This window comes from Paenibacillus sp. LjRoot153 (assembly GCF_964253085.1).
Lineage (GTDB): Bacteria > Bacillota > Bacilli > Paenibacillales > NBRC-103111 > Paenibacillus_E.
This window is the reverse complement of record NZ_CAXUQH020000001.1, coordinates 277501-335171: the sequence shown is the minus strand read 5'-3', so window position 1 is coordinate 335171 and position 57671 is coordinate 277501. Positions and strand designations below refer to the sequence as shown.

Annotated in this window: 52 protein-coding genes, 11 tRNA genes, 2 rRNA genes and 1 other RNA gene (2 of these 66 only partly in view); 10 read left to right on the top strand and 56 right to left on the bottom strand. The window is 46.6% G+C overall.

What is annotated here, in order from left to right:
* The 4 genes from ACSQ8P_RS01535 to ACSQ8P_RS01520 form a co-directional block, all read right to left on the bottom strand.
* On the bottom strand, window positions 1-1215 hold the 5' portion of the coding sequence (locus ACSQ8P_RS01535) for a rhamnogalacturonan lyase (protein ID WP_436233584.1). 1749 nt of this gene lie to the left of the window's left edge; 1215 of the gene's 2964 nt are visible here — the first part of the coding sequence; it begins with the start codon at window positions 1213-1215; its stop codon lies beyond the left edge, outside the window.
* Between the two features lie 415 nt (window positions 1216-1630).
* Window positions 1631-2176 carry a hypothetical protein gene (locus tag ACSQ8P_RS01530; protein ID WP_436233583.1) on the bottom strand — a complete coding sequence of 182 codons (546 nt, stop codon included), beginning with the start codon at window positions 2174-2176 and terminating at the stop codon, window positions 1631-1633.
* A gap of 48 nt (window positions 2177-2224) precedes the next feature.
* Window positions 2225-3451 carry a TerD family protein gene (locus ACSQ8P_RS01525; protein WP_436233582.1) on the bottom strand — a complete coding sequence of 409 codons (1227 nt, stop codon included), beginning with the start codon at window positions 3449-3451 and terminating at the stop codon, window positions 2225-2227.
* 79 nt (window positions 3452-3530) lie between these two features.
* Window positions 3531-4106, bottom strand: a complete 576-nt coding sequence (locus tag ACSQ8P_RS01520; RefSeq protein ID WP_436233581.1) for a TerD family protein — start codon at window positions 4104-4106, stop codon at window positions 3531-3533.
* Between the two features lie 262 nt (window positions 4107-4368).
* Here ACSQ8P_RS01520 and ACSQ8P_RS01515 point away from each other — a divergent pair, with 262 nt between their 5' ends.
* Window positions 4369-4929: a general stress protein gene (locus ACSQ8P_RS01515; protein WP_436233580.1), complete on the top strand. Its 561-nt coding sequence runs from the start codon at window positions 4369-4371 to the stop codon at window positions 4927-4929.
* A 592-nt stretch (window positions 4930-5521) separates the two neighbouring features.
* Here ACSQ8P_RS01515 and ACSQ8P_RS01510 read toward each other — a convergent pair.
* The 3 genes from ACSQ8P_RS01510 to sigJ form a co-directional block, all read right to left on the bottom strand.
* Window positions 5522-5893 (bottom strand): GNAT family N-acetyltransferase, encoded by a 372-nt coding sequence (locus ACSQ8P_RS01510; RefSeq protein WP_436233579.1) that lies wholly within the window; start codon window positions 5891-5893, stop codon window positions 5522-5524.
* A 202-nt stretch (window positions 5894-6095) separates the two neighbouring features.
* Complete coding sequence (locus ACSQ8P_RS01505) at window positions 6096-6758, bottom strand: hypothetical protein (RefSeq protein WP_436233578.1); 663 nt, start codon at window positions 6756-6758, stop codon at window positions 6096-6098.
* A gap of 176 nt (window positions 6759-6934) precedes the next feature.
* Window positions 6935-7804, bottom strand: coding sequence for an RNA polymerase sigma factor SigJ (gene sigJ, locus ACSQ8P_RS01500; RefSeq protein WP_436233577.1), 870 nt, complete (start codon window positions 7802-7804; stop codon window positions 6935-6937).
* Window positions 7805-8062: 258 nt separating this feature from the next.
* Here sigJ and ACSQ8P_RS01495 point away from each other — a divergent pair, with 258 nt between their 5' ends.
* The 3 genes from ACSQ8P_RS01495 to ACSQ8P_RS01485 are packed head-to-tail and all read left to right on the top strand — an operon-like array spanning window position 8063 to window position 9964.
* Window positions 8063-8506: a carboxymuconolactone decarboxylase family protein gene (locus ACSQ8P_RS01495; RefSeq protein WP_436233576.1), complete on the top strand. Its 444-nt coding sequence runs from the start codon at window positions 8063-8065 to the stop codon at window positions 8504-8506.
* 28 nt (window positions 8507-8534) lie between these two features.
* Entirely contained in the window at window positions 8535-9362 is an 828-nt protein-coding gene (locus ACSQ8P_RS01490; RefSeq protein WP_436233575.1) for an MFS transporter, read from the top strand.
* 20 nt (window positions 9363-9382) lie between these two features.
* Window positions 9383-9964, top strand: a complete 582-nt coding sequence (locus tag ACSQ8P_RS01485) for an MFS transporter (RefSeq protein ID WP_436233574.1) — start codon at window positions 9383-9385, stop codon at window positions 9962-9964.
* Between the two features lie 283 nt (window positions 9965-10247).
* On the opposite strand, the gene ssrA is transcribed toward ACSQ8P_RS01485, so the two are convergent.
* From ssrA to secG, 5 genes are all read right to left on the bottom strand, one after another.
* Window positions 10248-10612, bottom strand: a transfer-messenger RNA (tmRNA) gene (gene ssrA / locus ACSQ8P_RS01480).
* Between the two features lie 165 nt (window positions 10613-10777).
* Entirely contained in the window at window positions 10778-11260 is a 483-nt protein-coding gene (smpB, locus tag ACSQ8P_RS01475; protein ID WP_028555549.1) for an SsrA-binding protein SmpB, read from the bottom strand.
* Window positions 11261-11357: 97 nt separating this feature from the next.
* A complete protein-coding gene (gene rnr, locus ACSQ8P_RS01470) occupies window positions 11358-14420 on the bottom strand; it encodes a ribonuclease R (RefSeq protein WP_436233573.1) in 3063 nt (1020 codons plus the stop codon).
* A 9-nt stretch (window positions 14421-14429) separates the two neighbouring features.
* Window positions 14430-14585, bottom strand: coding sequence for a hypothetical protein (locus ACSQ8P_RS01465; RefSeq protein WP_436233572.1), 156 nt, complete (start codon window positions 14583-14585; stop codon window positions 14430-14432).
* 129 nt (window positions 14586-14714) lie between these two features.
* Window positions 14715-14951, bottom strand: a complete 237-nt coding sequence (gene secG, locus ACSQ8P_RS01460; protein ID WP_056611230.1) for a preprotein translocase subunit SecG — start codon at window positions 14949-14951, stop codon at window positions 14715-14717.
* A gap of 200 nt (window positions 14952-15151) precedes the next feature.
* On the opposite strand from secG, the gene ACSQ8P_RS01455 reads away from it, so the two are divergent.
* The gene (locus tag ACSQ8P_RS01455) at window positions 15152-16015 is read left to right on the top strand and encodes a hypothetical protein (RefSeq protein ID WP_436233571.1); all 864 of its coding nucleotides are present in this window, start codon (window positions 15152-15154) and stop codon (window positions 16013-16015) included.
* Between the two features lie 66 nt (window positions 16016-16081).
* On the opposite strand, the gene ACSQ8P_RS01450 is transcribed toward ACSQ8P_RS01455, so the two are convergent.
* From ACSQ8P_RS01450 to ACSQ8P_RS01420, 7 genes are all read right to left on the bottom strand, one after another.
* Entirely contained in the window at window positions 16082-16789 is a 708-nt protein-coding gene (locus ACSQ8P_RS01450; RefSeq protein ID WP_436233570.1) for a M50 family metallopeptidase, read from the bottom strand.
* A 99-nt stretch (window positions 16790-16888) separates the two neighbouring features.
* Entirely contained in the window at window positions 16889-18181 is a 1293-nt protein-coding gene (eno, locus tag ACSQ8P_RS01445; protein ID WP_056611239.1) for a phosphopyruvate hydratase, read from the bottom strand.
* Between the two features lie 30 nt (window positions 18182-18211).
* Window positions 18212-19750 carry a 2,3-bisphosphoglycerate-independent phosphoglycerate mutase gene (gene gpmI, locus ACSQ8P_RS01440; protein WP_436233569.1) on the bottom strand — a complete coding sequence of 513 codons (1539 nt, stop codon included), beginning with the start codon at window positions 19748-19750 and terminating at the stop codon, window positions 18212-18214.
* 1 nt (window position 19751) lies between these two features.
* A complete protein-coding gene (gene tpiA, locus ACSQ8P_RS01435; RefSeq protein ID WP_436233568.1) occupies window positions 19752-20504 on the bottom strand; it encodes a triose-phosphate isomerase in 753 nt (250 codons plus the stop codon).
* 32 nt (window positions 20505-20536) lie between these two features.
* Window positions 20537-21718, bottom strand: a complete 1182-nt coding sequence (locus ACSQ8P_RS01430; protein WP_028555556.1) for a phosphoglycerate kinase — start codon at window positions 21716-21718, stop codon at window positions 20537-20539.
* Window positions 21719-21883: 165 nt separating this feature from the next.
* Window positions 21884-22891, bottom strand: a complete 1008-nt coding sequence (gene gap / locus ACSQ8P_RS01425) for a type I glyceraldehyde-3-phosphate dehydrogenase (RefSeq protein ID WP_436233567.1) — start codon at window positions 22889-22891, stop codon at window positions 21884-21886.
* Window positions 22892-22973: 82 nt separating this feature from the next.
* Entirely contained in the window at window positions 22974-23996 is a 1023-nt protein-coding gene (locus ACSQ8P_RS01420; protein ID WP_436233566.1) for a sugar-binding transcriptional regulator, read from the bottom strand.
* 264 nt (window positions 23997-24260) lie between these two features.
* Here ACSQ8P_RS01420 and ACSQ8P_RS01415 point away from each other — a divergent pair.
* Both ACSQ8P_RS01415 and clpP read left to right on the top strand, forming a co-directional pair.
* Window positions 24261-24332: transfer RNA gene (locus ACSQ8P_RS01415), tRNA-Arg, on the top strand.
* A gap of 179 nt (window positions 24333-24511) precedes the next feature.
* Window positions 24512-25093 (top strand): ATP-dependent Clp endopeptidase proteolytic subunit ClpP, encoded by a 582-nt coding sequence (gene clpP / locus ACSQ8P_RS01410; protein ID WP_236292869.1) that lies wholly within the window; start codon window positions 24512-24514, stop codon window positions 25091-25093.
* Between the two features lie 191 nt (window positions 25094-25284).
* On the opposite strand, the gene ACSQ8P_RS01405 is transcribed toward clpP, so the two are convergent.
* The 25 genes from ACSQ8P_RS01405 to ACSQ8P_RS01285 form a co-directional block, all read right to left on the bottom strand.
* Window positions 25285-27048: a stalk domain-containing protein gene (locus ACSQ8P_RS01405; protein WP_436233565.1), complete on the bottom strand. Its 1764-nt coding sequence runs from the start codon at window positions 27046-27048 to the stop codon at window positions 25285-25287.
* A 212-nt stretch (window positions 27049-27260) separates the two neighbouring features.
* Entirely contained in the window at window positions 27261-27530 is a 270-nt protein-coding gene (locus ACSQ8P_RS01400) for an HPr family phosphocarrier protein (RefSeq protein ID WP_028555561.1), read from the bottom strand.
* 147 nt (window positions 27531-27677) lie between these two features.
* Window positions 27678-28610, bottom strand: coding sequence for a DNA-binding protein WhiA (gene whiA, locus ACSQ8P_RS01395; RefSeq protein WP_436239428.1), 933 nt, complete (start codon window positions 28608-28610; stop codon window positions 27678-27680).
* A 5-nt stretch (window positions 28611-28615) separates the two neighbouring features.
* Window positions 28616-29599: a gluconeogenesis factor YvcK family protein gene (locus tag ACSQ8P_RS01390; protein WP_436233564.1), complete on the bottom strand. Its 984-nt coding sequence runs from the start codon at window positions 29597-29599 to the stop codon at window positions 28616-28618.
* A gap of 31 nt (window positions 29600-29630) precedes the next feature.
* Window positions 29631-30518 carry an RNase adapter RapZ gene (gene rapZ / locus ACSQ8P_RS01385; protein ID WP_057310218.1) on the bottom strand — a complete coding sequence of 296 codons (888 nt, stop codon included), beginning with the start codon at window positions 30516-30518 and terminating at the stop codon, window positions 29631-29633.
* Window positions 30519-30592: 74 nt separating this feature from the next.
* Complete coding sequence (locus ACSQ8P_RS01380) at window positions 30593-31540, bottom strand: ROK family glucokinase (RefSeq protein WP_436233563.1); 948 nt, start codon at window positions 31538-31540, stop codon at window positions 30593-30595.
* A 312-nt stretch (window positions 31541-31852) separates the two neighbouring features.
* A complete protein-coding gene (trxB, locus tag ACSQ8P_RS01375; RefSeq protein ID WP_436233562.1) occupies window positions 31853-32800 on the bottom strand; it encodes a thioredoxin-disulfide reductase in 948 nt (315 codons plus the stop codon).
* A 149-nt stretch (window positions 32801-32949) separates the two neighbouring features.
* Complete coding sequence (locus tag ACSQ8P_RS01370; protein ID WP_436233561.1) at window positions 32950-34686, bottom strand: tetratricopeptide repeat protein; 1737 nt, start codon at window positions 34684-34686, stop codon at window positions 32950-32952.
* Between the two features lie 90 nt (window positions 34687-34776).
* A complete protein-coding gene (locus ACSQ8P_RS01365; RefSeq protein WP_436233560.1) occupies window positions 34777-35727 on the bottom strand; it encodes a ribose-phosphate diphosphokinase in 951 nt (316 codons plus the stop codon).
* 74 nt (window positions 35728-35801) lie between these two features.
* Window positions 35802-36608 carry a histidinol-phosphatase HisJ gene (gene hisJ / locus ACSQ8P_RS01360; RefSeq protein WP_436233559.1) on the bottom strand — a complete coding sequence of 269 codons (807 nt, stop codon included), beginning with the start codon at window positions 36606-36608 and terminating at the stop codon, window positions 35802-35804.
* Window positions 36609-36634: 26 nt separating this feature from the next.
* On the bottom strand, window positions 36635-37291 hold the full coding sequence (gene hisIE, locus ACSQ8P_RS01355) for a bifunctional phosphoribosyl-AMP cyclohydrolase/phosphoribosyl-ATP diphosphatase HisIE (protein WP_436233558.1): 657 nt from the start codon (window positions 37289-37291) through the stop codon (window positions 36635-36637).
* Window positions 37288-38046, bottom strand: a complete 759-nt coding sequence (hisF, locus tag ACSQ8P_RS01350) for an imidazole glycerol phosphate synthase subunit HisF (RefSeq protein WP_056611288.1) — start codon at window positions 38044-38046, stop codon at window positions 37288-37290. The genes hisIE and hisF overlap by 4 nt, the downstream gene beginning before the upstream one ends.
* A 30-nt stretch (window positions 38047-38076) precedes the next feature.
* A complete protein-coding gene (gene hisH / locus ACSQ8P_RS01345) occupies window positions 38077-38682 on the bottom strand; it encodes an imidazole glycerol phosphate synthase subunit HisH (protein WP_436233557.1) in 606 nt (201 codons plus the stop codon).
* 2 nt (window positions 38683-38684) lie between these two features.
* Complete coding sequence (gene hisB / locus ACSQ8P_RS01340; RefSeq protein ID WP_436233556.1) at window positions 38685-39293, bottom strand: imidazoleglycerol-phosphate dehydratase HisB; 609 nt, start codon at window positions 39291-39293, stop codon at window positions 38685-38687.
* The gene (gene hisD, locus ACSQ8P_RS01335) at window positions 39294-40580 is read right to left on the bottom strand and encodes a histidinol dehydrogenase (RefSeq protein WP_436239427.1); all 1287 of its coding nucleotides are present in this window, start codon (window positions 40578-40580) and stop codon (window positions 39294-39296) included.
* 38 nt (window positions 40581-40618) lie between these two features.
* Window positions 40619-41254 carry an ATP phosphoribosyltransferase gene (hisG, locus tag ACSQ8P_RS01330; protein ID WP_056611299.1) on the bottom strand — a complete coding sequence of 212 codons (636 nt, stop codon included), beginning with the start codon at window positions 41252-41254 and terminating at the stop codon, window positions 40619-40621.
* A gap of 44 nt (window positions 41255-41298) precedes the next feature.
* The gene (locus ACSQ8P_RS01325; protein WP_436233555.1) at window positions 41299-42483 is read right to left on the bottom strand and encodes an ATP phosphoribosyltransferase regulatory subunit; all 1185 of its coding nucleotides are present in this window, start codon (window positions 42481-42483) and stop codon (window positions 41299-41301) included.
* A gap of 283 nt (window positions 42484-42766) precedes the next feature.
* Window positions 42767-43690, bottom strand: a complete 924-nt coding sequence (locus ACSQ8P_RS01320) for a peptidoglycan-binding domain-containing protein (protein WP_436233554.1) — start codon at window positions 43688-43690, stop codon at window positions 42767-42769.
* Between the two features lie 219 nt (window positions 43691-43909).
* Window positions 43910-44398, bottom strand: coding sequence for an acyltransferase (locus ACSQ8P_RS01315; RefSeq protein ID WP_436233553.1), 489 nt, complete (start codon window positions 44396-44398; stop codon window positions 43910-43912).
* A complete protein-coding gene (gene ppaX, locus ACSQ8P_RS01310) occupies window positions 44395-45054 on the bottom strand; it encodes a pyrophosphatase PpaX (protein WP_436233552.1) in 660 nt (219 codons plus the stop codon). The genes ACSQ8P_RS01315 and ppaX overlap by 4 nt, the downstream gene beginning before the upstream one ends.
* Complete coding sequence (gene lgt / locus ACSQ8P_RS01305) at window positions 45032-46006, bottom strand: prolipoprotein diacylglyceryl transferase (RefSeq protein ID WP_436233551.1); 975 nt, start codon at window positions 46004-46006, stop codon at window positions 45032-45034. The genes ppaX and lgt overlap by 23 nt, the downstream gene beginning before the upstream one ends.
* Window positions 46007-46044: 38 nt before the next feature.
* The gene (hprK, locus tag ACSQ8P_RS01300; RefSeq protein WP_436233550.1) at window positions 46045-46986 is read right to left on the bottom strand and encodes an HPr(Ser) kinase/phosphatase; all 942 of its coding nucleotides are present in this window, start codon (window positions 46984-46986) and stop codon (window positions 46045-46047) included.
* Window positions 46987-47155: 169 nt separating this feature from the next.
* Window positions 47156-48286, bottom strand: a complete 1131-nt coding sequence (locus ACSQ8P_RS01295; RefSeq protein WP_436233549.1) for an ABC transporter ATP-binding protein — start codon at window positions 48284-48286, stop codon at window positions 47156-47158.
* Between the two features lie 112 nt (window positions 48287-48398).
* On the bottom strand, window positions 48399-49514 hold the full coding sequence (locus ACSQ8P_RS01290; RefSeq protein ID WP_436233548.1) for a PucR family transcriptional regulator: 1116 nt from the start codon (window positions 49512-49514) through the stop codon (window positions 48399-48401).
* 132 nt (window positions 49515-49646) lie between these two features.
* Window positions 49647-50498, bottom strand: coding sequence for an NlpC/P60 family protein (locus tag ACSQ8P_RS01285; RefSeq protein ID WP_436233547.1), 852 nt, complete (start codon window positions 50496-50498; stop codon window positions 49647-49649).
* Between the two features lie 265 nt (window positions 50499-50763).
* Between ACSQ8P_RS01285 and ACSQ8P_RS01280 the strand changes: the two genes are divergently transcribed.
* Genes ACSQ8P_RS01280 through ACSQ8P_RS01270 form a run of 3 tightly spaced genes read left to right on the top strand, consistent with a single transcriptional unit; the run spans window position 50764 to window position 53267 of the window.
* Window positions 50764-51360: a gluconate 2-dehydrogenase subunit 3 family protein gene (locus ACSQ8P_RS01280; RefSeq protein ID WP_436233546.1), complete on the top strand. Its 597-nt coding sequence runs from the start codon at window positions 50764-50766 to the stop codon at window positions 51358-51360.
* Entirely contained in the window at window positions 51357-52919 is a 1563-nt protein-coding gene (locus ACSQ8P_RS01275) for a GMC family oxidoreductase (protein WP_436233545.1), read from the top strand. Before ACSQ8P_RS01280 ends, ACSQ8P_RS01275 begins: the two co-directional genes overlap by 4 nt.
* A 48-nt stretch (window positions 52920-52967) precedes the next feature.
* Window positions 52968-53267 (top strand): MTH1187 family thiamine-binding protein, encoded by a 300-nt coding sequence (locus ACSQ8P_RS01270; RefSeq protein ID WP_310502443.1) that lies wholly within the window; start codon window positions 52968-52970, stop codon window positions 53265-53267.
* Between the two features lie 94 nt (window positions 53268-53361).
* Here the strand turns inward: ACSQ8P_RS01270 and ACSQ8P_RS01265 are convergent.
* From ACSQ8P_RS01265 to rrf, 12 genes are all read right to left on the bottom strand, one after another.
* Window positions 53362-53434, bottom strand: a tRNA-Lys gene (locus tag ACSQ8P_RS01265).
* A gap of 10 nt (window positions 53435-53444) precedes the next feature.
* Window positions 53445-53526: transfer RNA gene (locus ACSQ8P_RS01260), tRNA-Tyr, on the bottom strand.
* Between the two features lie 44 nt (window positions 53527-53570).
* A tRNA-Phe gene (locus tag ACSQ8P_RS01255) sits at window positions 53571-53643 on the bottom strand.
* Window positions 53644-53686: 43 nt separating this feature from the next.
* Window positions 53687-53763, bottom strand: a tRNA-Asp gene (locus tag ACSQ8P_RS01250).
* 26 nt (window positions 53764-53789) lie between these two features.
* Window positions 53790-53865 (bottom strand) — tRNA-Thr (locus ACSQ8P_RS01245).
* 8 nt (window positions 53866-53873) lie between these two features.
* A tRNA-Val gene (locus tag ACSQ8P_RS01240) sits at window positions 53874-53949 on the bottom strand.
* A 19-nt stretch (window positions 53950-53968) separates the two neighbouring features.
* A tRNA-Met gene (locus ACSQ8P_RS01235) sits at window positions 53969-54045 on the bottom strand.
* Window positions 54046-54072: 27 nt separating this feature from the next.
* Window positions 54073-54164, bottom strand: a tRNA-Ser gene (locus ACSQ8P_RS01230).
* 78 nt (window positions 54165-54242) lie between these two features.
* Window positions 54243-57159: ribosomal RNA gene (locus tag ACSQ8P_RS01225) — 23S ribosomal RNA — on the bottom strand.
* Between the two features lie 215 nt (window positions 57160-57374).
* Window positions 57375-57450 (bottom strand) — tRNA-Ala (locus tag ACSQ8P_RS01220).
* Window positions 57451-57480: 30 nt separating this feature from the next.
* Window positions 57481-57557, bottom strand: a tRNA-Ile gene (locus ACSQ8P_RS01215).
* 76 nt (window positions 57558-57633) lie between these two features.
* Window positions 57634-57671 (bottom strand): 5S ribosomal RNA (gene rrf / locus ACSQ8P_RS01210); it runs 79 nt beyond the window's last position.

The window sequence follows — 57671 nt, the reverse complement described above, 5'->3', positions numbered from 1 at the left end:
TGTATCCACATAATTGGTAACAGACAATGGTGACGTATTCAGCTTTTGCCCATTACGGTAAATATTGAATGTCACATCGCGCTCATACTCATCTGCAAGCAGACGCCAGCTCACGAATATGCCCTCATTTGATTTTAAAGCGATAACACCTCTGTCCAGCCACTCTGTCTGTCTTGCCGTATCTGGCGGTGTAAGACGGTTGTATACATATTGGGTTGCATATCTGCCAAAACCGTTCTCCAAACTCGCAGGAACTGCAAGTTCACCCTTAAACGTGTAAACGCCAGCTTCTTGAGGATTCCATGGCTTGCCAACGCTAACCCATGAACTTACAGGCACGGTTACCTTACTATTATTTGCAATAGTAACGCTAACCGATTGTGGTAACCCAATGGAATGGATATCCGACGTAGTTTGATCTACATACACAGTGTGATAGGATAATTTATCTACTTTCGTAATTCGATTATCCGGAATAGGCTTATGATAAACACCAAAGTTATCAAGGTATGTCGTCCAAGCAATATTATTGCCAGAGGTCCGCATGCCCACCAATTTAACCGAAGCGACTGAACCGTCAAAAGCTACACCATTCAACGATGACGTGAATTCTTGACTTGTACCCGCAGCTTTGTCGGTTAGCTTAAATTTGACGACCTCATTTTCCACATCAAGATTAATCCCTACCTTATACCACGCTTGAGGATTCGTAATACCCGTACTAGCGGCAGGCTGCTTACCTGCAAAATATTGCAAAGGTGCATGATTGGTATTGTTTAATGTAAATACCGTATTGCCAGTGCTATCGAGGATTCTAAACTCCCCGCCGTTTTCACTAGGGTTGCTCGCAGCTTTATCATTAACTTTGCCAGGATACCAATCAAATTCAACGAGAATTTGGCTGCCTTTAACCGAAGTACCGAAGTTCTTGGTCGCTACGCGCCCCCCGCTTTGGTTCGTCTGGGTGAACTGCAGCATCGGGGTGTTATTCCCCATCACTTCATATGTATTAATCGATACCGTAGCATTCGCTGTTACAAATCCCCAATTGACGGGATCAGGTGCGACTGAATCGCCGAAATCACTATAATAAACACTATCCAGTTCGTCCCCATTGTTACCCACAGCGGCAGACGCCACCAACCAGTTCGGTATTAAGAGAGCGCTTGCAAGAAGTATCGAAACGACTTTTTTCCATTGCCTGCTATTTCGCATTTTTTTAATTTCACTCCTTCTGTTTGAGCTGCGAGCGGATCTTGATAACTCTCGGAAATTCCTCATCGTGCAAGGTTTTGCATATGCTGAGAATCACTTTCTGCCATTGTTCAGAACTGCTCTTTCTTCCCCTCCCCGCCAAACAGAATCCATAACGATGACCCATACAGCTCATACCTGTTGGTACGATTGGCCCGTGTACTAAGTGTAGGACTTGGCTGGTTACGCCGTCTATTAGACATTTTTTCAAAAAGGGAATTCTCTTGTAAGATACCATTTGGCAGATATATGACATTTTTGACTAAACTTCTCTTTTCTTGCTCCCGTATGTAAAGAGGTGATAAAAACACGAAAAAATAGACCTCCTTGACCACTTTGTGGCAGGTGAGGTCTATTTCCTAATAACTCATCTCGACTACTTGGTCTTCGTAAGCTCGATCATCTTACCTTGTGACTCCTTGAATATACGTAGCAGGGATTGCACCTTATCAAACTCATAATCTCCAGGACCATAGTTGTCCATAAACATTTTCTTCAACAAATCTGCGTAAAAGGTAACTCTTTGCTCAAGCAAATCATGCTCGATCTGGATAATTTCCTCAATGGAATGATTGCCAATAAATTCTTCTGTTTCATCAATAGGATCTTCCCGTCTGCCCCCTCTACGCTCGGCAGGATTTAATCCTTCAGGCTCTCTCGATGGATCCAATTCAATCGATGTTCTTAAACTCGACAAAGCAATGTTTTCTTTGGCAAGCATGATTTGAAAATATTTATTTTTGAATAAATCAATGATGACGAGTTTGCATAACTCGCGATTTTGAAGGAGCATTCCGTCAAAGGGGTGGATTGTCCAATAACCATTTTTCAGAAAAAGATTTAACTTGAACAGTTCGCTGCCATAGATATATTCGATGTTAATATTAGAATCTGACATGATTTCAAAAGAGAATTCTAACATGGACGGAACCTCCCAGAACGATACCCTTTTCGTAGGTCATGACTTGACTTATTTGCTTCCTACAACCCATCTTAACCCCCAGTTATAGGCTTGATCCATTTCGGGATGTCCCTTAAAATGCCGTACGATTCGTTCAATACTCAACGTTTCATCTTTCACATTTTGAATCAAAGCGATGGCACACATCGGGAGATCGTTGTCGTGCTCATCGAGTTTAACAATGACGTCAGGTCCGCCATTTTGTTTAATCGTGACAAGGCCATCCGCCTCTGACCATCTCGACACACCCTCATAAATGAAGGTGAAAATGAGTATCCGTTTGAAATTTGCAAGCTTGGTTCCATTAATGCGAATGTTCTCTCCGGTTTTAACCGAACCTGTTCGATCATCACCATCAAGAGCTATATAAGGTTCACGCGTAAGGGATCCAAATGTATTTCCTAGCGCCTGAATTAACCCTTTTCTGCCATCCTTAAGTTCATAGAGACAGGCTAAATCAAGATCGATCCCGCTAGATGATTCCCCCCAGAAGCCACGGTTGCTTGCTGGTTGTTGATTCCAATTCAGGTTGATTAAGATTTCCCCTAGACCGCCCGATTTCTTCTCGAGGTTAATCTTATCCCCCTTTTTCGTTAATTCAATTTTGGAAAGATTAATCTGTAGCCCCTTTTCCGGTTTCGGTTCAGGCGGTGCAACTAGAAATTCTTGAGCTTTTACCGTTGGCTGATCATTTTTTACAACAACACCATAGCTCTCACAAAGTGCTTTAAGGCCACCCGCGTATCCAGCACCGATTGCATGGAACTTCCACTCACCGTTGTATCTATATAATTCTCCTATAACAATCGACGATTCTATGGAGAAATGATTTCCCAAGTCATATCGAAGTATTTCTTGCCCTGATGCTTGATTTATGAAACGGATATAGACGTTATTGACCGTACTAAAATTTTGTCGTTTGGCTTCGCTTTCATAGATAGTCAGCGTAAACGCCATCTTGTCTACTGCGGGTAGAACCGTATTCAACTCGATCTGAAGTTCTCTTTCATTCGCTGATTTCTCTTTGTATGTAATAAATCTATTGCTCGAGTTTCCGTAAAATATGAGATCTTCATCACCCTGAACCTTACCGTTCTGCGCAAGTAAAAAGGCCGAAGCATCAAGCTCCATGTGATCGGGCGCATGCCAGCCAATACATACAGTCAACTTGGAAAGGTTGGGATGCACTTTCGTTAAATCTGCCTTCTGCCCTTTGACAACTGCTACGACGGCCATGTTGACTTCACCCTTCTTTGTAAGAGATGTAAACCTAAGGGTGGCAACCAGAAGGCAACCACCCTATACAAGCCAATCTCTAGCTCAATCCATAGTTCGTAACTAGCGCAGCCAAACCACCTGCGAAACCACTACCTACTGCCTGGAATTTCCAGTCACTTCCATATCGATAAAACTCACAGAAGACCACTGCTGTTTCAATGGAAAACTCTTCACCCAAATCATAACGAAGAATCTCATTCTTATTCGCTTCATTTACTACCCTTACGAATGCGTGACTAACTTGTCCGAAATTTTGACCGCGTTGTTGTGCATCATGTATCGTGACCGTAATCCCTATCCGACTGATGGCTGCTGGTACTTTAGTGAAATCGATCAAGATTTTTTCATCATCACCATCACCTTCACCCGTACGATTGTCTCCTGTGTGAACAACAGCGCCGTCATAGGCTTTGAGGTTATTATAAAAAACGAAATCTGCAGCTGATTTGGCTTTACCGTCTTCTTGAAGAAGAAACGCAGAGGCATCAAGATCGAAATCTCCACCGCCATTATATTTATTGGTATCCCAGCCAAGTCCTACAATGATTTTGGTTAGACCTGGGTTCGTTTTGGTTAGGTCAATGCGTTGACCTTTGGATAAATCAATCGACATGGTTATCTCACCTTTCAGATAAAATAATGGACATTCCTCATCGCTTCCTAAAGCTAGTATATAGGTTTGTGTGTAGAGATCGCAATGATTGCACTTTTAAAAATCACCTATAGAGATAGAAAGAAACACCCACGGTCGAAAATTAAGTTTTTCACTTCGATCCAATAAAAGTTGTTTAATAATAGGGTATTTGGGGTAAGTAACCATATGCCACAGTCGCCTGAGCGGCTTGCTAACACTCAACTTTCCAGGAGGGATTACCATGAGCAAACATATTATCGGCGTATTCAACACGGAAGAGGAAGCGATTCGCGTTATCAACCAATTGAAGGCAGAGGGATATCACTCGGAGGAACTCTCAGTAGTGGGCCGCAACCGCGGTGATCTGGACCACATCGAAGAAGCGACCGCGACCAAAGCGGAAGAAGGCCTTGCAACAGGCGCTGCGACAGGAGGCGTACTGGGCGGGGTGACGGGGCTGCTCGTGAGCATCGGCGCTTTGGCGATTCCCGGGCTGGGTCCCATCCTTGTAGCAGGTCCAATCGTTGCGACCCTAACAGGTGCAGCTGTCGGGGCAAGTGCAGGTGGACTGGTCGGCGGCTTGATCGGACTCGGTATCCCCGAGAAAGACGCGATGCTTTATGACGAATATGTTCAAAATGGCAAAGTGCTCGTGCTCGTAGACGGCGACACCGAACGCGCCAATATGGCGTATCGGATTTTTCGCGACCACAAGTCGCTCAATGCGGATACATATAGCCCAGACTACGGGTACGTAAGCAGCACAGACAGCGCCAACAACCGCTATCGCAATAACTTTTAAAGCCGGCGCTGTGCCTGACATATCATCAGGATGGAATGCCGATAGCATAACATGTACACAGCTAAGACCTGCAAGAGGCTGTCTCAAAAGTCAATTTAGACTTTTGGAAACAGCCTCTTTTTTCGTTAATGACCGATGAGTAATAAACCTGCTTCCCACAATCTAACTGGATTTTCTCCATCTATTTGAAGCGGATTTCTCGAATTCGAAAGATTAACTGTATTTCCTGTAGTTAAATTCCTTCGATTTGCTCGATTCTTTAAATTTCATACAAATTAAATGTATTTTTTCCATTTAATTACGAAAGTAAGTCTAATTCGAGCAAATTAGCTGTAGTTTATACATCTAAACATGAATCGGCAGCCACCTTGCGTTCGCAAGCCACAATCCAACCTCAAACCAGCCATACCCTATATAGGGATCTTTGGTCGGAGACCAAAGATTCGATGATAAATCAGCAATAATGACCTAATCATCTGCGTGTGACTGCAGAGTTCAGCAACTATGAAGATTTACCCCAAGTCATCCTGAATCCATAAAAAATACAAGCAGGCCTGCATCCTGTCGGACGCTAGCCTGCTTGTGTCGATCCCTATGGATTCATTATGGCGCTGCCTGAGCTATACGTGTCGGAGAACTCGCTCGCCGATTTATCATTATCCCAAACATCGGCATACGTGGCGTTTTTCTTGAATTCCTCCAACGCGAAGGAGCAGGAAGGGATAATCTTGCGTCCTCTATCGCGGGCTTCGTGGACGACCATGTCCAGGAGTTGTTTACCCAGTTGACGACCACGGTAGCGCGGGTCCACGTAGGTATGATCAATTACCCAGGTATCGGTATCGACCAGCCTGTAAGTAATCTCGCCGATCGTACCTGACAGCGTGCTGAGGATGAAGGCGTTGCCTTGCTTTTGTAGGACAACTTCCTCCTCAGCTTCGTGAAACGTGTTGTTTGCTTCCATAGTGGAACACCTCCTGAAGGATATGATGCTTTTTCTACTTATTACCCTTTAGGAGAGGCGGTGAAACAAAGATCATCGGAATGAAAACCAACTGCGCTACGCGGGTGTACTCCATCCACTCGTTGGCGATGTCGACGGCCCACGCTTGTATTTCATGTCTCTTATAATAGATTCATAGGTAGGAAAGAATAGAAAAGTGTACCTAGTATTTATATGGAATAGTATCTCCAACTGAACCAGCAGCATTGGACGAAGTACCTCCTTCCTTTCTCTGAACATGATAAAGAGTGATTCTTTCACCACTTGCACCTGTCTTATGCCATTTTTCAATAAGCTTAACCTTATAATTTCCGTTGCCTATCTTCTCAACATCAGTGGATCGAGTCACCACATAACCTTCATGTAGTGTTTGGATGACTTTGTTTAACTCATCTGGAAAAAGAGAGTTATACGTTCCTTGGGATGACACTGCAAACTGGGCTGCTTGACTCGCAGAGAACTTAGCATCTTCCTGCTTCCAATATGGGTGATACAGAAGAATGCTAAATAACACAAAGCATAATGGAAAAAGTGAAATGATAGCTAGTGTCTTTCTTGCTCGAAGGTGTTTTTTTAATACTTCATCAACTATGAAAAAAAGTAAAGAAACAACCCCTCCAAATACTAATGTCCTTACATTCATAAACGCTAAACCACCTATTGCACCTAAAAGTATATGTAAGACTCCTGAAAACAACCTCATTATCTTCATATTAGCTTTATTGAGTAAGTTTTCTATTAACACCGACACAGCAATACCATATACAAATACAATTGCGAAGGTATAAAGTGAGTAGATTAACATTCCCAACCAAATATTTGGCAAGGTACCCAAATGTATCATTTTGCAATTCATTATAACCATCTAGAAATGAGAGAAACAAAACGAAATAACTTGAAGAAAAAAAAGCGGAAAGTATTTTTCTTTTTAACAAGATAACTCCCCCTTAATTTTATTCTAGAAGTTCTCCCCCTCCTATTTTCAACTAACACAAATGAAAATTAGTAATGCCCTAGCCGAATTTTATCTGGGTTAATAACGAAATATACATTTTGAAAATGCGAACCCCGCGATTCCATTTCCAGCATAAGCAAAGAAACTGGCGTCTCTTTCTCATAAAACACCACAGCTGGATGCCCGTTCAAGATAGTCATTTTATACGCCAAGTGCGTATACCGCTTGGCGGAAACCCCAACTAAAAAGGACACCACTCTCTCCCTGCCATAGATCGGGTTGATAGCCGTGCTAACTTTCCCGCCGCCATCAGATACCAGTATCGAAGTGTCCCTCAATAATCGAACTAATGTGTGCGAGTCTCCTTTTTGAAACGCAGTCACAAACTGTTCAACGAGCAACGCCTGCTGCCCTTGGCTGACTGGTGTTTTTAAGCGTTCCGGGTCCAGTTTCTTTTTAGCACGACTATAGATTTTACGACAGTTTACCTCTGATTTGTCCAACACTTGGGCAATCTCGGCATACGGATAATCATAAGCCTCCCGCATTACGATAATAGCTCTTTCCAGCGGCTCCAACTGCTCAAGCATAATCATAAAGGCGTACGATAGCGATTCACGCTGCTCCGCCAATTGATTCGGTTGCTGCCAAACTTCGGAGGTTGGTTCCGGTAGCCATGTTCCTGGGTATACCTCCCTCTTCTTCCTAGCTGATTGCAATATATTTAGGCACCTATTCGTCGTAGCACGCGTCAGATACGTCTTCAGATGTTCAATCCGATCCAGCTTGTCGTGAACGTCCAAAAATAGTTCCTGAACAACATCTTCCGCATCCGAAACTGACCCCAGCATATGGTACGCCACGGAATTCAGATATGAATAATAGGTGGCATAGAGCGTTTGGAAATGTATTGTCACAATATTCCCCTTTCTGATCTATCCCCTCCAACATTAAATGAGTGGCGATAGTTTATTTTTATACATGGAAAATAGCTATAGGGATAGACAGATGCAGACCTAGTATATCAGCGGAAAGAAAAATTTTCCATATGTGCAGGTTCGTCAGAAATAGGCTGTTGTGGATTTTTTTTATGCAACAATTTTTTTGTCACGAAAAGTTATCGTCACTTGTCTAGAACACGATAAACCAAAATGATAAGAAACGAGGAGATTATGATGAATACCCGATTTGATTATTACAAAGCCTGTCCTGAAGCAACAGAAACGATGTTAAAGCTAGAAGAGTTTGTTAAAAGCAACGGATTAGATGCAAAGTTATACGAGTTAATCAAGCTGCGGTCGTCTCAGATAAACGGCTGTTCTTACTGCATTGACTCTCATACGAAAAACTTACTGAAGCTAGGCGAGACGGATCAGCGTCTCTATTTGCTTCCAGTATGGAGAGAGGTCGCTTTTTATACTGAGAGGGAGTGTGCCGTATTGGCATTAACCGAAGCAGTGACTCTAATCGCAGATGCAGGTGTACCGGATGAAGTGTATGAACAGGTGATAAAAGAATTTGATGAGCGACAATTCATGGTGCTGCTTATGGCCATAAACACCATTAATAGTTGGAATCGAATTGGCATAGCGACACGATTGCTGCCAAATCGGAAATAGAGGCTATGTGAAGGAAAGGATGATCCGAATGGATGCGGTACAGACGACCACTCCGGTTCACAACCGCAGCATTGTTTTGCTTTTTATTTGCTTTGGTATCTTTATGGTTTACTTGGATTCGATGATTGTTAATGTCGCTCTTCCCTCGATCCGCAGTGATCTGCAGGTCGGCATCTCCAGTTTACAGTGGGTCATTGACGCTTATACGATTACCTTCGCCTGCCTTCTACTGACTGCTGGGAACCTGGGGGATATTTATGGTCATAAGAGAATTTTTATTACTGGACTGGTGGGGTTTACCTTAGCTTCACTGGTCTGCGTACTTGCCCCTTCGATTAGTATTCTCTTGTTGGGAAGAGCTCTGCAAGGAATTATGGGGTCCATGATGATTCTCGTCTCATTGGCGATCATTCGAGGGATCTATCACGATTCTACTGCAAGAGCGAGGGCGATTGGCATTTGGGCAGGTGTAGGAGGATTGGCTTTAGCGGTTGAACCTGTTGTGGGAGGCCTGCTGGTCGAGCATTTCGGCTGGCAGAGTATCTTTTGGATCAACATACCATTAGGATTCATTGCAGCAATCGTTCTAGTCTTAGTTTTAAAAGAAACAGGGACGATACGAAAGCAGAAACATGATCTGCCTGGACAAATCTTATTTATTGTTGGAATTGCTGCTCTCACCTTTGCCTGCATTGAGGGTAATTCCCTAGGCTGGATTTCTATACCTATCCTGCTTTCTATTGGGGCGTTTATTATTTGTTTCATTCTTTTTGTATGGTGGGAGTTACGATGTGAGGTGCCGCTTATCCCACCTGTTTTTTTCAAAATCGTATTTTCAATGTCGCCTGCTCCGTAAATTACTTTGGATTTTTTGGCATGTATACCGTCATTTTTCTATTAACGTTATACCTTCAAAACATTAATCATTATTCTGCACTTGGGACCGGTATCCGATTTCTACCTCTAACAATCAGTATTATGGTGGCCTCCTTCGTAGGTAGTACAGTCGCTTCCCGCTTCGGATACCTGAAGCTAATTATTTGGGGAACCTTCCTAGTAGGCGTCGGTGTCCTCTCCCTTACTGCACTCATGGAGGGGAGCGGTTATCTTACGTATTGCTGGGCCCTTGCACTCGTCGGTATCGGTGTATCATTCATAGGAGCCGCTTCAACTATAGCTCTGATCGAAGCGGTTCCTCCTGAACCTGTTGGCGCTGCATATGGTGTCACGAACACGTTTCGCCAATTAAGCGCGGTTTTTAGTGTCGCCTTATCCGGCACATTGATATCACAACGCACTGACTCATCTAGTCTTGAACTTATGCCAGAGATGTTCCTCCAAGGGTTTAAGTATTCACTATATTTGGCAGGTTTTGCGAGTATAATTGCGGGAACTTGTGCCTTGGTCTTTTTGGGACATCGCGCACGTGCAGCGTTGAAGAGGGAAGTGCCTCAATAAATGGGTATATAGGGGGCAACACCTAATCTCGCCCATACAAGCACAAGAAAAAAGCACCCTCAAAGGGTGCTTTTTCTGTACTAGTATGGAGGTGAGGGGAGTATTGAAATGTCCATCTAACCTACTATCGAAGCCTACTCACCGATGACTACCCTAGCGGTACATTTCAATGCCGTGCTCCCTCCGCTTACGCTACGGTCTGCGCGGGCGAACCCTCGAGGGGTTCAACTCCCGTTCCATACATACAAAAGAAAAAGCACCCTCAACGGGTGCTTTCTTCTTTGTATGGAGGTGAGGGGAGTCGAACCCCTGTCCGAAAATATTGCCACACAGGCATCTACGGGTGTAGTCACAGTTTTGATGTCACCCGAGCAGCGCCCCGTAACCGGCTATGCGTTGGGTCAGCCTGATTGTCTTCCTACGTCCGACCCCAGGCGGAGACCAAACGTCGTATCCCACTATAGTTGAGCCCCTATCCCAGTCACATGGGCGATGCTGAGTAGAAGCACGCTAACAGGTTATTAAGCTGCTAAAGCGTAAGGTTGTTGTTGTTTGCCATTTAATAGGCTTTAGCGTTTTATAGTGGACGCGGCCCCACTACCCGCAACCCGCGCTCAAACTATCCCCGTCGAATCCAAGAACACCCCCGGATTGCCTTCGTAACCGTCAGAGACGGTGAAGGTTAAAAGGACAAGCTGTAGAGCCAAGTTACACTTGAAATCTCTTCGTTACAGTTATTAGTATACCATAAGTAGATGAAATATGAACACTAGGTTCATGGAAGATAAGGTGTTACCTTCCAATACATCCAAGCTATCTAGCAATCTTTTGCTTCTCACGCAATGCGCGTTGAATATCGCGTTGTGCATCTTTCTTGGCAGCAGACTCACGCTTGTCGTATTGTTTCTTCCCTTTACCAATGCCAATAAGAAGCTTCGCGTAGCCATTTCGGATGTACACCTTCAGTGGAACGACGGTATACCCTTCTTGCTTAGCCTGGCCTAATATTTTGGCGATTTGCACTTTCTTCAGAAGCAATTTCCGCGTCCGTGTAGGATCTTCCGGATTGCTGCGATTACCTTGTTCGAAAGGGCTAATATGCATATTGTGTACAAAAGCCTCGCCATTCCGAATCGTCGAAAAGCTGTCGCCAATGTTGGCTTTACCTGCCCGTAAGGACTTGATCTCCGTGCCGGTCAGGACAAGACCGCATTCATACGTATCTTCAATGAAATAATCGTGTGAAGCCTTTTTATTCTGGGCGAGTAATTTGCCATCAGCCTTTTTAGTTGCCACGTGAGATCCTCCTCCCGCACGCTAAAATGCAGGTAAATCTTGCTACAATGTGCAACCTATTGTAGCAAGATCAAGCCCGAAAAGCAAGAAGCGGCGACTATCTCCGCCGCTTCTTGCTACCATCGCCGTCGTCGCTCCGGCGACGACTACCCTTGGCGAGCGCGTTCACGCCGCTCGCCCAATCCATGCCGCTGCGCTCCGCAGCAGCGCCACCGCCACCGCCCGCTTGGGCTTCGCCCCCAAGCGAAACCCCACGGCCACGCTCGCCGCCGCGGCCAACACCACTGTCAGTCCGCCCTGCGCCGACTGACTGCAACCGCTGGCGCAAGCTGCCGCCTTCGCCAATCTTTCCGCCTTTTTCGCGCTTATCGCTCCAAGGCTTAGTACCACCCTTGCCACGACGCGATTTCCCTTGGCCTGCTGCATTGCCTTGGAAAGCTCCACCTTGGCCTTCTCCCACGCCAATACCAGCAATGTGCTCTGCTTTGCCATCTCCACTTCCAGCAAAGCCCTCAGCTCTTCCTTGACCTTGACCCTGACCTCTTCTTCCTTGGCCTTGACCTTGACCTTGAGCTTCACCTTGACCTTGGCCATTTCCTTGCCATTGTCCTTGACCTTGGCCTCGACCTTTGCCCCTAGATCTTCTACGCCCTTGCTCTGTTCCTGCCGCGCCTTCTGTACCACCAGCGCCTTCAGCAGCTCCGCGAGCGGCCATTTCAATCCGCCGCGCCGCACCATTATCGGCACGCCCACGCTTCTTCCCTTGACCTGTCCCAGCGTCTCCACGGTTTACCTGATTCCCAGAAGCATCGCTCTTATTGGTGCTCTCGCCTTGCCCAACCACAGGTTGCGACTTCGCGAAGCCACCCTTCCCTTTGTATCCACCCTTGCCCTTTTCTGACCGGCCTTTACCTTTATCGGCTCTGCTATTTTCCGTCTTACCGCGGAAGCCTTTAAACCCGCCTGCACCTTTGAACTGGCCGCCGCCACCGCGGTTAAAGCCACCCTCTTTGCGAGGTTTCATATCCAGCAATTCAAAATCAATCGTATGATCTTCCATACTCACGCGTGCAACTCGCACCTTAATACTGTCACCAAGCCGATAAATTTTGGAAGTCCGCTCGCCAATTAACGCATGCTGCTTCTCATGATGGTTGTAGTAATCATCCGTCAAATCACTCAAGCGAATTAACCCTTCAACCGTGTTATCCAACTCAATGAACATACCGAAGCCCGTTACGCTCGAGATAATACCCTCGAATTCTTCCCCGACTTTATCCAGCATGTACTGTGCTTTCTTCAGGGCCTCTGTATCACGTTCTGCATCAACAGCAACACGCTCACGCTCGGAGGACTGCTGGGCAATATCGTTCATACGCGAAGCTAAATAATCATGACGTTTATCTGAAAGAGTTCCACCGTTCTCCAACACCTCACGAATAACTCGATGGATAACCAAATCCGGATAACGACGAATCGGTGATGTGAAATGGGAATAAAACTCAGCCGCTAAGCCAAAATGTCCCAAACTCTGTGCATCATACTTAGCCTGCTTCATCGAGCGCAGCATCACTTTGCTAATCACAGTCTCTTCCGGCGATCCCTTGATATCCTCAAGAAGAGCCTGCAAGGAACGCGCATGAATAGCCCCACCTTTACCGCCACGCATCGCATAACCAAAGGTCGTCACGAACTCCATGAAGTTCATCAACTTCTCGGCATCCGGATCTTCATGCACCCGATACAGGAATGGCACTTTCAGCCAAGTGAAATGCTCCGCTACCGTCTCATTCGCGGCTAGCATGAACTCTTCAATCATCATTTCAGCGACAGAGCGCTCTCTTTTGACAATATCGGTTGGCTTACCCTCAGCATCTACAAGGATCTTGGACTCTTCAAAGTCGAAATCAATCGCGCCGCGCTTCATCCGTCTAGAACGAAGCCTAGCTGCTAGTTCTTCCATACGTTTGAAGTCTTCCATTAAATACGCATATTTCTCCACGATTTCTGGCTCTGCCTCGCCTGTCAGCAGCTTGCGTACATTCGTATACGTCATTCGTTCTTTTGTTTTGATTACACTGGTGAAAATCTCATGATTAACAACCTTTAAATCTTGGTCAAATTCCATCTCACAAGACATCGTCAGCCGGTCTACTTGCGGGTTCAACGAACAAATCCCGTTAGATAAACGGTGCGGCAGCATCGGAATCACACGATCGGTCAAATACACGGAGCATCCGCGGTTGTAAGCCTCAATATCAAGTGCCGTACCTTCCCGCACATAGTAGCTTACATCGGCAATATGCACGCCAAGTCGAACGTTACCATTTTCCAACAACTCCACATTTACCGCATCATCCAAATCCTTCGCATCTTCACCATCGATGGTTACAATGGTTTTCGCACGAAGATCACGACGACCTTGCCCGATGATTTCTTCTTCTGTAATCGAATCTGGTGCTGCATCAGCTTCCGCCAGAACTTCTGGCTGGAACGCTTCTGGTAATTGATGTTTGCGTATGATAGCCAAAATATCGACACCTGGATCATCTTTATGACCCAGAATCTCTATCACTTCACCTTCCGCCGCTGATCGTCCCTCTGGGTAGTTCACGATTTTGACAACGACCTTTTGTCCAGAAACTGCTCCCATAAAAGCATGCTGCGGGATAAAAATATCTCTTGTCACCCGTTTATCATCTGCAATGACGAAGGCATACGTATCTTGGCTTTGGAAAACACCAACGATCTGCGAGTTCGCCCGCGTAATCACACGTACAACTTCGCCTTCTAGACGGCCGCCGCCTTGGCTGCGCGATGTGACTTTCACAAATACGATATCACCGTTCATCGCGGTATTCAGGTCGTGCGCATTAATGTATACGTCTGGGTGCTCACGATCCTCAGGAATTAAGAATGCAAAACCCTTCGCATGGGCTTGCAGCTTGCCTCGCACCAAATTCATCCGTTCAGGAACGCCATAACGATCATTTGGGCTTCGTACAATATGACCGCTTTCTTCTAATTGATTGAGCATTTTTATAAAATCTTTAAACTCATTTGCGCTGCCAATCCCGAAATGCTTCTCAAGCTCTTTATAGGACATAGGCTTATACGCCTCTTCTTGCATCAAACTTACGATTTCATTCTCTTTTATCATGTACTCTCTTCACCTTCTTGTTGTTGTTGAGCCAAGCTCTTCGATCGCCGTACCCGATTCCCTCACTCCATAGTATGCCACTTCTAAGGAAAGGATAAACTCAGAGCACATCAGCCTCCCTTGGCTTTCTCGCGCATCCGAATCGGCGTTTTGGTATACGCACATGACTCCTCTTCCTAGATGGAGATTAGTTTCTCCAGCACATGCCCATACCAATCCGTCTATCCTATATACGCGTTTAAAATGAAAAAACAGCAGGAGTATAGTTCTCCTGCTGTTATCGTTTTATGTGTGTTAGCTTTTCACTACGTATGCTACGACAATAGAAAGAATAAAGAATGCAGCAGCAAGACCCATTGTTGCACGGGACAAAAATAGTTCCAAACCACGAGCTTTTTGTTTACCAAATAAGTGCTCTGCGCCACCGGAAATGGCACCGGACAAGCCTGCGCTTTTCCCTTTTTGTAAAAGGACAATCGCGATTAATCCAACCGAAGCTATGATTAACAAAATTTTCATAAAGATTAACATATTAGCACCCCAATTGCCGATTCTTTGCCTTATACAACTAGCATAAGTATTTTAACATAGTTCGTCCAGGAACACAACAAATGCCCGATGTGATGCGACGAACCATTTGTGATTTACTTAGCCCCTCATATCTTTCATCATAGGTAGGCATAATACCCTTAAAATAACAAATCTCTTTTGTCGAAAAGGAGAATATTCTATTGAGTCACAACTCCTATTGGTATATAGGGTTGAGCCTGATCAGTTTATCCCTGCTAGCTTACATATGCTTCAGAAAAAATACGATCCGAAGCTTTTTGCATTTTCTGATCATGGTGCAAATCGCTTACATCATTGAAACTGTCATTTATATTTATTTAGGTAGTTATCAGTATCACCCTAAAATAATCAAAAGCTTCGCTTACTATGATAGCAATATTGGAGCGTTGACCTCCAATATGTTTGCTGTCCCCGCCGCAGCAACCTTCTTAACGACGTTTCAACTGGGCTGGTTTTGGAAAATCGTCTTTATCGGGCTCTTTGCGGGTGTGGAATGGCTGTTCGTCAAGCTGCATATCTATACGCTATACTGGTGGCGAATTGAGTATACCTCCCTTGGGCTTCCTATTTACTTTATGGTAGCCAAACGGATCTATTCTGACCTATTACAACCCCTCAAAGGATGGCTTCACTCGCTATTACTTTTTATGTGTACCGCTCCATTCCTCGGAACCTTCCATATCATCCCGATCATGGTGTTCCAAAACCGATTCTATCATCCTGGCTGGTTTACCGACCCTGCTCACGATACAACCGCCTTTGCAGCCATTTATTATGTATTCGCAACCCTCATCGTCATCACATTGGTGAAGCTCCGATGGAAGCAAGGATGGATCAATCTTTGTATGCTGACAGCATCTTTTTATATCCTAACGCTTGTCCTAAAAAATAGTGAAATACTCGATATTCGCGCGTGGTGGGATCCCTATTATTATGTCTTGTTCCCTCTACTGATTTACGTCATCTCTAAGGCTATCAGTAAGCGTTTATCATTCGGTCCGTCGCAGGCAAGCAATAATACCTGATTAAACAAAACAGCGGCAGCCTAGGACTATGTTCTCAGTCCAGGCTGCCGCTTATTGTGTGCCGACCTAGTCGCGATATGACATTGCGGTAGATCTAGTAGAGCGCTGCGCTCCTTTTTTGCGCCCGAGGAAGGCCTGCACCGCTTGCTTCGCACACCATAGTGCGAACAACGTAAACCCGATCGCCCACACAATGGCGGGTATCCCTGTGTGGTTGGCCAAATTACTCGCATCACCAGCACCCCGGCTGTTTTGCAAAGCATATACGATTAAGGACCCTGGGCCGAATACCGACTCCTCCAGGCATAAGAACGCCAGCAGCAGGTAATAGAAATCGCGCAGCCACTTCGGCGCAAGCGCCAAAGCCAGCACGGTCAAGAGAATAAAACCGAGCAGGAACGTAACGCCAAAGCTGTTCCGTACGAATAGTACGAGTGACAGCGCAGACAGCGCCGTCATCACCTGCAGCCCCAGCCGCTGCTTACCTCTGGCGTAAGCCGAGAACAAAAACCAAGCAAACAGCGAGGCGGTCATATAACCCGCCAGCGAGACTGGGATAATGGCCCATGACTTAGTCATGGACGAGTAAGTGACGCCGCTGTGGTCCCTGTACAGCTCGATGTACATGACTTTGCCGGACAGCGCAAGTGTCGCAACTGCATGCCCGAACTCATGTACCATCGTGTCCAGGTTCCGAAAAAATGAAGAAGGAATCCAGTGCGTGAGCACTGCGGAGCCTATTAGGAACAGGATCGTTTTTACCCAGTTGCTCAAAAGCATAACCTCCATTGCATCAGACGACTTTACCCCATTATACGCCAAAACGGGCAGGTGTAAGCCACCTGCCCGCCATATAGTTACATACGGATCTTATTACTTGAAGTTTCTCAAGTTGTAGAATGCTTTTTTACCAGCGTATTGAGCTACAGTGAACAACTCGTCTTCGATACGAAGAAGTTGGTTGTATTTCGCTACACGGTCCGTACGGGACGGAGCACCTGTTTTGATTTGACCAGCGTTAGTAGCAACAGCGATATCAGCGATTGTGCTGTCTTCGCTCTCACCGGAACGGTGGGAGATAACTGCTGTGTAACCAGCGCGTTTTGCCATTTCGATCGCATCAAAAGTCTCAGTAAGCGTACCGATTTGGTTAACTTTAACCAAGATGGAGTTACCGATGTTTTCTTCGATTCCGCGGGATAGACGCTCCGTGTTCGTAACGAACAAGTCATCACCAACGAGTTGAATTTTGTTACCCAATTTCTCAGTAAGCAATTTCCAACCTTCCCAATCGTCTTCGGAGCAACCATCTTCAACAGTGATGATTGGGTATTTATCAACCCATGCAGCCAAGAAGTCAACCCACTCAGCGGATGTGAAGGATTTGCCTTCGCCTTCAAGGTGATATTTACCATCTTTGAAGAACTCAGTGGAAGCAACGTCCATACCCAAGAATACGTCAACACCTGGTTTGTAACCAGCGTTTTCGATAGCTGTAAGGATTGTAGTGATTGCTTCTTCATTTGATTTGAAGTTAGGAGCGAATCCGCCTTCGTCGCCAACTGCTGTGTTAAGGCCTTTTTCTTTCAATACGGATTTCAAGCTATGGAAAATCTCAGCGCCGATGCGAAGAGCTTCTTTGAATGTTGGAGCGCCAACTGGCAGAACCATGAACTCTTGAACGTCAACGTTGTTGTCGGCATGTGCCCCACCGTTGATGATGTTCATCATTGGAACTGGAAGAGTTTTGGCGTTGAATCCACCAAGGTAAACGTACAATGGCACGTCCAAAGCGTCAGCAGCTGCGCGAGCAACAGCCATGGAAACAGCTAGAATTGCGTTAGCACCCAGTTTAGCTTTGTTAGGAGTACCGTCAAGCTCGATCATTTTGTTGTCGATGCCAACTTGATCAAGTGCGTCTAGACCGATGATTTCAGGAGCGATGATTTCATTTACGTTCTCAACAGCTTTCAGAACGCCTTTACCAAGGTAACGACCTTTGTCACCATCACGAAGCTCAACAGCCTCGTATGCGCCTGTAGAAGCGCCTGAAGGGACGATAGCACGGCCGAATGCGCCGGACTCTAGGTATACTTCTACTTCAACCGTTGGGTTACCGCGGGAATCCAATACTTCGCGTGCGTAAACATCAGAAATAATTGTCATTGTGATAAAACACTCCTTCAATAATATAAGTTATTTTTTTAGAATTGTTGCACCCGTCATTTGCTCTGGTTGCTTCACTTCTAAGAAGTCTAGCATTGTTGGTGCAATATCTGCCAGAATACCGCCGTCTCTTAGTGTAACAGATTTGTCCGTCACAATAAAAGGCACAGGATTCGTTGTATGCGCTGTGTTGCGTGAACCGTCTGCATTCGTAACCACATCCGCGTTGCCGTGATCCGCTGTGATGCAGACTACGCCACCTTTGGCTAGAATCGCTTCGACAACTTTACCAAGACACTCGTCTGTCGCTTCGATCGCTTTTACCGTTGGCTCAAGCAATCCAGAATGACCTACCATGTCAGGGTTCGCGAAGTTCAAAATGATCACGTCATGACGCTCAGCTTCTACTTCTTTCACGACTGCTTCCGCTAATTCGTATGCGCTCATCTCCGGTTGCAAATCGTACGTCGCAACTTTCGGGGAAGGAATCAGAAGGCGAGTTTCACCTGGCAATTCGGCATCCCGACCACCGCTGAAGAAGAAAGTTACATGCGGATACTTCTCAGTCTCAGCAGCGCGAAGCTGCGTTAGACCATTCTGAGCCAACACCTCGCCCAGCGTGTTGTCGAGATCCTTCGGTTTGTAGGCTACGAAACCGTCTACGGACTCGCTAAACAGCGTCAGACACACGTAGTAGAGGTTCTTAGCTACTTTAGGACCACGATCAAAGCCGCGGAAGTCTTCATTCGTGAAGACTTGGGACAGCTGAATCGCACGGTCAGGACGGAAGTTAAAGAAGATTACCGCATCGCCTGATTCTACAAGTCCTACCGGTTTGCCGTCATCACCAACGATAACCGTTGGCATAACGAACTCATCGTAAACGGATTTCTCGTAAGATTCAACGATCGCTTTCATTGGATCCGTGTAGGTTGGTCCATCGCCATACACCATGGCGCGGTAGGATTTCTCCGTACGCTCCCAGCGTTTGTCGCGGTCCATCGCATAATAGCGGCCTTGTACAGTCGCAATTTTGCCTACGCCGACTTCTTTGATTTTATTCAACAGCTGTTCCATGTACCCCTTCGCAGAATCCGGAGCCACGTCGCGGCCATCCAGGAATGCGTGGATGTAGACTTCATTGAACTCTTCTTTCTTCGCTAATTCCAATAGAGCAAACAAATGCTGAATGTGACTGTGCACGCCGCCGTCAGAAAGCAAACCGTACAGGTGAAGCTTCTTGCCGTTTTCTTTGGCATGACGCACAGCGCCTAGAATCGTTTCATTGTCGTAAAATTCACCATCACGAATCGATTTCGAAATCCGTGTCAGATCCTGATACACAGTACGGCCCGCGCCGATGTTCAAGTGTCCTACTTCAGAATTCCCCATCTGCCCTTCTGGCAAACCTACAGCCTCACCGCAAGCAGTGAGGGTTGTATGAGGAAATGTAGACCAGTAACGGTCATAGTTAGGCTTTTTGGCATGAGCAACCGCATTCCCCTGCTCTTCCGAGCGGAGTCCGAAGCCATCGAGAATGATGAGTGCTACCGGTTTCGGTCTGGACATGTTACTTCGCCCCCTGGACGAGTTGAATGTAGGAAGCGGACTCTAAGCTCGCTCCACCTACAAGTGCGCCGTCGATGTCAGGCTGTGCCATGTACTCAGCAATGTTGTTAGGCTTCACGCTGCCGCCGTATTGGATACGAACGCTATCCGCCACTGCTGCGCCATAAAGACCACTTACCAATGTACGGATGTAACCGATCACGTCTTGTGCATCTTCAGCTGTTGAAGATTTGCCCGTTCCGATTGCCCAGATTGGCTCGTAAGCGATAACGACTTGCGCCGCTTGCTCTGCACTCAAACCAGCGAAAGCTGCTTCTGTTTGTACTTTGCAAACTTCTTTCGTTTGACCCGCTTCACGCTCTTCCAATTTCTCGCCTACGCAAAGAATTGGTTTCAAGCCATGTTTGAAAGCCGCAACGACTTTCTTGTTCACGATCTCGTCGGACTCAGCGAAGTAAGCTCTACGCTCTGAGTGACCAATGATGACATACTCAACGCCAAGGTCTTTCAGCATCACACCGCTGATTTCGCCTGTGAACGCGCCATTATCTTCAAAGTGAAGGTTTTGTGCGCCAACGTGAACGTCCGTACCTTTTGTAGCTTCAACAAGAGCAGGAAGGTTTGTGAAAGGGGAGCAAATAACGCTCTCCACGCCTTCTACTGTGCTGCCTTTTACTTCGTTCACGAAGCTGATTGCTTCAGAAACGGTTTTGAACATTTTCCAGTTACCCGCAATAATCGGTGTTCTACTCATGAATTAGGGCTCCTTTTATGAAAAATAATTTCTTATTTGTCGTTAAGCGCTACTACGCCTGGCAATGCTTTACCTTCCATGAACTCCAAGGAAGCGCCGCCGCCTGTGGACATGTGGTTCATTTGCTCAGCCAAATGGAATTTCTCAGTTGCTGCAGCGGAATCACCGCCACCGATAACTGTGTAACCTTCAGTTGTCGCACAAGCTTGTGCTACTGCACGTGTACCGTGGGAGAAGGGCTCGATTTCGAATACGCCCATCGGTCCGTTCCAAACAACTAGTTTGGACTTCGCTATAACGTCTGCATAAAGCTCACGCGTTTTCGGTCCAATGTCAATGCCTTCCCAATCCGCAGGAATGCTATCAATGTCAACGATTTGCACGTTTGCATCTGCACCGAATTTGTCAGCAACAACGATATCCACCGGAAGCAGGAAGTTTACACCTTTTTCTTTTGCTTTCGCAATAAAGCTAAGCGCTAGATCAAGCTTCGAATTGTCCAGAAGTGATTTACCGACTTCATAGCCTTGTGCTTTCAAGAATGTATAGGACAGACCGCCACCAATCAAGACGTTGTCTGCAATGTTCAGGAGGTTTTCAATGACAGCGATTTTGTCTTTTACTTTGGATCCACCAACGATAGCTGTGAAAGGACGCTCTGGGTTGTTCAGTGCTTTACCAAGAACATCAAGCTCTTTCTCCATCAAAAGACCGGAAACAGCTGGAATGTATGCCGCGATCCCTGAAGTCGAAGCGTGTGCACGGTGAGCAGCACCGAATGCATCATTTACGAACAGATCCGCGAGGTCAGCGAATGCTTTTGCCAACTCTGGATCATTCTTCTCTTCACCTTCATTGAAACGAACGTTTTCAAGCAATAGAACATCGCCATTTTCAAGCGCATCGACTTGTGCTTTCACGATTTCACCAACGGATTGATCCGCTTTGATCACGTTTTGACCAAGAAGTTCAGCCAATTTTGCAGCAACTGGTGTTAAACGAAGCTCTTCCACCACTTGACCGTTTGGACGACCAAAATGAGCAGCAAGAATAACTTTAGCGCCTTTTTCTACTAAGAATTTAATCGTAGGAAGCGTTTCTCTGATACGTGTATCGTCCGTAATTTGTCCGTTTTCTACAGGCACGTTGAAATCAACGCGAACAAATACTCTCTTACCAGCTACTTCAACATCGCGAACACTTTTCTTATTCATCGTAAAAGCCTCCTAAAAGTTTTGCTTTAGTAAAACTATCTTCGTAAGCATAAGCTCTGGCGTGTATGGTTTCTTCCGGTTCTATCCTTTTACAGGGTAAATCGCACATAAAGAGGAGAATCGCTTCTCCCCTTCATGTGGTTTTCCAATTGATGAATTATGAAATTACAGACCTTTTTTCGCGATGAAAGCTACCAAGTCAACAACGCGGTTGGAGTAACCCCACTCGTTATCGTACCAGGAAACAACTTTCAACATGTTGTCGCCAACTACCATTGTGGACAATGCGTCGATTGTGGAAGAAGCTGGGTCACCATTGAAGTCGCTGGATACAAGTGCATCTTCTGTGTAGTTCAGAATGCCTTTAAGAGGGCCTTCGGAAGCTGCTTTCAAAGCTGCGTTTACTTCGTCAACAGTTACGTTAACTTTAAGCTCAACAACCAAATCAGTTACGGAAACGTTAGGTGTAGGAACACGCATAGCCATACCGTTCAATTTGCCTTTAAGCTCAGGAAGAACTAGACCGATTGCTTTTGCTGCGCCAGTGCTGGAAGGAATGATGTTCTCAGCTGCTGCACGCGCGCGACGAAGGTCTTTATGTGGAACGTCAAGAACGGATTGGTCATTTGTGTACGAGTGAACTGTTGTCATCATACCTTTTACGATTCCGAAGCTATCGTTGATAACTTTCGCGAAAGGAGCTAGACAGTTCGTAGTACATGAAGCATTGGAGATGATTGTGTGTGCAGCTGGATCGTATTTGTCTTCGTTAACACCAAGTACGATTGTGATATCTTCGTCGGAAGCAGGAGCGGAAATGATAACTTTCTTAGCTCCACCTTTCAAGTGAAGAGCTGCTTTTTCTTTCGCTGTGAAAATACCAGTGGACTCGATTACGATTTCAGCGCCTACAGATGCCCAAGGCAGGTTCCCAGGGTCACGCTCAGCAAAAACCTTGATGGAACGACCGTTAACGATCAATTCACCTTCACCAGCTTCAACTGTAGCGTCTAGTTTACCGTGAGTAGTGTCATATTTGAGCAAGTGCGCCAAAGTTTTAACGTCTGTCAAATCGTTAACTGCTACGATTTGTACATCTTCGTTGTTCAATGCTGCGCGGAATACGTTACGACCAATACGTCCGAAACCGTTAATACCTACTTTTGTTGTCATAGTCATTTCCTCCTAAGATTACATAAATATTATATTTCAAAACGCAGCCATGAATGGCATACGTTATGATGGCAACTTCATGCTATACATGTTTCATAATTTCTAAGGCAGCTGCTTCATCTGTAACAAGTACATCTTCTTGCCCATGTCGCAGTACAGAAGCGATCGCTTCCCCCTTGCTCTTCCCGCCAGCAACACCAATCACAACCTCAACACGCTGCAGATCTTCCAGTCTAAGTCCGACTGTCGGCATCTTATGAACCACATTTCCTTGGCGGTCAAAATAATATCCAAGCGCCTCAGCAAGTGCACCATCAGCTCTCAGACTGCCTGTAGTATCACTATCTACCTTACGTCTGCGTGCCATGACCATAGCATCTCCGATACCATGTACAACAATGCGACAACTGCGCACCGCGTTCACAACTTCCTGAATCTGTGGATCTTGAATCAGCGATTGATACGCCTCTTCCCCAAGATGATCTGGCACATGCAGCAGCCTGTATTTCCCACCAGTTTTCTTGGCCATAATGGAAGCAATCGTATTCGCTTGCATATCCACACTTTCACCAAGTCCTCCACGTGCAGGAACGAACCAACTACCTTTCATCGAAGACGAGATGGCTAGGTTATTAGCGATCTGAGCCATGGTTGATCCACCTGTTACCGCGATGATATCATCTTTGGCAACATATTTACGTAAGGCGGCCGCACCAGCGCGCCCAAGCTCCTTCTTCGTAAATACCGAAGTATCTGAATCCCCAGGGACGATAATCACATGGGAGATGTGAAAAGCTTTGGCAATGCTGTCTTCCAAATCTGTCAAGCCAAACGCCATCTTAATGATCGGCTGCATATCTTCCAGCAGCTGACGACCAGACTCGCTGATCTTCATACCGCTTGCGTCCGATTCCAGAAGCCCTAGCTCCTTCAGGAAATCGACTTCACCGCGGAGTACGCGCTCCGTCATGTCGAGTGAGGACGCTAACGTCCTTCGTCCGACAACACCGGAAACCAAGATGTGTTGCAGAATCGAGTAGCGTTTCTTCATGATGTCCATAAGATCAGGCATGAGCTGTTTCTGAATGTCTAGAATCTCTCTCATAGGACGACTTCCAACGCTCCCGATCCAAAGTAGGACGTTTTTTGTCCCAGGTATACATTTTGTGTCCCACCTGGGTGAAAAAAAAGTTCCTTGCGCAATTCCATATTTCATTTCTCATTTACAGTTCTTATTATAACCATTTCCAACTCAACATTCAACATTTGTTCAAACATTTTTCTCCAAATAGCCCTGTAAGGGCTTACCTCCTTGCTTTTTATGGAAAGCTGACTTATAATAACCCTTGCTTCACTTTTTCTAAACTATGCGCCCGTGGTCCAATGGATATGACGTAGGCCTCCGAAGCCTGAGATAAAGGTTCGATTCCTTTCGGGCGCGTCCAACAAATCAGCTACATGAGTTAAGGTTTAATCGCCAAATCAGCTCTGAAGCTGCTTTTTTTTGTGTTTAGTTTGACCTTTCTTGACCTTCAGACGTTTTTTCGTTATCATACTTGTAGATACTGTAAATAGTATGTACCCAATAGTAGGTAACCCAACCCCAAGGAGGTCATTCTCATGAGTTTTATTCCTATGGTCGTCGAACAAGACGCGCGCGGTGAAAGAGGATATGACATCTACTCTCGCTTGCTAAAGGACCGCATTATATTCTTAGGCACGGGTGTCAACGATGTTGTGGCGAATTCCATCATTGCTCAGTTGCTCTTCTTGGCCGCACAAGATCCTGATAAAGATATCTCGCTTTACATTAACAGCCCAGGGGGCTCCATCACAGCCGGCATGGCGATCTTCGACACGATGCAGTTCATCAAACCAGACGTATCCACGATCTGTGTAGGTATGGCCGCTTCGATGGGTGCCTTCTTGCTCACAGCTGGTGCCAAAGGCAAGCGTTACGCGCTTCCAAACAGCGAAGTCATGATTCACCAACCGCTTGGCGGCGCAGAAGGTCAAGCCTCCGACATCGAGATTCGCGCGAAGCGTATTTTGAAAATGAGAGATAACCTGAACAAGATCCTAGCTGAGCGCACTGGACAAACGTTCGAGCGTATCGAGAAGGATACAGACCGTGATAACTTCATGAGTGCTAAAGAAGCAGCCGAATACGGACTCATCGATAAAGTCATCGAGCGCGTCTAATCATTTCATACATGAAAAAACCAGCCTGAACAACATTGCTCGCATGAGCGTTGATGTTCGGCTGGTTTTTTTAATCTCCACATAAGAATTTCTAAGTTTCCGATACACGCAAAATCAAATTCTTATTGGCGATAAAAACTACATTTAAAACGCGGTCGCTCTTCCTCGAAGTACTTCGATAGAAGTTTTTCTCATTTCTTATCTTCCAATGGGTAGAAGATCAAATCAATCGGAAACGCTGAGCCCGCTGGAGGCGTGAACTCGATATCTAAGGCATCTTCGGTACCAGTTGTACGTGCTAATACTTCCAAGCCATCGAAGGCCGTAATGACACCAGAATACGGTACAGGAATGATTTCACCATTGATTTTAAACGGTCCCTTGAACACGCCGCCTCTAGCCATGATCATGACAGCCATTTTGCGCGGCTTATCTGCATGGATTTTATAGACTACGCCATAATTCCCACCATTCTCCACGACTTGCTTACGCATCACGTCGTAGCCTTTGACGAATGGATCTGTCTTATTATCTCCGATCGTTAACACGGAGGCTTTGGTGAAGCTTGTGGCATCAATTTTCCATTCAATCTCCGAAACGGGGAAAGTACCGCGTACATGACCGTTAAAGGAGAGTAGAGGCAACTCCTTCACCGTCGTTGGCGTCAGCATTTTCTCCGTTGCGATAAAGGACATTTGCAGCTCGCCGTTTGTTTCGACATCATAGAACAAATTCACACCTTGACCTGGATAGAATTCAGGTAGTTTCGCATACACATAGCTTGCATGAGGCAGAACCGTCATCTCTTCCGTGTACACGTTGTTTAGAAGGAAATCAACCGACGCTTCGCTGCCAATCAAGTTCGCATAAACAGAAGGATATACTTCACCTTTATTCGTCGTTTTGATTGTAATCGGTTTGTCTGTGTTATTAGTTGCAAAGATGGCAAACGTCATCTTCTTTTGCGTGCCATTGATATGATCCGCGTACAAACGCGCTTTACCATTAATATTGTCTTGGTACAGAATACCGCTCGATGTGAACTCTTCCGGGCTATCACTCACAAGCAGCGTGCGCCCTTGTACTTCTTTCACGTCTTTCGGAAGCATTGGCAACTCATTAAAATGTGACCAGATGGTCGTCCAGTTCGTTTTGATGAATCCGCCAACCGGTTTCATATAAATCGGATACTCGACTTCCGACAAATACGGTTCATTAACAACGTTCACAAAGCTTTTGAACAATTTACTCACATGCCCATGACCATCCTTAACCGTTAAGGTTACTGGATATTGGCCAGCTTTGAAGTATGCCTCTTGTTTACCTGTCCAATCGAAGGATACGATACCTTCTGCATCTGGATCATAACTCAAATCCAAATACTTAACAGGCTCGCCAAGCCTGTAGGTAGGCTTCGCAGTAGCAAACTTGGCCACTGGACGAGAATTGCTGTCTTGATCGATGTAGATGCCCTCAGGCGCCTTAAAATGCACGATCTCTACACGTCTTAGTTCGCTGTTATAAGTGTACTTTGCACCCATATAATCTGCTAACCATGTCAGCTTCACAAGCAATTTGCCATTAACGATAGCGGCTACGGAATTAAAGGGTACATCCACCCCATTTGTTGTCACCGTCTTATGATCGGAATCAAGAACAATGTTATAACCTGGAGGCGCCATTTGAATCGTACGGGATAAATCGTTCCACTCTACTTGAAATCCTAATGTATCACCCAAGAATTTGGCTGGGACGAAGGTGCTTCCATCAATAATGGTAGATGGAGATTCAAGATGGATCTGCTCCTGATTTACGAATGCTTCTGACTTATCAATATAAAGTAAAATAAAGGACGAGCTCGTTGATACCGCATGTGCGGCTGGTGCTGTTATCGTACTGACTAGAAATACGAGTAACGCCAGTAGGGCAATCATTTCTTTCTTTACTACGTTCATTTCACTTCGGCTCCTTCTTCAATCTTGGGATAGGGGCGCTATTTGGAAATACAAATAGCCTTATCCATCACGACCACGTCTATTAGACGTAATCAATTGGAAAAGGTTGCTCCATGCCACTAATTGTTAACAATTTTGACACTTTTAGCACGATTGTGATTCAGCCATACACAATGCAAAAAAGCCCCCTCGAAAGGTAGGCTTTTAAAGGATTATTGGTTTTCCAACTCTTCCTTACTGACTAATGTGACTAAAGCGTTTACAGCCTGCTCTGCATCCGAACCTTCTGCACTTATGAAGACTTCGGTCCCTGTGCTGATCGCAAGACTCATAATTCCCATGATGCTCTTTGCATTCACTTTCTTCTCATCTTTCTCAACAAAGATCTCCGATGAAAACTTATTCGCCTCTTGAACAAACAATGCCGCAGGTCTGGCATGAAGTCCTGTTCTCAACTTCACAACGACTGGACGTCTGGACATGGAACTAATTCCCCCTAGTGTGGAGCTTATATGGATTACTATTAATAACAGCGTTTACCTTATGTTTTAACATTATAGCATTTTTCCTTCAAGTACACTAGAAAAAATGCGAAAAACTTATACAAGCGTTGTACAGCCCGGACTTATCTACGAATTTCGGTGTTTTTCGGCTAATTCGTCTATTTTCCGCAGGCGATGATTCACACCTGACTTGCTGACACTGCCCGAAAGCATGTCTCCAACTTCCTTCAAATTCAAGTCAGGATGCGCAAGTCTAATCTCCGCAACCTCTCTTAACTTCTCAGGCAAGCTATCTAGACCGATCTCCCGCTGCAACAATCGAATATTTTCGATTTGTCTGACGGCTGCCCCGATCGTTTTATTCAAGTTCGCCGTTTCACAGTTCACGATGCGATTAACGGAATTCCTCATATCCTTCATAATCCGGACATCCTCGAAACGCAACAGCGCCTGATGAGCCCCAATGATATTGAGAAACTCGATAATTTTCTCGCCTTCCTTGATATACAGCACGAACCCTTTCTTACGTTCAATGAATCGGGCGTTCAAGTCAAACTTATTCGCAAGCTGTGTTAAAGCTTTACAGTGTTCTTCATAAATCGAAGCAATTTCCAAATGGTAGGAAGATCCCTCCGGATTATTGACAGAACCGCCAGCCATGAAGGCTCCTCGAAGATAAGCACGCTTGCAGCAATTGCCGCGAATAATGTCCTTGTTAATCCCCGTCGTAAAAATAAAACCCTCCGAGACGATCTTCAAATCACTGAGCAGCTCCTGTACTTGACCAGGTACCCTTACAATGTACACATTATTCTTCTTTAGACGCATTTTCTTACGCACGAGCAGCTCCGTGTGTGTATTATACGTCTTCTTGATCAGCGAGTAAATTCGCCGAGCAATCGCTGCGTTCTCCGTGGATACATCCAACACGACACGTTGGCTCGTTAACTGAACAGCGCCATTCATTCGAATGAGCGCAGACAGCTCCGCTTTTTCACAGCATGCCTCCGAATCATTAATTAACGTTAATTCTTTTTTGGTTGTTGCCGCAAAGGACAAGGGACTCACTTCTTCCTTAACAGCCAGCTTTCGACGAGCTGATAGATATGGTCACTCAATTTCTCTGCATCATGACGAAGATAGGTACGGAATAAAACAAGTCGATCTGCAATAACCCGATATCCTCTTTTCATCACTTCATCCAAATCTAAATGAACCGCTTTTGAACCTTTTTCCGCATACTTGGCTTGCACCTGAGGTGGAATTTCACCATTATTCACGATCACATAATCAAACAAATGCTGACCTAAATGATCATAAATCGCATCCAAATGATCGCTCACAGAATAATCATCGGTTTCGCCTGGTTGTGTCATGACATTACATATGAACAATTTTACAGCATTCGACGCCACGATCTCCTTAGCAATCCCTGGAACAAGCAAATTCGGCAGCAAACTTGTATATAAACTGCCAGGACCGCACAAGATAGCATCTGCTTCGCGTATCGCTTGAACGGCTTCTGTGAGTGGTGTTACCCCCGCCGGTTCAATGAATACTTTCTTGATCCGTCCATCGGCCTTCGGAATTTTGGACTCCCCGACAACTAAAGTCCCGTCCTCCATAATGGCTTTCAACACGATGGCTTGATTCGAAGCCGGGAGCACTCTCCCGCGAACAGCAAACACGCGATTCATTTCTTGCACGGCAGTAACAAAATCACCTGTAATATCTGTCAATGCCGCTAGTATTAGATTTCCCAGACTATGTCCGGCTAAACCTGTACCGTTCTGAAATCGATACTGAAGCATCAAAGACAACAAAGGCTCTACGTCAGCTAACGAAGTTAACACATTTCGAATATCCCCCGGAGGCGGCATTTGCAATTCACTTCGCAAGATACCGGAACTTCCTCCATCGTCTGCAACGGTCACGATAGCTGTGATATCAACCGGCTTTTCTTTCAGTCCTCTCAGCATAACTGAGAGCCCTGTTCCACCGCCAATAACGACTATTCTGGGCTTACGTTGTAATTGACCAAGCTCCATACTTCTTTCACCCTCTTACTCACATAGCCGTCTATAAACGGTCCCGCTCGGAATCTCGATGACTTAGACGCACGGTCTCAGTCTCACTGTTCCCCATGACTTTACCTAGATATTCCGTAATTGCAACCGATCTATGTTTGCCTCCTGTGCAGCCTATACCAACAACAACCTGGCTCTTGCCTTCCTTCTTATACTGAGGCATTAAGAAATTCAGCATATCGAGCAGCTTCGTCAGGAATTCTTGCGTCTCTGACCACTTCATCACATAGTCATAAACATCTGGATCCTGACCCGTCTGCGGACGCAGTTGCTCCACATAGTGAGGATTAGGCAAGAAGCGCACATCAAAGATTAGATCAGCGTCAATAGGGACACCATACTTGAACCCGAAAGAGATTACATTTATAGATATGCGATTAGCTTCTAGATTGGTGAACCGGGAAATGATTCTTTCCTTCAACTGCACCGGTTTCAGGCTACTAGTGTCAATTACCTGCGTCGCAAGACCTTTGAGTTCTTCCAGCAACTTACGTTCAAGACCTATTCCCTCAAGCGGCGCCCCGTCTGGTGCCAATGGATGACGGCGACGGCTCTCTTTGTACCGCTGAACAAGCGTCCCATCCGTTGCGTCTAGGAATAAAATTTCATAGCTAAGGGTGTAATTTTCTTGGATATATCGTAAGGACTCTTGGAGCGCAGTGAAAAATTCACGTCCGCGCAAATCAATAACCAAGGCGACTTTGCCGATCTTACCCATCGATTGCACGATTAATTCAGCAAACTTCGGAATCAGGACGGGAGGTAAGTTGTCAACGCAGAAGAATCCTAGATCCTCCATGCTTTGAACAGCTATTGTCTTGCCTGCACCCGACATCCCTGTAATAATGACCAGTTTCGCTAAAGGGTGGTTTTCTTCCATGCCTGACACCTTCCTTTGGGGTGCTTTCGCAGATCAGCTTCTCTTATCTACATCTGCGAACCCGGTCTAGCCTTCTATCGTAAATTCAATCCTGCAGCTCCAACAACACCGGCATCATTACCAAGTGTAGCAGCAACAATCTCAACGCCCTCAGCTGCAGCTTCTGGTGTAAATTTGATGAACGTTTCACGAATCGGTTGGAACAGGATCTCCCCGGCCTTCGAAACACCACCGCCGATAATAAAGCGTTTAGGATTAATGACAACAGCCAGCGCTGCCATTGAACGTCCGATATAATAAGCCGCGCGATTCACGATGCGCAAAGCTACTTCATCTCCGCTTTTTGCATCATCAAACACATGCTTAGCTTCAATTTTCTCGTGAAGGGCTAGGGATGTACGCTCGCCGCGCTCCACTGCTTCCTTCGCCATGCGAACAATACCTGTTGCGGAAGAAACGGTTTCAAGACAACCCATTTGACCACATCCGCACTGAATCGCTTCAATGTCAGGTACGATGGACATATGTCCAAGTTCGCCAGCCATACCGGCAGAACCCTGATAAATTTTACTGTTAATGATGATACCGCCGCCAACACCTGTTCCAAGTGTATAACATACAACGTTCGGAATACCCGCTCCTGCTCCAGACCAAGCTTCGCCAAGGGCAGCTACATTCGCATCGTTATCAATTTTAACTTGTTTACCCAGAAGTGCTTCAAGCGTCTTCTTCGCCGGTACGTTATGCCATTGCAGGTTCGGTGAAAATTTCACGAAGCCTTCTGGAATATCCATAAATCCAGCCAACCCCGCGCCAATTCCAGCTACTTGCTCCCACGAATAGTCGGATTCTTCGACAACTTGACGTACATATTGCGCAATTCGCTCAAGGACCGACTCTGCACCTAGTTCAGGTGAAGTGGGACCTTCTAACGTTTTAAGAAGCTTGCCTTGCTCATCACAAATACCCACTTTAATATTCGTGCCGCCTAGATCTACACCGATATAAATTTGATTGGACATTACAAGGTCACCTCATGAATAATCATAAAATTTTCAAAAAGATTCTGGGGTCCCCGCAAAGTAATGTTTAAACTCCATCGAAGCAATTCATGATGTATGACCGCAATTAGCGGTAAGTTTAAACGCCGATCGAGCAAAGCTCAATGCGGAAGGAATATGCTTCGAAGGCAACTCATCACTTTGTGGGGTTTACTTATGCTCCTGTTCCCACTATAAGACAACCCTGCCGGGAGGTCAAGATTCATCCGCACCCTGTCAAAAGAGAAAACGTGGAAAGCGTAGCCCTCCACGTTAACTAATTGCCATAAGGACTTACAAGGAAATACTCCAGTCATGTACGCTGTTGCCTTCAAGGAACTTCTCAGCTTCCAACGCTGCCGCACATCCGCTTCCAGCAGCTGTGATAGCCTGACGGTACTTCGTATCTTGCACGTCACCACAAGCGAATACGCCTGGGATGTTCGTTTCTGTTGTTCCTGGCTTCACGACGATGTAGCCATGCTCATCCGTGTCGATTTGTCCACCAAGGAACTTCGTATTCGGCGTATGACCGATCGCTACGAAGATACCGTCTGTTTCAAGGACTTCATCTTCACCTGTTTGGTTGTTTTTCACTTTAAGGCCAGTAACACCTTTATCACCCGCTACAACTTCTAACGGCGTGTTATTCAGTGACCACTTCACCTTCTCATTTCCACGAGCGCGGTCTTGCATAATTTTGGATGCGCGAAGCTCATCACGGCGATGAACCAAACGTACTTCTGAAGCAAAGCGAGTCAGGAAGTTAGCCTCTTCCATAGCAGAGTCACCGCCGCCAACGACGATAATCTTTTTGCCGCGGAAGAAGAAGCCATCACACGTTGCACAAGTACTTACGCCGCGCCCAATGTTTTCTTTCTCATTCGTGATACCAAGCAATCTAGCAGAAGCCCCCGTTGAGATGATCAGGGTTTCTGTTTCGATTTCTCCTAGACCTTCTACTTGCAATTTAAAAGGGCGGTTCGTCAATTCAACGGAATTAACCCAACCTGTTTTGAATTCAGCGCCAAAGCGTTCAGCCTGCTTGCGCATGTTTTCCATTAATTCTGGTCCCATAATCCCTTCGGGAAATCCTGGGAAGTTCTCTACTTCGGTAGTTGTGGTCAACTGTCCGCCTGGTTCTGGTCCTTCAATGACAAGTGGGCTTAGGTTCGCACGCGCCAAGTAAATAGCTGCTGTTAGACCGGATGGCCCTGTTCCTACTACGACTGATTTATACATATGATTTCCCTCCTAGGTGCTTTCCTGAGGAAAGCTATCTTTAATGAGCGTGATTATCAGCGGATTGCTCACTGCCGTTTACGACAAGAACAGTCCGTTCATCTATATGTATGAAAGCCGAGACTTTCATGATGCATCAAGCTCGGCTATCAAAGACTCGTAAACTTATTGAAAATCGCATCCATTTTCTCACGCAATCCACAGGTATCGTCGATATGTTTCACATGTCGACTGACCGTAGAAACCGTGACGCCATAGCGTGTAGCTACTTCCTGATAGGAAATCGTACGGCGGTGCATCTTGGCAATCAAATATTCTAACGCCGCTGCCCAGCCTGCAGATTTGTGAATCTTAGGCACGTTCGGGTACACTTTCGTCAGAAATTCAACCCACAGAATTTCTAAGTCATACTGTTGAACCATATCGTATCGCTTGTGCATGTGCGATAGCGCTGTTTCCATCACTCGCTGCCAGGTTGCATCCCATACGGGAAGATGAGGCGAGTACGGAGAAGCCTCTACCATGATGTCCTTATTTTCGAGATACGCCGGAAGCGACTCACGAATACCCATACTTCGCAGAACGAAGATGGCAACCTTCTTCAAGTAGTCATCCTCTTTGTGATCCAGAATGAAAACCTGAAGAGCGTCTCTCACTTCGTTGTCCGCAATCAAGCCAAAGGCTTGAATCACTTGAAGCTTCGTTTCTACGTCACCATGTCGCAAAGCCCAGAAGAAGGATGACCGCACAAGCGGGTCTTTTTTCAATTGATCAGGAATTCCTTGTGTCGATTTCTCAAGCGCACGGAATTGTTCCTCGAACGGCAGATGATAGTGATAGCTCCAAGTAAGCGGAAGCGCCGACTTCTCTCTTATCCGCAATTGCTCTAAGTAGAACTTCGAAATTTCAGCACCTGGATCCAGCTTCTGAACCTGCTTCCACAAGCGGTACGCTTCAGCGAAACGACCGATATGGCAGGCAGCAACAGCCGCATAATGGTACAAACAAGGATCTGTGCCCCCATCCCCCGCCTTCAATAGACGCTTAAACAGATGGTAGGCTTTCTCATGCTGAGCAAGAATACCCATTGTCGTCGCCAGCTTGAACACATGCTCTTGCTGAAACGGAAACGTCTTGCCTAACAGTGTAGTCAGCTCTGTCAATTCCTTCTTGTTACCGAAATGCTGATGGAATATCGCCATATTACAAAGTGCATGCAGATTACCAGGATCAATAACCAGCACTTCGCGGATCGTTTCCATCGCCTTCTCGAATTGGCCCATGTAATAATAAGCCAGTGCTAGATTGTTGCGAGCCGCTGTGAAGTCAGGCTGCTTCTTCACCAACTTCTCTAACTGCCTTACGGCCTCTGCGAACTTACCTTCCTCGAGCAACGCACGGGCTTTATCATGCTCGAACAGCCCTTCTCGACTCTTGATGCTAGTGAGAGGGGCGGGACGATCAAGCTCGTAGCTCAGCATTTCCATCATTTCTTCGGATTCGTCCATGAATTGCCCTGTCGGGTCATTCTCCAAATACCGAACTAATGCCTGTTCCGCCTGCTCGAAGTTTTCCATGTTGGCATAGTTGTTCGCCATATAAAAGTGACATTCTGTCATCTCGGGATCAATGGTTTCAAGGATATGCTGCAAAATTTGGTTCGACTCGTCATAATTGCCCACTTCGGAGAGAACTCCTGCGAGATTGCAGTGATTCACAGGATTATCCTGCTCATACTCTGCTGCCCGCCGGAAATATTTCAATGCCTTATCATAATGAAACCGATCCAAAGATTGAACCGCTCTCTCGAAAAAGAATGCGGCATCCATGTTAATTGAAATAACTTTAGGTTTTGGCGCTTCGGATTTGCGCTTTTTCTTTTCCATAGCAAGACACCTCCGGCAATTTGATTACACTCAAATTATACCATAGATCGCTAAGAAGCCAAAAACATTATCCGAAGGTAAGATTTGGACCTATACGCCGCCGTATTTGAATAGGGAGGATAGAGACCCACCGTCAGTAATAATACGAATCGCATCCGACAATAAAGGTGCTACTGAAAGCACATTAAACTTATCAGAGTGCCCCTCTGGAATGGCAATGGAATCCGTAATGATAACTTCTTTAATGCTCGGGTGATCCAATCGTTGCAGCGCTGGACCAGAGAATACAGGGTGTGTCGCACAGATGTAGACATCAAGCGCACCGCGTTCTTTAAGGCTTTCGACAACATTGACGATCGTTGTACCTGTATCAATAAGATCCTCGATAATGATTGGTGTGCGTCCTGCAACATCCCCAATAACGTGTGTAATCACGGATTCATTGTGCTCAGGGCGCTTCTTGATCATCATAGCGAAAGGCGCATCGAGAATGTTAGCCATTTTCTCAGCTGTTGTCGCACGTCCCGCATCTGGGGAAACGATAATTGGGTTAGGCAAATTTTTTCTTTTAATGCAATCACTAATCAGATCAAGCGCTGTTAGGTGATCCACAGGGATATTGAAGAAACCTTGGATCGCTGGCGCATGGAGATCAATCGTAACAACACGAGTTGCGCCTGCTGAAGCGAACAAGTCAGCGACTAATTTAGCTGAAATCGGCTCACGCGGAGCTGCTTTACGTTCTTGACGAGAGTAACCATAGTAAGGGATGACAAGGTTGATCGTTTTTGCAGATGCTCTTTTCGCCGCATCCATCATGACCAAAAGCTCCATCATATGCTCATTAATCGGATGGGAGAAGGTTTGTACCAGGAAGACGTCGCAGTTACGAATCGTTTCTTCGTAAAGGCAATAAATTTCTCCGCTTTTGAAACGTGATAATTTAATTTGTCCTAGCGGCTGGCCGAGCTCTTTACAAATACTTTCCGCAAGCTTCGGATTCGAAGATCCGGAAAAAATTTTAACATTGTCGCTATGCATGGTTAATGGTTACCTCCGAAGGTTCATTAAATAGATTATAGAGTCCTACTCATTATACATGATACGTGTCGAATTTAAAAAGTCACAAGATGTCGTTTTCGAGCAGAAAATGTGGCTATTTCGTTAAATCCAATCGCTTTTAACAGCTCTCTGGCCTCATCCAAATACTGAGACAACCGTTCCGGCTGATGCGCATCAGATCCGAGTGTTACTGGAATTCCCACCTTATGGCAGTATTCTAGCATACGACGACTTGGGAACATCTCTTTACAAGGATGGCGTAGGCCGGAAGCATTCAATTCAATCGCTAGCCCACACTCTTTGACGGTATCTAACGCTGCTTTCTCCAATTCCCACGTATCGCGATCTGGCACGTAACCAAATCGTTTGATCATATCGATATGGCCGATATAGTCATACAGTCCGGTTCGGACTGCTTTCTTCACTGCCTCGTAGTATTGGGTATAAACTTCAAAAATATCCTTACCTTCCCAACCTGCCAGCTGCCTAAAATCAGAAATATCCCACTCGCCCAGAAAATGAACCGAACCGATCACATAATCCCATGGGTAGGCGTTAATAATGGCAGCAATTTCACTTTCAAAGCCTTCCACATAATCGCCTTCTAAGCCCACGCGAATATCGATCTGATCCTTGTACTTCTCCTTGAGATGAAGGCATTCTTCCACATAACGAGGAAGCTCCTCCATCGGCATCGCCATTTCCGGCCAATACGTTTGCGGGTCGACATGCAAAAGCGGCATATGATCAGAAAGCCCCAACTGGGTAAGCCCGATCTCGATGCCGCGTTTGACGTATTCCTCCAGTTCCCCAGAGGCATGACCGCAGCGCACATGATGTGTATGATAATCAATCAACATCGTGAATTCACTCCAGGTCGTTTACTTTATTTTTTAACGTGACGATTAGCCAGCTCTTTCATAATATCATCCAATGGCAATTTATTATTACGTAAAAGTACCATTAAGTGAAAAATAAGATCGCTCGCTTCATAACGAAGCTCTTCATTGTCTTTATTTTTGGCTGCAATAATGACTTCTGCCGTTTCTTCGCCGACTTTTTTGAGGATTTTATCGACCCCTTTTTCGAAAAGGTACGTCGTATACGCGCCCTCAGGACGCTCCGCATCACGGGATGCAATCACCGCTTCAAGCTCAGCTAGAATAGCGAAACGGTCTCCGCCAGCAACCGCAGGCGCAGTTTCTGAAGATGAACCTTCCACCGGAATGTTCGCTGTGAAACAAGTGTACGTGCCATTATGACAAGCAGGTCCCACTTGATCAACAAGAACAAGCAGCGTGTCCGCATCGCAGTCGTAGCGAAGTGCTTTTACTTTTTGCGTATGACCAGAAGTTGCCCCTTTATTCCAAAGCTCATTACGTGAACGGCTCCAGAACCAAGTGTCCCCCGTTTGAATCGTACGTTGCAAGGACTCACTGTTCATGTAAGCCAGCATCAGCACTTCTTTACTAACCGCATCTTGCACGATGGCAGGTACAAGCCCATGCGCGTCATATTTAATTTGATCCACTGAAAATGTCATCGAATTTCAACCCCTTTTCCTTTCAGGTCTGCCTTGACCCCGTCTATCGTTAATTCTTTATAGTGAAAAATCGTTGCCGCCAGCCCCGCATCAGCCTTGCCTTCGGTGAATACATCGTAGAAGTGTTCCGCTTTTCCCGCTCCGCCAGAAGCGATCACAGGAATCGTTAGCAGCTCGGATACCGCACGTGTCAGTTTCAAATCAAAGCCGTCTTTCGTTCCGTCCGCATCCATGCTCGTCAGCAGGATTTCGCCTGCACCTAACTCCTCTACGCGCTTCGCCCACTCCAGCGTCTTAATGCCCGTCGGTTTGCGTCCACCATGGGTGTACACTTCCCACTCGCCCCACTCGGGATTGAACTTTGCGTCAATGGCTACCACAATACACTGGGAACCGAACTTCCGTGCACCATCCGAAACAAGCTGAGGATTAAGCACCGCTGCCGTGTTGATTCCGATTTTGTCCGCGCCCGCACGAAGAAGACGTTTCATATCATCGACACTTGAGATCCCGCCGCCAACCGTGAACGGAATCGTGATCTCGCCAGCCGTTTGACGGACCACCTCGACCATCGTCGCGCGCCCTTCTACAGAAGCGGAAATGTCGAGAAACACAAGCTCATCCGCACCCTCTTTATCATAAATCGCCGCAAGCTCTACGGGATCACCGGCATCACGTAAATTCACGAAATTCACGCCTTTCACCACTCGGCCATCCTTGACGTCGAGGCAAGGGATAATTCTTTTGGCTAACATGCTCAGCACCTCCTTGAGACTATTTTCACCTTATTTACACAGGGTCAAAAAATTACCCAACAGCTGCATACCGATATCGCCGCTTTTCTCAGGGTGGAACTGCATGCCGTAGACATTATCACGCCCAACGATAGCTGTTACGGGTTGATAGTAGTCGGTTACTGCCAACAAATCGCCTTCCCGCTCCGGCTTTGCATGGTAGGAGTGTACGAAGTACACGTGCCCTTCTTCAATCCCTTTGAAAATAGGACTCTCACTCTGCTTGTAGCTCAGACGATTCCAGCCCATATGCGGCACTTTGTAGTCTCCGCGGAAACGTACAACCGTACCTGGCAGAAGCCCTAGCCCCTCATGCTGTCCATGCTCTTCACTGCTGGAGAACAATAGTTGCATCCCTAAACAAATACCGATCATGGGCTTGCCAGACGCTGCATATTGTTTTACAACCTCGTCCAGACATGTTTCACGCAGATGCTCCATCGCATCCCCGAACGCACCCACACCAGGAAGGATTGCCCCTTCTGCCGCTAGAATTTGTTCCGGATCTCCCGTCACAACCGCTTCATAGCCAAGCCGCTCAACCGCTTTGCTTACGCTATGTAAATTACCCATTCCATAATCAATAATAGCGATCATGCTTACAGCACTCCCTTCGTCGAAGGAACCCCCTGCACACGAGGATCAATCGATGTTGCTTCATCCAGCGCACGTCCCAACGCTTTAAACACACCTTCGATCATGTGATGCGTGTTTTCACCGTAATGCACAATAACATGCAAAGTGATACGAGCTTCTAGCGCAAATTTCCAAAGGAACTCTTTTACCAGCTGTGTTTCAAAGCTGCCAACATTCGCTGTCGGGTATTCTGCACGGTATTCAAAATGTGGACGGTTGCTGATATCAATCACAACTTGAGCCAATGCTTCGTCCATCGGAACGAATACGCTCGCGTAGCGTTTGATGCCTCTTTTGTCGCCGAGTGCTTCACGCAGTGTTTGACCTAGACAAATCCCGATGTCTTCCACCGTGTGATGATCATCGATTTCGATATCGCCTTTGGCGTCCACTTTCAAATTGAAGTGACCATGCTTGGTGAATAAATCTAGCATATGGTTTAGGAAGGGAACATCCGTTTGGAGCTCCGAAACTCCTGTACCATCCACATCAAAGGAGAGCTTGATGTCCGTTTCATTCGTCTTACGGGCTACACTCGCTGAGCGAGTTCTTACTTGATCCTGTTCTGCCATCTAGGTCAACTTCCCTTCCTTTTTAAGTCTGATCTCTACGGCACGCGCATGACCTTCCAACCCTTCATTCCGGGCCAGCGTCATAATCATGTCTCCGTTCGCTAATAAGGCTTCCTTGCTATAGTGAATAACGCTTGATTTTTTGAGGAAATCGTCCACATTCAGTGGCGATGAGAACCTTGCTGTGCCATTCGTCGGCAGCACATGGTTCGGACCGGCGAAATAATCGCCGACAGGCTCCGTGCTGTAGGCGCCTAGGAAAATGGCACCTGCATTTTCAATGCGCGGCAGCCACGTGAAAGGATCCTGTACCAGTAGCTCACAGTGCTCCGGCGCCAAGCGATTGATCACGTCCACACCTTCGTCGAGTGAGTCGACAAGCAGGATCGCGCCTTTCGTCGCTGTCGAGACGGCGGCAATTGCTTTCTTCGGCAGCACATCCAGCTGCCGCCATAGCTCTAGCCGAACCTCTTCGGCTAGCTCGCGGGAAGGTGTCACCAGAATCGACGGTGACATCTCATCATGCTCGGCCTGCGCCAGCAGATCGGCCGCGACGTACTCAGGATCGGCGTGCTCGTCGGCGAGCACGACAATGTCTGTTGGTCCGGCGATCATGTCGATATCGACGACGCCGAACACGAAGCGCTTCGCCAGCGCGACGTAGATGTTGCCGGGGCCGACGATTTTATCGACCGGCGCGATCGATTCTGTCCCGTAGGCTAGCGCGGCAATCGCTTGCGCTCCGCCTACGCGGTAGATCTCTTTCACACCCGCTTCGGCTGCGGCCACGAGAATATGCGGGTTAATGCCTTCTTCGCCCGCGGTGGACGGTGGCGTCACCATCGCGATCTCTGGCACCCCCGCGACGATCGCGGGGATGGCGTTCATGAGCACGGAGGACGGGTACGCCGCCTTCCCTCCGGGCACATACAATCCGACCCGCTTCAGCGGTCGGATGATTTGGCCCAGCAGACTGCCGTCCGGCTGCAGGTCCATCCAGGAATTGCGTTTCTGCTTCTCATGAAACGCACGAATGTTAGCGGCGGCTTGACGCAGCGCCGCCAGGAACGCGGCGTCGACCTGCGCGTACGCCGCTTGGATCTCTTCGTCGCTGACGCGAAGCTCAGCGACGTTGACGCCGTCGAACTGCTGCGCTAGGCGGCGCAGCGCGGTGTCTCCGTCCTTCCGCACCTCATCGATGATGCGCCGGACGGACTCATTTTGCTCCGGTGAGCCGTATTCGACCTCGCGGTTTAATTGAAATTCGGAGGCGGGCATAATCCGCATCTTCATCTTCCTCTCATCGTTCTTCTACTTACTTTGCTCTATAGCTTCACTATTGGCAGTACGTCCTGCAGCATATCACACAACCGTTGGATGGAGTCGTTCTTCATCCGATAACTCACACGATTCGCAATTAAGCGGCTCGTGATTTGAAAGATTTCCTCTTGCTCCACTAGACCATTTTCCTTCAAAGTTTGGCCTGTCTCCACCATATCTACGATGCGGTCAGCTAATCCGATTAAGGGCGCCAGCTCGATCGAACCATTCAACTTAATGACTTCTACTTGCTGTCCTTTTTCCCGGAAATATTGAGAAGCCACATTCGGATACTTAGTCGCAACGCGTGGGTTGATCACCTGTTTCCAATCCGGCAGCCCAATCACCGACATGCGGCACCGAGCGATCCCTAGATCCAGCAATTCGTAAACATTCCGATTTTCTTCCATCAGAACATCCTTGCCCACAACCCCGATATCGGCAACGCCATACTCCACATAAGTAGGAACGTCGACTGGTTTGGCTAAAATAAATTCCATCTTCGCCCCTGGCACAGGGATGATCAAACGGCGCCCTTCTTCTAGATCCTCTGGAATGGGCAATCCCGCTTTCGTAAACAGCTTCGCTGCTTGTTTATAAATACGGCCTTTCGGCATCGCTACTTTAAGAATGTCATCCACCGTTCCAACCTCCTCCAAACTTCCCTCATCTTCTCGCTGAGAGGTTATTCCGTAATCAATTTAATTACATGGTCATATCCCGCTGTAGATTGACCAGTGATCTGACCGTTCGTTATAAGCTGCGTGATAACCACACGAGCCTGATTAATCTCGTCATCGCTTCGCATATTCTTCGCCAGCTGCAACGCTTCCTCGCGATGCTCCGCATCGTAGGCAATAAGCACACGATTCGGTTGGTTCACCTGCTCCTTGCCTGTTACTTCAAGGATTCGATTAGTTTTCAACGCAAACCCTGTTGCTGGAGCAGGACGCCCAAACTGACTCAATAAATTATCGTACCGACCCCCGCTGCAAACCGGGAAGCCCAACTCAGCGGCGTAACCTTCAAACGTCATACCTGTATAGTAGGAGAAATCCCCAATCATCGTTAAATCAATCACCACGTGCTCACTAACACCATAAGCTTTCAGCACATCCCACACTTCACATAGATGTCGGATCGCGTCCTGTGCGATTGGATGCTGCGAAACCATACGAGCTTGCTCGCAGATTTCGTCACCGCCACGAAGCCTTAGCACTCCGTTCAGCTCACGCTCAACGTCAGGCGCTAGGGAAAGTGTCTTAATCGCTTCCCGGTATCCTACGTAATCTCGGCCGAGTAAATGCTCTTTCAGAGAAAGCTGCGCATCGGTGCGCCCGTCCAATGTTTCTTGGAATAATCCGTTCAGAAAACCAACATGACCAAGCGCAATCTTAAATTTCTCGACACCAGCTGCTTGTAAAGAAGCTATCGCTAGCGCCACAACTTCAGCATCCGCTTCAGATGTAGCATCACCAATCAACTCAACACCAGTTTGATAGAACTCTGAATCTCTACCCGCTTCTTCTTCAATCGAACGGAAAACATTCGAATGATAAGAAAGACGTAGTGGAAACTCTTGTTCTTTTAAAAGTGAAGAGGCTACTCGCGCGATAGGCGCCGTTAATTCCGAGCGCAGGACGAGTGTTTTCCCCTTGCGATCTAGTAGCTTAAACAGTTTCTTATCCTCTGTCGAGCTTGCAACGCCAACTGTATCGTAATATTCAAGTGTAGGTGTAATAATCTGGTTGTAACCCCAGCGTTCCATACAGGCCAATACACGGAATTCTATATTTCTGAGTTTCGTAACCGCATCAGGTAAATAATCTTTCGCGCCTAACGGTTTTTCAAATACTTTTGGCTTCGACACCGTCTCACCTCTATAAGTAGGAGTATAATCAGTTATTCTCAATTTATTGTTTTTCAAATACTTTAGTGCGTTAACGTTCTACCATACTACCAAAATAAAGAATGTACGGCTATTTTAACACGTATTTTTAGGACCGTCAATCGTCTACACCTTGTTCAGCGCTTTAAGAATGGCATATAAACCCATACGTCGTCAACAGTATCTGGTCTATCTCTGCGATGACCCCAATAAGAAAAGGCATGCTGTCGCGGCAGCATGCCCTCTTCAAGATGAATATCTAGAACTAGTCTTCCTCCACTGCTCCATTCGGTGTTTTACCGCCACCATTAGGTGCCTGTAGTTGACCACCATTTGGAGCTTTATTTTCATTTAGGCCATTACCATTGCCATTTGGGGACTGAAATTGATCATTGCCGTTACCATTTGGCGCCTGTCCATTTTGCCCGTTACTGTTACCGTTACCATATGGAGCAGGTGTTGCTCCACCTTTCGGTGCTGGCGATTGACCGCCGTATGGTACGGGCTTCGGTCCACCATTAGGTCCCGGTGTTTGAGTTGCACTCGGTCCTTGACCTTGGCCTCCTCCGTTACCGCCACCTTCGAACTTGCCGCTGCCAGTTCCGTTACCGCCACCTTGGCCCTTGCCCCCGCCAGTGCCTCCACCGCCGCCTTGACCTTTGCCCCCGTCAATACCTCCACCGCCGCCTTGGCCTTCGCCTCCGCCAGTACCTCCACCGCCACCTTGGCCCTTGCCCCCGCCAGTGCCTCCACCGCCGCCTTGGCCTTTGCCTCCGCCAGTGCCTCCACCGCCGCCTTGGCCTCCGCCTCCGCCAGTGCCTCCACTACCGCTTTGGCCCTTGCCTCCGCCTTTACCGCCGCCTTGGCCCTGTCCAACACCCTTAAGCCTCATATAGCTATAGGTAATTGATTCGAGCGTGCGGCTATCAACAGCGCCGGTTACCGGCAGCCCGTGTTTTTTCTGAAAATACTTTACTCCTTGTACAGTTGCATTATCGTAGTAACCGTTAATATCACCAGAATAGCTACCTAGTGATTTCAGCATCCCTTGGATAACGAACACATCTGGTCCGTTCGCAGGCTTGCCTACAGCCAAGCTCGTAGTTGGCAAGGATAACATCAGCATAAAGGCTAGAATCACTACACCCACATGCTTCCCTATAGACCATCCAAAGTTACCTTTTTTCACTTTTGTGTTTTTACTACGATTCCAATGCTGCACTTCATCGACACCTTCCCTTAACCTATAATTTTACTGCGTCTTTACTATTCCCAATAAGTTATTTTAATTAGTCGTTTTCTCGAGATTCTATGAGGGCAAATTGCATGCATGGCTTTCCTCATCACAACCAAAAAATGGACCCAACATCACAACGATGTTAAGTCCACTACATTTATATTTCTTATACTAGGCTGTGCCCGATCGAATAACCTGCATCGGGTTACCTGCCACGAAGCTATTCGGTGCTACATCTTTATGAACGACAGTGCCCGCGCCAATAATCGCATAATCGCCAATCGTCACTCCTGGCAAGATTGTCGTATTAGCTCCAACCATCACATGAGATCCAATACGTACATCACCTAATCGATATTCCTTCGTTAAATACTCATGCGCCAGGATCGTCGTGTTATAGCCAATTATTGTATTGCTCCCAATGTAGATCCGCTCTGGGAAAAACACATCAACCATCACCATCAAGGCAAATGCCGAGTGCTCACCAACCGTCATTCCCAGAACACGACGATATATCCAGTTTTTCAACCGCAACGATGGCGAATAACGGGTAATTTGAATAAAAACGAAATTTCGCATGGCCTTCCACTTACTCACCGTTTGGTAAATTTGCCATAGCGCATTCGGGCCGTCTACTGGATACTTCTCTGTTTGCCTCAATCTGCCTTCACATCCGACGATATCCCCACTAACGGCAACAGGTCAAACATATCATCGACAATATGGTCCGGGTTGTACTGCTCTAAATATGAGCGCCCCTTCCAGGACCAGGATACACCGACAGAAGTAACTCCTGCATTTTGAGCAGCCTCAATATCATAATGACTATCGCCTACCATCATTGCTTCTTCAGCTGAGCTGCCTAGCTCTTTAAGCGCTGCAAAGATACCCTCAGGACTCGGCTTTGGCTCTTTTACATCATCCACTGTTACAATAACGCTGACGTAATCATCTAACCCGCAAAGTTTAAGTCCCATCAATGTGGTAATTCTGATTTTACTTGTTACGATACCGATTTTGATACCTTTTTCGTGAAGCTTCGCCATCACCGTACGTACGTTCGGAAATTCCTGCACAAGCTCATCATGTTTAGCAAGGTTGAACGTACGATACTTACTAATGAGCGCTTCAACTTCTTTCTTGCCTGTAAAAAACTCCATTTGCTCTACTAACGGCCGCCCCATATTAGGAATAATAAGCTCCCGACTAATAGGTTCCGGTGTTTCGCCTTCCAAGCTATGCAAGAACGATTGCACAATCAACTCATTCGTGTCTACAATCGTGCCATCCAAATCAAATAGTACGGTTTGAATCATAGTTGACTCCTTTATCTGTCTCTTCTTCTTTGACTACTTTGTTCTTATCAAGCGCCAGCGTAGATACAATCGGATCCGAGTAACGTTCATTGGCAAAGCCTTTTTTCCTTCTAATGATAATCATGATCACAGCCGCAATGACAATCAGCAGTGCAAGCAGTTGGGAGAATCGAATATTCCCTCCATACGTCAATACGCCTGGTTCAAACACGACTTTCATAGGTGACCATAACGCATTCATCAATGAAGCTAACCAACCTGGCCCCGTGATGTCCAAGCTATCCGTACGGATCCCTTCAATGAAGAAACGACCGATCGAATACCAGATGAAATAACTTAGAAATAGCTCTCCTGCCCGTAAAAACGGCCTACGACGAAGCCAGAACAACACCAGCAGTCCTACAAAACTCCATATCGATTCATAGAGAAACGCAGGGTGGTAGAATGTCCCCTCAATATTCATTTGATTCACAATAAAATTTGGTAAATGCAAGCTATCTCTCAAAAACGACTCTTCTACCGGACCACCGTGAGCTTCCTGATTCATGAAATTGCCCCAACGACCAATCGCTTGTCCAACAATTAAACCTGGCGCAAGAATATCAGCAATTCGAAAAAAGTTGTATCCTTTGGCACGAATATAGAATGAAGTACCGATAATAGCCCCGATTAGAGCGCCATAAATTGCAATCCCACCGTGCCATATCATAAATACTTCCCATAAATTATCCTTATAATCTGCCCATTGGAAAGCTACATAATAAATTCTAGCCCCAATAATGGCAGAAGGAACCCCAATTAACAATAAATCCATGAAGAAGTCAGGTACGATTTTGAATCGTTTCCCTTCCCTGATTGCCAACATTAAACCGATCAATGCGGCTGTTCCTAAAATAATGCCATACCACCTTACATGAATCGGCCCTAAGGAGAACGCAATACTTTCTAACATAGTTCCACTCCTTTATTTGGTGAACTTTACGTCGGTTCTCAATCAAAATCCTCAAAATCTTCATTTAACGATTCTGTCAGCTTATTCGTAAACTGCAGCGCCGCGTTATAACCCATACGCTTTAATCGATAATTCATCGCAGCAACCTCAACAATGACGGCTAAGTTTCGACCTGGTCTAACAGGTATCGTAACTAGAGGCAGATCGGTATCGATAATCCGCGTTAGCTCCTCATCTAAGCCTAAACGATCATATTGCTTTTCTTGCTGCCAATTTTCCAATTTCACAACAACCGAAATTTTCTTCACATTACGGATCGCCCCTGCACCGAATAGCGTCATGACATTAATGATACCTACGCCGCGGATTTCAAGTAAATGACGAATCAACTCTGGGGCATTACCTGTTAATACTTTATCACCATTTTGCCTAATTTCTACTGCATCATCCGCAATCAGTCGATGCCCTCGTTTCACAAGCTCAAGCGCGGTTTCACTTTTTCCGATTCCACTGCTACCGGTAATCAACATACCTACCCCGTAGACATCAACAAGTACACCATGGATCGTCGTGCTGGGAGCAAGCTTATTTTCAAGAAAGCCCGTTAATCGACTTGCAAAAATCGTCGTTGAAAGCTGCGTCCTCAGCACCGGCAAATCACGCTTTGTCGCCTCTTCGAGCAATTCAACCGGAACATCCAGTCCTCGCGTTACAATAATACACGGCGTTTCCTCAGGGGCACAAAGCTGCTCAACCCGATTTCTCCGGACACCCGTCGTCAACATCTCTATAAACGTAATCTCAGTTTTACCAAGCATCTGAATTCGCTCTTTGGGATGGTAATTGAAATATCCGGCCATTTCAAGACCAGGACGATACAGATCACCAGTTGTTATCGGACGCTTCAGTCCACCCTCTCCTGCTAACACTTCCATATGTAGCTGTTCCATCATTTCGGAAACCTTTACCTTTTTGGCCATTGTCCTAACTCCTCCGAATTTGCTTATGTACCATATGCTTCCCTTGTTGCACGCAGGCTTCCAATAGTTTCATCGTAATGGAATACCTAATTGAAATCAACTACTGTGTTCATGAACCTGGAAATATACAAAAAAACCAGCCGATAACGGCTGGCCTTTCAGTACAATCCTATAGGTTTGGGTTAACCAAAATGGAAAGTGTTGATTCTTTATCGAAGAAATGAACTTTGTTCATGTCTAGTGCCAATTTAACGTTAGTACCTTCTTTGATTCCGGAACGACCGTCAACACGCGCGATTACTGTGTTAGCGCCGATACCGTTCAAGTACAAGTACATTTCGTGACCCAAGTTCTCAGTCAATTCAACGTTAACGTTGAATACTGTTTTCGGGGAAGCTTCCAAGAATACTGGCTCTTCGTGAATATCTTCTGGACGAACTCCCAGAATCACTTCTTTGCCAACAAATCCTTTGTCTTTTAGAACTTGTGCTTTACCAGCTGGAACTTCAACATTGACAGTACCTGCTTTGAAGAATACACCGCCACCTTCAGATACCAATGTTCCGGACATGAAGTTCATGGATGGAGATCCGATGAAGCCTGCAACGAACATGTTCACTGGGAAGTTGTAGATTTCTTCTGGTGTAGCAGCTTGTTGAATAATACCTTTATCCATAACAACGATACGATCACCCATTGTCATAGCTTCGATTTGGTCATGCGTTACGTAGATTGTTGTAACACCAAGACGTTTTGTAAGTTTTGTGATTTCCGCACGCATTTGTACACGAAGTTTCGCATCCAAGTTGGAAAGCGGCTCATCCATTAAGAATACTTGTGGCTCACGAACAATCGCACGACCCAAGGCAACACGTTGACGTTGACCACCAGAAAGTGCTTTTGGCTTACGATCAAGCAAGTGAACGATATCTAGAATTTTCGCTGCTTCGCGAACGCGAGCATCGATATCAGCTTTTTTGAATTTACGAAGTTTCAATCCGAATGCCATGTTTTGATAAACAGTCATATGCGGATAAAGAGCGTAGGATTGGAATACCATCGCGATATCGCGATCTTTTGGAGCTACGTCATTTACAAGGCGGTCTCCGATGTAAAGTTCACCTTCAGTGATTTCCTCTAAACCTGCGATCATACGAAGAGTTGTGGATTTTCCGCAACCGGATGCACCAACAAGAACTACGAACTCTTTGTCAGCAACTTCAAGGTGGAAATCTTTAACTGTTGATTCTTCTGCACCAGAATATCTTTTAACGATATGATTTAAACGTACGCCTGCCATGATTTCATTCCCCCTACAATTTATCGTTCAAATGCTTTATTTATCAACATTTCTATATACACATCTTACCCTACGAACGGCGGACTGACTATGCACAATCCCTACAAAAAAATCACTTTCTTTTCGTTACTTTGTACAATAGCAAGGCCAGTCGTACCAAAACTGCATGATTAAACGTTCTAACATCCAGTCCCGTCTCGTTCTTGAACTTGTCCAACCGATAAAGCAGTGTATTGCGATGAATATAAAGTTTCTTCGCCGTTTCACTAACATTGCAGTCTAGTGTAAAGAAATGCTCCAGCGTCGTTACCGTCTCGCTATCCAGCACATGATCCGTGCCGCGGAGCACCTGCTCGAGGAAATCGGTTTTCTCCTCTTCCTCTATAAGGTGCAGCAGCTTCTCAAGACGAAGCTCCCAACGCAGATGAATAAAGCTGCCTACATGGAAGGATCGGCCCAGCATAATGGTCTCACGCAGCTTAAGCACGGTAGCAAACATAGACTTCGCCGGTTTCACAGGGAAATCAATCGCTAGATGGCATTCGCCTACCCATTCATTTGCTAACATCTCATACAAGCCTGAGCCTAGTGCATCAAGGGTTTGCTCAACACTTTCTTCCTCGTCCCCATCACGTTCTTCGCTGCCGCTAGTAATAAGAACCTCTGGCGCAAGGATTAACCATTCTTTTTCCAGTAAAGGAATCAGAATAATCTCCGCTTCAAAAAAAGATTCCAACAGCTTCTTAAGCTCCGTATAGGAGACACGCTGGTTCTGAGGATAGTCCCCATACAACAATAGGGGGATTTTGGTTGAATACAACGATGACTGTGAAGCAAGCGCATCAGGAAGCTCTGCGTGGCCTGTACCGCGTTCCATTTGCTGCAGCAGCCAATCTCTTAATTGATTCGACTTTCTTTCATCTTCCGACAGATAAGAGCCGAATTGCTTCTTCTCCACAGTTTGTTTAGATTCAATCGTAAGTTCGATGAGTTTGCGTTCTGATATAGACAACTTACTCCCATCTATCTTCAGGACACGAACTTCTTTATGCTCCTGTGAAATGAAGAAAAGAACTTCCTGTCCTCGGATCACACTACGACTAAATGCTTCTTGACCTTCTCCCTGATCCTCCACAAGCTGGTGCCATTCGGAATCCGGTATCAGGCTTATCTGTATTGGCGACTGTAAAACCGCTTCCAATCGCTCTTTGACATGCTCCCAAATCATCTGCCTTCACTCCTTATTACCTATAGCATCTTCTATATTTATCTCTCTATTGTACCATATGTCTGCCTATTCCTGTGAATCGTAAGGAACCCTCCTGTCATAATTGACAAGAGGGTCTACATTAAAGAGGTTCTACTTGATTACGCGGCGAGCAGTTACGTAGTGATCTGCCCACCATTCTTTATTAATCGAGGTGAATTTGACACCACCTTCACCATACGTATGAATCATCATGCCGTTACCAACATAAATACCGACATGTCCAATTTTTTTACCGGAATCAGGCGTTGTAAAGAAAACCAAGTCTCCTGTTTGTAAATTGCTTTTACTAACGAAAGTGCCTTCCTTAGCCTGATCGCGAGAAACACGTGGCAGTGTAATCCCGTAGTCAGCAAACACAGTTTTTGTAAAAGAAGAACAATCCATTGTTTTGGTTTGCCCATATTTTGCACCAAATACGTAGGGAGTTCCAAGATATTTCTGAGCAGTTAGGATCAACTCGGCTTTCAAACGATCCTTCGCTGAAAGAATACTTCTTCCGCCAATAAAGCTGCCCTTAAGCTCACTTACCTTGCGAGTGACGACTTCGTCTTTGCTCTGGGATGCCATGACCATTTTACCTTGGCCCACATAGATCCCAGCAAACGTTGGCTTTGAACCACTACCAAAGAACAAGACGTCACCTGGCTCAGCTTTATCTATTTTCGTGATTTTCGTTGATTTCATGTTGAATTGACCTGCTAAAGTTCTAGGTACTGTGTAATTTAACGTTTCATAGACATAATAGATCAGTCCTGATGAATCAAATCCTGCAGATGGTGTTTCGTCACTTTTGGAGTAGTCTACGCCAACCAACTTTTTGGCCAAAGAAACGGCATCCATATCATCATTTGCGGCATAAGCAGAAACAGCAGTTGTTGCTGATAATGCGATCGTGATCGCAGCAGTTATTCCTAGCGTGCGGTGTGCAAGAATCTTAAACATTGTATTTCCTCCTGTACGTGCTCTCTTAGGTGAATTGGTTAAAATGGAAAACTTCTCAGTTACTACAACAAGATTACCATGGTAATGAAAAGACTTTCATTCCTAAAATATTTCCTAACATCCATTACTTTGGCATTGGTGCCAATTCCTTCATTCCTTGAAAAATACAACTTCATAGGTGCCATCCTCATATTCTTCGTGAATTTGGAAATAATTGTAGTAGCACTTTTTGGTTTTATTCTCGTTAACTGTGGAGGTGACAAGCATGAAAGATCATAATCATTATCCAACCTATGATGTCATGGAAGAGAGTAGTGAATGGGATTTACACACGAGATCTATTGTGAAAGCTCGACTTATTCGTGAACACTCATACGGATATGTAACAGTCATTGAGGCAGAAACGCTTCGTGCTTGGTGTTCGCTTCTTATGGACGATCATCGCGGAGAAATCATTCAATACGTCATTAACCATGTCGATCAGGTATTATCTGAAAATATAGGCGAAGGACAACGGGAAGTGGGCACACCTCCGATTCGACTACTTTTACGTCAAGGACTCAAAGCGATTGATGAAACGGGATGGTTGGCGAACAGTCAGCCATTCTTTGAGTTAGATGAAATGAACCAACGAAGCATTATGCTTCAAATTAACAATGATAGCTATCCACCTACAAAAAATTGGGATGGCATTCCCCAAAAAATCTTATTTCAGAAACTTTTTCAACTCAGCATTGAAGCCTACTATGCTCATCCTTTGGTTTGGTCTGAAATTGGGTTTGGAGGACCTGCTTATCCTCGTGGATATACCCTCCATAGTCCTGACCAACTAGAGTCCTGGGAGGCTGCGAAACGATCATGAAGTGGCGTTATGAAGATGAAACCGTAGACATTGTCATCGTAGGGGCAGGTGCTGCTGGAGGCGTTCTAGCCAAAGAACTCAGCGAAGCCGGACTCGGAGTGGTTGTAATTGATGCGGGGCCCTGGCGCAATCCTGAGAAGGATTTTGCAAGTGATGAACTCAGTATGAAGCGCCTAGCTTGGGAGGATACACGCCTCGTTGATGCTCCCCTGCCATTCGTTACTGGAAAGCATCTATCTGGAAAAGGGATTGGCGGTGGCACCCAGAACTTTACGGGCGTTTTTCTGCGATTTCATGAATCTGATTTCAAAACGAAGGCCATTGATGGCGTTGGAGAAGATTGGCCGATTCATTACAAAGACTTGGAGCCGTACTATACGAGAATCGAAAAAGAAATCTCCGTATCAGGCCCGAAGCATTTCCCTTGGGGAAACTTTCAGGGGCCCTATCCTTTTCCAGAGCTTGATTCCCTAAGCCCCAATGCCGTCTTATTTCACAAAGGTTGCAAATCCCTTGGTATTCAATCAGCGCCTACACCATTAGCGATCCTATCTACGCCTTTGGAAGGGCGTTCTGCCTGCACGAATCGTGGTTTCTGCCTTCAAGGCTGCATGCCTAATGCAAAATTTAGCACATTGACCGTACATATCCCTAAAGCCGTTCAAGCTGGAGCAGAGATTCTAGCAGACTGCAGAGTCACTCAAATCGAAGTTAATGATTATGGACATGCTTGCGGGGTTCTCTTCGTTCACGAAGGCACAACCTATCGGCAACGGGCCAAAACCGTTATCCTCTGCTCACATGTGGTTGAAACACCTCGTTTGCTTCTGCACTCCGCCACACCACAGTTCCCCGATGGATTAGCCAATTCCAGCGGATGGGTAGGCAGAGCGATTATGACGCATAGCAGCAACGACGTTTATGCCAAATTTGAAGAGGAAGTCCGATTGTACAAAGGAACACCTGTGCTCGCATCTACCCAAGATTTCTATGAGACAGATCCACGCAGAGGCTTTGTCCGCGGGTATACCATTCACTCTCACGGTTCACGGCCTATTGAGATGGCAGAAGGCATTCGCAAGGCCACTGAGGCTCCGTTATGGGGCTCGTCCTTCAGACAAGTTATGGAGGATTACAACTTCTATGGTCGTCTCAAAATGGTCGGAGAGGTACTCCCTAACTGGAACAATCACGTAGCATTATCTGATGAAAAAGATGAATATGGCATACCTATGGCTTCCTTAGCCTTCAATTACTGCGATAACGATCTCAAGCTCCTTAATCATGCTGTTGAAAATATGAAGTTGATCCTCCGCGCCGCTGGTGGGGAAATCTCCTATGTCGTTCCAGATACCCAACATCTAATGGGTGGTTGCCGGATGGGCAATGACCCCGAGACATCGGTGGTGAACTCCTATGGTCAAAGTCATGACATACCGAACCTTTTCATATGCGATGCTAGCTTATTCGTCACCTCTAGTGGAGGCAATCCTACGCTTACCGTAATGGCCTTAGCAGCACGAACAGCGGATTACATCATTGACCTAGCAAGCTCCTGATTGTTATCCTTAACTGCAAGTACACGAAAGGAAGGAGCCTGTGTCCCTATGGCAATAGCTGAATTCACCATCATCCCCATCGGAACAGCCACAACCAGCCTGAGTGGCTATGTTGCTGACCTCCATAAAGAATTAGAGCGACATACTGATATCCGCTTTCAAATGACACCCATGGGTACCATCCTGGAAGGCCCCCTAGACCGTTTATTCGAGGTCATCCGTGCTGTCCACGAGGTTCCCTTCTTGCATGGAGCTGCGCGTGTTTCCACGTCCATCAAAATCGATGATCGCCGCGACAAGCCCGCCTCGATGGAACAAAAAATGCAGTCTGTCGCAGACAAGCTCTGAACAGCAAAAAAAGCATCCTATCGCAGGATGCTTTTCTCTATATATAATGGAAACAAAAAAAGACCCTACGGTCTTGAACGTTTGCTTATAAAAGTGAGTCATGTAGGATTCGAACCTACGACACCCTGATTAAAAGTCAGGTGCTCTACCAACTGAGCTAATGACTCGTAGGGAAAATGGAGGCTGATGGATTCGAACCACCGAACTCGAAGAGAGCAGATTTACAGTCTGCCGTGTTTAGCCACTTCACTAAGCCTCCAGATACGAGATACCCGTACTGCCAAAGCAATACAACCATCTCAATGGCTTTGGACGGAATCGAACCGCCGACACGAGGATTTTCAGTCCTCTGCTCTACCGACTGAGCTACAAAGCCAAATGATTATTTATAGCATGTCCTACATTAATTGTAAAAGAAATGGCGGAGCTGACGGGATTCGAACCCGCGGTCTCCTGCGTGACAGGCAGGCATGTTAGGCCACTACACCACAGCTCCATGCTACAAAAGGTTTACCATAAAAATGGTGCCGTCGAGAGGACTTGAACCCCCAACCTACTGATTACAAGTCAGTTGCTCTACCAGTTGAGCTACAACGGCGTAAAATATGGTGGAGGCTGACGGGATCGAACCGCCGACCCTCTGCTTGTAAGGCAGATGCTCTCCCAGCTGAGCTAAGCCTCCATCTGGTGTTTTGGTTTTATGGTAGCGGCAGAGGGGCTCGAACCCCCGACCTTACGGGTATGAACCGTACGCTCTAGCCAGCTGAGCTACGCCGCCACATAAAAGTGTATATATATTTGGAACTGGCGGAGAGAGAGGGATTCGAACCCTCGCACCACTTACGCAGTCTAACCCCTTAGCAGAGGGTCCCCTTATAGCCACTTGGGTATCTCTCCAAGATATATATACGATTCAGGAATAGTATTCCCTGAAAACTAGATACGAAACTCACGTAAAGTATTTACTTAGGAATTTTGGTTAAGCCCTCGACCGATTAGTATTCGTCAGCTGCATACGTTGCCGCACTTCCACCTCGAACCTATCAACCTCGTCGTCTACAAGGGGTCTTACATACTGGGAAATCTCATCTTGAGGGGGGCTTCGCGCTTAGATGCTTTCAGCGCTTATCCCCTCCGTACATAGCTACCCAGCGATGCCTCTGGCGAGACAACTGGTACACCAGCGGTACGTCCATCCCGGTCCTCTCGTACTAAGGACAGCTCCTCTCAAATTTCCTACGCCCGCGACAGATAGGGACCGAACTGTCTCACGACGTTCTGAACCCAGCTCGCGTACCGCTTTAATGGGCGAACAGCCCAACCCTTGGGACCTACTTCAGCCCCAGGATGCGATGAGCCGACATCGAGGTGCCAAACCTCCCCGTCGATGTGGACTCTTGGGGGAGATAAGCCTGTTATCCCCAGGGTAGCTTTTATCCGTTGAGCGATGGCCCTTCCATTCGGTACCACCGGATCACTAAGTCCGACTTTCGTCCCTGCTCGACTTGTAGGTCTCGCAGTCAAGCTCCCTTATGCCTTTGCACTCTGCGAATGATTTCCAACCATTCTGAGGGAACCTTTAAACGCCTCCGTTACATTTTAGGAGGCGACCGCCCCAGTCAAACTGCCCACCTGACACTGTCCCCATACCGGATCACGGTACTAGGTTAGAACTCCGATACGATCAGGGTGGTATCCCAACGGCGCCTCCACCCAAGCTGGCGCTCAGGCTTCAAAGGCTCCCACCTATCCTGTACAGATCGTACCAAAGTCCAATATCAAGCTGCAGTAAAGCTCCATGGGGTCTTTCCGTCTTGTCGCGGGTAACCTGCATCTTCACAGGTATTAAAATTTCACCGGATCTCTCGTTGAGACAGCGCCCAAGTCGTTACGCCATTCGTGCGGGTCAGAATTTACCTGACAAGGAATTTCGCTACCTTAGGACCGTTATAGTTACGGCCGCCGTTTACTGGGGCTTCAATTCATAGCTTCGGGGTTGCCCCCTAACCACTCCTCTTAACCTTCCAGCACCGGGCAGGCGTCAGCCCGTATACTTCGCCTTGCGGCTTCGCACAGACCTGTGTTTTTGCTAAACAGTCGCTTGGGCCTTTTCACTGCGGCCCCCTCGGGCTATTCACCCTACCGAGGCACCCCTTCTCCCGAAGTTACGGGGTCATTTTGCCGAGTTCCTTAACGAGAGTTCTTCCGCGCGCCTTAGAATTCTCTTCTCACCCACCTGTGTCGGTTTGCGGTACGGGCACCTTCGCCTGGCTAGAAGCTTTTCTTGGCAGTGTGAACTCATGACCTTCGGTACTTAAATTTCCCTCCCCATCACAGCCCAGCCTTACGGTTAGCGGATTTGCCTACTAACCAGCCTCACTGCTTGGACGAGCATCCATCAGCTCGCGTCACTATCCTTCTGCGTCACTCCATTGCTCATAACGGCTACGGTGGTACAGGAATTTCCACCTGTTGTCCATCGACTACGCCTTTCGGCCTCGCCTTAGGTCCCGACTTACCCTGAGCGGACGAGCCTTCCTCAGGAACCCTTAGGTTTTCGGCGGATCAGATTCTCACTGATCTTTTCGTTACTTATACCGGCATTCTCACTTGTATGCGCTCCACCTGTCCTTACGGTCAGAATTCAACGTACATACAACGCTCCCCTACCCATGCACATACGTGCAAGCCATAGCTTCGGTGGCGTGTTTAGCCCCGTTACATTTTCGGCGCAGAGTCACTCGACCAGTGAGCTATTACGCACTCTTTCAATGGTGGCTGCTTCTAAGCCAACATCCTGGTTGTCTGTGCAACTCCACATCCTTTCCCACTTAACACACACTTGGGGACCTTAGCTGATGGTCTGGGCTGTTTCCCTTTTGACAATGGATCTTAGCACTCACTGTCTGACTCCCGGATTTAAGTTTGTGGCATTCAGAGTTTGACTGGACTTGGTAACCCTTGGCGGGCCCCGCACCCAATCAGTGCTTTACCTCCACAACTCAACATCCGAGGCTAGCCCTAAAGCTATTTCGGGGAGAACCAGCTATCTCCGAGTTCGATTGGAATTTCTCCGCTACCCCCACCTCATCCCCGAATTTTTCAACATTCGTGGGTTCGGGCCTCCAGTGAGTGTTACCTCACCTTCACCCTGGACAGGGGTAGATCACACGGTTTCGGGTCTACGTCCACGTACTAAAGCGCCCTATTCAGACTCGCTTTCGCTGCGGCTCCGTCTTTTCAACTTAACCTCGCACGGGAACGTAACTCGCCGGTTCATTCTACAAAAGGCACGCCATCACCCATATAGAGGGCTCTGACTTTTTGTAAGCACACGGTTTCAGGTTCTTTTTCACTCCGCTTCCGCGGTGCTTTTCACCTTTCCCTCACGGTACTGCTTCACTATCGGTCACTAGGGAGTATTTAGCCTTGGCAGATGGTCCTGCCGGATTCCGACGGGGTTTCACGTGACCCGCCGTACTCAGGATACCTCTAGGGGATTCGTTCAGTTTGGGCTACAGGGCTTTTACCTTCTATGCCGGACCTTTCCAGATCACTTCGCCTACCAAACTAACCCCATATCGAGGTCCTACAACCCCAAGGAGCAAGCTCCTTGGTTTGGGCTATTCCGCTTTCGCTCGCCGCTACTGACGGAATCACTTTTGTTTTCTTTTCCTCCAGGTACTTAGATGTTTCAGTTCCCTGGGTCTGCCTCCAATGTAGCTATGTATTCACTACATGGTAACTGCGCATTACCACAGCTGGGTTCCCCCATTCGGACATCCCCGGATCAAAGCCTGCTTACGGCTCCCCGAGGCATTTCGTCGTTCGCCACGTCCTTCTTCGGCTCCTAGTGCCTAGGCATCCTCCGTGTGCTCTTTCTAGCTTAACCTAGAAAAAAACATTTAAAGATTTTGCAAGATCCGAAGATCAAGCAACCTAAGTTCTTACTTTACATTTTGTTTCGTTATCTAGTTTTCAAGGAACAACGTATTTCTGTGATTCCATTATCTTCGCCCTATTTCAGCGGCGAAAGTTATTTTATCACATCTCATCACTGCATTTCAAGTCGAAATTTCTTGGAAATTCCTGTCTTAAAATGTGTTTTGGTGGAGCCAAGCGGGATCGAACCGCTGACCTCCTGCTTGCAAGGCAGGCGCTCTCCCAGCTGAGCTATGGCCCCGTAATTGGGATACTTCACTATGAAGTTAAATGGTGGGCCCTAGTGGACTCGAACCACCGACCTCACCCTTATCAGGGGTGCGCTCTAACCAGCTGAGCTAAGGGCCCGTATAGGGAAACTTTCCATAATAAAAACCCACCTACAAGCTTTCGAAGCTTTCTCCGAAAGCTTGCCATGGGTATCGCTTGGCAACGTTCTACTCTCCCAGAACCCTGCGGTTC

Bases quoted from the DNA above. Each gene is read 5' to 3' on its own strand.
- ACSQ8P_RS01530 (WP_436233583.1), bottom strand. From the start codon at position 2,176: ATGTTAGAATTCTCTTTTGAAATCATGTCAGATTCTAATATTAACATC.
- ACSQ8P_RS01525 (WP_436233582.1), bottom strand. From the start codon at position 3,451: ATGGCCGTCGTAGCAGTTGTCAAAGGGCAGAAGGCAGATTTAACGAAA.
- ACSQ8P_RS01520 (WP_436233581.1), bottom strand. From the start codon at position 4,106: ATGTCGATTGATTTATCCAAAGGTCAACGCATTGACCTAACCAAAACG.
- ACSQ8P_RS01515 (WP_436233580.1), top strand. From the start codon at position 4,369: ATGAGCAAACATATTATCGGCGTATTCAACACGGAAGAGGAAGCGATT.
- ACSQ8P_RS01510 (WP_436233579.1), bottom strand. From the start codon at position 5,893: ATGGAAGCAAACAACACGTTTCACGAAGCTGAGGAGGAAGTTGTCCTA.
- ACSQ8P_RS01495 (WP_436233576.1), top strand. From the start codon at position 8,063: ATGAATACCCGATTTGATTATTACAAAGCCTGTCCTGAAGCAACAGAA.
- ACSQ8P_RS01490 (WP_436233575.1), top strand. From the start codon at position 8,535: ATGGATGCGGTACAGACGACCACTCCGGTTCACAACCGCAGCATTGTT.
- ACSQ8P_RS01485 (WP_436233574.1), top strand. From the start codon at position 9,383: ATGTATACCGTCATTTTTCTATTAACGTTATACCTTCAAAACATTAAT.
- rnr (WP_436233573.1), bottom strand. From the start codon at position 14,420: ATGATAAAAGAGAATGAAATCGTAAGTTTGATGCAAGAAGAGGCGTAT.
- ACSQ8P_RS01465 (WP_436233572.1), bottom strand. From the start codon at position 14,585: ATGTGCGTATACCAAAACGCCGATTCGGATGCGCGAGAAAGCCAAGGG.
- secG (WP_056611230.1), bottom strand. From the start codon at position 14,951: ATGTTAATCTTTATGAAAATTTTGTTAATCATAGCTTCGGTTGGATTA.
- eno (WP_056611239.1), bottom strand. From the start codon at position 18,181: ATGACAATTATTTCTGATGTTTACGCACGCGAAGTATTGGATTCCCGC.
- gpmI (WP_436233569.1), bottom strand. From the start codon at position 19,750: ATGTCCAGACCGAAACCGGTAGCACTCATCATTCTCGATGGCTTCGGA.
- tpiA (WP_436233568.1), bottom strand. From the start codon at position 20,504: ATGAGTAGAACACCGATTATTGCGGGTAACTGGAAAATGTTCAAAACC.
- ACSQ8P_RS01430 (WP_028555556.1), bottom strand. From the start codon at position 21,718: ATGAATAAGAAAAGTGTTCGCGATGTTGAAGTAGCTGGTAAGAGAGTA.
- gap (WP_436233567.1), bottom strand. From the start codon at position 22,891: ATGACAACAAAAGTAGGTATTAACGGTTTCGGACGTATTGGTCGTAAC.
- ACSQ8P_RS01420 (WP_436233566.1), bottom strand. From the start codon at position 23,996: ATGAGAGAGATTCTAGACATTCAGAAACAGCTCATGCCTGATCTTATG.
- clpP (WP_236292869.1), top strand. From the start codon at position 24,512: ATGAGTTTTATTCCTATGGTCGTCGAACAAGACGCGCGCGGTGAAAGA.
- ACSQ8P_RS01405 (WP_436233565.1), bottom strand. From the start codon at position 27,048: ATGAACGTAGTAAAGAAAGAAATGATTGCCCTACTGGCGTTACTCGTA.
- ACSQ8P_RS01400 (WP_028555561.1), bottom strand. From the start codon at position 27,530: ATGTCCAGACGTCCAGTCGTTGTGAAGTTGAGAACAGGACTTCATGCC.
- ACSQ8P_RS01390 (WP_436233564.1), bottom strand. From the start codon at position 29,599: ATGGAGCTTGGTCAATTACAACGTAAGCCCAGAATAGTCGTTATTGGC.
- rapZ (WP_057310218.1), bottom strand. From the start codon at position 30,518: ATGGAAGAAAACCACCCTTTAGCGAAACTGGTCATTATTACAGGGATG.
- ACSQ8P_RS01380 (WP_436233563.1), bottom strand. From the start codon at position 31,540: ATGTCCAATCAAATTTATATCGGTGTAGATCTAGGCGGCACGAATATT.
- trxB (WP_436233562.1), bottom strand. From the start codon at position 32,800: ATGTATAAATCAGTCGTAGTAGGAACAGGGCCATCCGGTCTAACAGCA.
- ACSQ8P_RS01370 (WP_436233561.1), bottom strand. From the start codon at position 34,686: ATGGAAAAGAAAAAGCGCAAATCCGAAGCGCCAAAACCTAAAGTTATT.
- ACSQ8P_RS01365 (WP_436233560.1), bottom strand. From the start codon at position 35,727: ATGCATAGCGACAATGTTAAAATTTTTTCCGGATCTTCGAATCCGAAG.
- hisJ (WP_436233559.1), bottom strand. From the start codon at position 36,608: ATGTTGATTGATTATCATACACATCATGTGCGCTGCGGTCATGCCTCT.
- hisIE (WP_436233558.1), bottom strand. From the start codon at position 37,291: ATGACATTTTCAGTGGATCAAATTAAATATGACGCGCATGGGCTTGTA.
- hisF (WP_056611288.1), bottom strand. From the start codon at position 38,046: ATGTTAGCCAAAAGAATTATCCCTTGCCTCGACGTCAAGGATGGCCGA.
- hisH (WP_436233557.1), bottom strand. From the start codon at position 38,682: ATGATCGCTATTATTGATTATGGAATGGGTAATTTACATAGCGTAAGC.
- hisB (WP_436233556.1), bottom strand. From the start codon at position 39,293: ATGGCAGAACAGGATCAAGTAAGAACTCGCTCAGCGAGTGTAGCCCGT.
- hisD (WP_436239427.1), bottom strand. From the start codon at position 40,580: ATGCGGATTATGCCCGCCTCCGAATTTCAATTAAACCGCGAGGTCGAA.
- ppaX (WP_436233552.1), bottom strand. From the start codon at position 45,054: ATGATTCAAACCGTACTATTTGATTTGGATGGCACGATTGTAGACACG.
- lgt (WP_436233551.1), bottom strand. From the start codon at position 46,006: ATGTTAGAAAGTATTGCGTTCTCCTTAGGGCCGATTCATGTAAGGTGG.
- hprK (WP_436233550.1), bottom strand. From the start codon at position 46,986: ATGGCCAAAAAGGTAAAGGTTTCCGAAATGATGGAACAGCTACATATG.
- ACSQ8P_RS01295 (WP_436233549.1), bottom strand. From the start codon at position 48,286: ATGGCAGGCGTACGTTTAAATCATATCGTTAAAAGATATTCTGGTGCA.
- ACSQ8P_RS01290 (WP_436233548.1), bottom strand. From the start codon at position 49,514: ATGATTTGGGAGCATGTCAAAGAGCGATTGGAAGCGGTTTTACAGTCG.
- ACSQ8P_RS01285 (WP_436233547.1), bottom strand. From the start codon at position 50,498: ATGTTTAAGATTCTTGCACACCGCACGCTAGGAATAACTGCTGCGATC.
- ACSQ8P_RS01280 (WP_436233546.1), top strand. From the start codon at position 50,764: ATGAAAGATCATAATCATTATCCAACCTATGATGTCATGGAAGAGAGT.
- ACSQ8P_RS01275 (WP_436233545.1), top strand. From the start codon at position 51,357: ATGAAGTGGCGTTATGAAGATGAAACCGTAGACATTGTCATCGTAGGG.
- ACSQ8P_RS01270 (WP_310502443.1), top strand. From the start codon at position 52,968: ATGGCAATAGCTGAATTCACCATCATCCCCATCGGAACAGCCACAACC.